Below are 57,671 nucleotides of genomic sequence, written 5' to 3'. Positions count from 1 at the left end.
CGCGCGCGGGATCGCGTTCCCGCGGAGAACCATATCCACCGCCGCCTGCGGAGTGAGAGACCATGTGCTCACCCGGCTGCAGAGTGACCCCGTAGCAAGGGGGAAGATGGACGACCGAACCATCTGCCTTGCGCATTGCAGCTCTGGACAGACCGCCGGGGCCACCGCCGCGAGCGCCTACGGCAGGCGTGATGGTACCATCAGCGGTATAGAGGACCGTCAAGGAGTTCCCGCCCCACGGGCCGTACTCACTGTAGACCGACGGCGCGCCGCGAAACGTGCCCGCTCCCTCGCTGTCGTCGAGAATATGGCGATCGTAGACGATGATTGGATGGTGGAGCTCATCGACTTCGACACTGTCGATATGGCACATGCCCGCGTTGCCGGCATGGATCATGGTCAAAAAGCCGTCGGTGACCGGCGTGCCGGCGCCACCGCTAATGCCGATATGGACTTGATTGATGAAGGGCTCATCATTGTTGTAGGGATCGCGCCCAGAGATGACACCCATTCCTGGCGGTTGGATTGGACCGGTCGCGGCTTGCCCAAAGCCAGCCGAAAGCTCGGCTATTGCGCGCTGCACCGGATTGGTGACGTGGTCGGCGAGATTGGTCGTCGCCACCGAGCACGAGGCCGGGTGCCTCGGAATGCCGACGCAGCAGTTTTCGCGAACCCGAATCTCAATGCGTCGAAAGCTGCCCGCATTGGCGGTGACATGATGATCGAGGATGCCGTTGAAAATCCCGATCATCGCGGCGCTCTTGGCGGTTGCCTCCGTAAGATTGAGGCCACAGGGCTGGCAATCAGGATTGTCGCGCAGATCGACGATGATCCTGGCCTGGATCGTGTCGACCTCAACGTCCACTTTGACAGGAATGCCGTCCGGGATGCCGGGGAAGGGGTCGTGAGCGGACTCCAGAACGACACGTCCCGAAGACAATCTCCTGATTGCCTCGATCATTTTTTGTTCGGAATAGTCGAACCAGCGGGCGGCGTAGCCTTCAAGCATATGCCAGCCGATCTCGCGGCCGAGGTTGAGCAGTTCGCGCTCGCCGATGCGTACAGATCCCAGGCTCGCGAGAAAATCACCCCACCATTGGTCCGGAACCCGGATACGGGCCTGGCACATGCGCACGATGTCGTGGTTGGTCTCGTAGTCTTCCTGAATCTTCGTCGCCGAAAAGATCAGGGCACCCTCTTCGTACAGATCCTTCACATCGGCGAGATAGCTGGAGGGACGGGAATTGCCGCAGTCCGCCTGATGTGCCTTAGCCAGCACGAAGAAGCGCAGGATGCCCTCATCGTCGATGACCGGGACGATCATGCAGTGGTCAGCCGCGTGGGAGTTTCCCTCATAGGGGCTATTGTGGAGGAAGCAGTCGCCACGCTTGAGCCCCGGATGGTGCTTGAGGACCGCCTGGCACATCAAGTCAGGGCCGATGAGCGTGTGGTTCGGCAGACTTTCCGCGGCCGCCAGCAGCTTGCAGTCAGCAGTCAGAACAACACATGAAAAATCATGGGCCGTGTTGAGGATACCGGAGCGAGCGGTTCGGAAAAGAGTGTTCTGCATCTTGCGGGCGATGGTCTCTATACGGCTGGAAATCATCGCCATCTGAACGCCGTCCGGCGCCTTCTTCAAAATTTGCTCAGACAATGTAAGCGCCTCCTTAGAATGTCACACGCAGGCCACCACTGGCCGTGCGTTCTGCGACTGTGCCCGGATCGACCACGACGGTCGTGAACGACGATTCGATGATGGCGGGGCCGGCAACTGGTTCGCCCGGCTGCATAGCCTCGTAGCGATGAACCGAGACGTCGCTCCAGCCGAGTTCGGAGAAGTAGACCGGTCGCCTTGCGCGACCGCCGGCAAAATCACCCTCAGGAGGGAGCGTGCCGGTGGCCCGATCGGTCAGTCTGCATCTGACCTTGGCGCGCCATGTTACGAATTCGACATTGGAATTGCGGTCGCTGATCTCGAAAATACGCTGGTGGGTGTCATGGAAGGCATCCGTGACCTGCTTCAAATCGCCTTCGCTCTTCACCTGATCAAGCGGGAGAGGAACGTCGATTTCCCAGATCTGATGCGGATACCGCGCCTCTACGGAATACTCGATGTGGCAGTCGAGTGCCCCGGCGCCGGGCCCTTCCGCGAACTCAAGGCATCGCTTCCGCAGCTCTGCCAGAACCTCGTTGATCTTGTCACCCGCAAATCTGTCGCTGGTTGTAAACTGCAGTTGCGCATAGTCCGACGAAAGCTCCGACATCAGGGCCCCGGCCGCGCTCATCACGGCACCTGCTTCGGGGATGAGGACACCAGCGCATTGAAGGCGCCTGGCAACTGCGACTGCATTAAGTCCTGCGGCGCCGCCGCCGCCGATCATGACGGCCGAGGTGGGATCGATGCCCTGATTGACCGTGATCTCCTCGATCGCTCCGACCATCTTTTCGGTTGAAAGCCTCAAGACGGCGGCAGCGGCTTCCTCAACTTTGATGCCGAGCGGCTCGGCGACCCTCACGCGCAATTGCCGGGTCGCACCCTCCCGGTCGAGGACCATGGCGCCGCCCAAAAAGAAGTCCGGATCGATATAGCCAAGGATCAAGGCGCAATCCGTGACAGTAGGTTCGGTTCCACCGCGGCCGTATGCGACTGGCCCCGGCGTCGAACCGGCGCTTTGCGGACCGACCTGCAGAATTCCGCCATTGTCGACCCATGCGATCGAGCCCCCTCCGGCGCCGATGCTCTTGATGTCGACAGATGGAAAGCCGGTCATATGGCCGCGCGTGCGCTGGCCAATCCACGTCTCGCGGCTCCAGGGGATGCGCCCGTCACGTACCAGGCTGACATCAAAGGTGGTTCCACCCGTGTCCGCGACAATCGCAACGGCGTTGCCGAAATCGCGCTCTACGTAGTAGCGGCCTGCAACGGGCGCCATCGCCGGTCCTGAATTGATCGAGTGGATGGGAGCCCGTGCAACCGCCGTCGCATCCATGATGCCGCCACTTGAGGTAACCATCAGTGCACGACCGTTGAAACCGGCGTCTCGCAACCTGTTGGTCAAGCCATCGAGATACTTAAACATCAGCGGTTTCAGTGAGGCGTCGATGACGGTCGCGGACGCTCGACGATATTCGCGCAGGGTTGGATTCAACTGGTGCGAGAGCGTGTATGGAACATCCGGCAGATGCTCCTTCAGCAGTCCTCCGATACGCCGTTCATGAACCGGGTTGACAACCGACCACAGGAGGCAAACGCCAACGGCTTCAATTTTCAGCGCCTGCAGTTTTTTGATTGTCGCGATGAAGTCGGTTTCGTCCAGTCCCTCGACGATGTTGCCGCGAGCATCGATGCGTTCATCCACTTCGAACGTATACCGCCGAGGCACATAGGGTTCAGGATAGGCGACCGTAAAATTGAAAGGCTCAATGCGCCCGCCCTCGCGCATGACCAGGATGTCACGATGACCTTTGGTCGTGATGAAGGCTGTTTTCGCCGTCTTGCCGGTGATGATCGCATTGATGGCCCGGGTGGTGCCGTGCACGAACATGGCGCCGCGGCTCAGGAAATCTCCGAGTTCTAGGCGATAGTGCCTGGCTGCGAGACCCAAGGCATCGAGCACGCCGCGCACCGGGTCATCAGGCGTCGTCGACGCTTTGAATAGCCTGATCTCGTTGCCATCTTGAACGACAAGGTCGGTGAAAGTACCACCGGTGTCGCACGCCATCCTGATATGATTTGCGCTTGGTTTGATCTGGGTGGCGTGGGTATTCATAAGGCAAGCCTCTTTCGTGCCAGCGCGGATGTATCCGGCCGGATATTCTCGGGTTGTCGGAAGAAGGGCGCTGTTTGGCGCTACTATTCTAGGTGTCGTTTCCGGACATGCGTGGCAGCATCTTCCTGTGGCTTCGCACATGTGTCTCGAATGACGAGTTCGGGCAGAAAAATCGTGTCGGAGCCGGCGTTGGCCGGCGCCGCATTTGGTTTGAGAACACGCTCGACGGCAGCGCTGGCCATCGCTTCGATAGGCTGACGTATGGTCGTCAGTGCAGGAAATGACAGCTGGCTGATCCAGGCATCGTCCACGCCAATAATCGACATGTCCTTTGGAACGGCAATGCCGGCGGAACGGAAAGTCGCCAGTAACCCCAGCGCGATCATGTCGTTGAACGCAATAATGGCCGTGGGCCTGGGCGACAGTGCCGCCACATCGGAAGCGGCATCACGACCGACCTCGACCATCTGGGCGTCTGCGACATCAAGTGCGCTCTGGTGACGCTCGAGCACCACAGCCTGACTGTCGTCGAGTTCGTGGTCCTTCATTGCTTTCTTGAAACCGGACAACCGCATCACCCGGCTGTGGGTGATGAGGGGATCGGTCACATAGGCTATCCGCCGATGACCAAGAGCAAACAGATGCTCCACAGCCATCCCGATTGCCGCCTCATGATCGAGATTGACCGTATCGAGTCGAGCAAGCTTCAAATCGAGCCTGTTGGCGTCCACGGCAACGATCGAAAGGTCGCTCCACGCCGAGTAGTAACCCCGCCTGGTGTTCAGGGGCGCGATCGTGATGAGATCGGCAACGCCTACGGCGGCCAGATTGTCCAGAAACTCCTTCTCAAGCTTCGGATCGCGCATGGTGTTGCACAGGTGGACCCGGTAGCCCGCCTTCACCGCGGCCTGTTCTATCGAAAACACCATCTGCCCGTTGAAGGGATTAACGATGCTGGGTACGACAAGCGCGATAACCCGGGCCTTGCCGGTCTTTAGCTGGCGCGCTGCCTGGTTCGGTCGGAAATCAAGCTCGGCAATTGCCATCGCAATGCGCGTCCTGGTCTCCGTCCCGAGCCGGTGGAATCGATTGTTCATGTAATTCGAGACGCTGCTCACGGATACGCTCGCCGCTTTCGCGACATCCTGAATGGTGGCGCGGTCCGCAGCATCTGTGGGCGATCCACTCTTCGGCGGCATGTCGTTCAAATCTCCCAAGGTCCCAGAGACCCTCATTCTACAACTCCCGCAGGAGAACAAAACCTCGATGGTCGCGAGTCCGGCTCCGCCGCTGTGCGGCCAATCAATCAGGTAAAACGGTACACTAAAATTCCTCCCTGTCAATCGATCGCCGATCTGACGATGTTCACCGATCATGCCACTGGTATCGCAAATTTGGCGTGACAGCTCGACTCCGAAGAGAGGACAAACACGTCAAAGGGAGTTGACAGGTGAAAAATATCAGGTGTATCGTTTTACCAACTGTAGCAAGCCAAAGAGCTTCGCAGCAGGCTTAAAGGCGCTGAACACGTCTCGCATGGGGGCAACGCCACGCCTGAAACTTCCGCGATCGTTTTCTTGCGATGCTGCCGCTAGTCCGACGGGTACCGGGCGAAGTCGGCAAAGACATAGCTTTCCATCATCAAAAAAACCGACGGAGACGGAACATGAAAAAGATTTTGCTGGCCGCCGCATGTCTAGCGCTGCTCGGCGTCCCTGCTCAGGCTGAAACAATCGGCTTCAGCATGCAGCGGTTCGACGACAATTTTCTCGCGATTCTTCGCAGTGGTCTGGAGGCGCACGCCAAGGACCTTGGGAACGTGACGTTGCTGATCGAGGATGCGCAGGGCGACATCGCTCGGCAGCAAAGCCAGATCGAAAACTTCATTGCCGCCAAGGTCGACGGCATGATCGTGATCCCGGTAGAGGCCGATGCCGGCGTCGCGATGTCCAAGACCGCCGACAAAGCCGGAATCCCTCTGGTCAGATCGGAAGAGCACACGTCTGNGGCAAGGGCAAAGCCGTCATTCTGATGGGAGAGCTTGGAACCCTGGTTGCGCGTGGCCGCACCGAGGCAGTGCACGAGGTGTTCAAGTCCGATGGATGCAAGGGCATCGAGATCGTCGAAGAGCAGACGGCGACCTGGTCGCGCACGCAGGCGCTCGACCTGACCACAAACTGGCTGTCGGCAGGCCTGAACTTCAACGCTGTTATTGCAAACAACGACGAGATGGCGCTGGGTGCGCTTCAGGCCATCAAGGCAAGTGGTGGATCAACCGGCGACTACGTCGTTGCCGGCATCGACGCGACGCAGGACGCCTTGACAGCCATGAAGTCGGGCGATCTCAAGGTGACCGTTTTCCAGGACGCGATCAGCCAGGGAGAAGGCTCGCTCGACACGGTGCTGAAGCTGGCCCGAGGCGCGAAGAGCGACAAGAAGGTCTTCACCACGCTCGAACTCGTCACCAAGGACAACATGGACAAGTACCTGAAAAGGAACTGACCGCCAGCATCGCGCGCCGGTCATTTGACCGGTGCGCGGACTGTTCCGTTCGATCTGGATTTGGGACGACTTCGATGCAGACCACAGTCGCCGTCACGCGTACCCCGCCTGGTATTGAGGACAAGCGTCAGTCTTGCCTGCTGAGCGTGAGCGGGATCAGCAAGTCGTTTCCGGGCGTGGTAGCACTCGACGATGTGAGCTTTCAACTCAGGCGGGGTACCGTCCATGCACTGATGGGCGAGAACGGCGCGGGCAAATCCACGCTGATGAAAATCCTGGCGGGGATATATCAACCCGATGCAGGAGAAATCTTCCTCGACGGCGTTTCCGCCCAGTTCAAGACCCCGCTCGACGCGCTGACACAGGGTGTCGGGATGATCCATCAGGAGCTAAACCTGATGCCCTCGATGACGGTCGCGGAGAACATCTGGATCGGCCGAGAGCCGCGCAATCGATTTGGGATCATCGATCACCGGCGCATGAATCGCTTGTCGGTTGATCTTCTCGCGGAGCTGAAGATCAGCCTGAACCCGGAGGCGGAAGTTCGTCATCTTTCGATTGCCAGCAGGCAGATGGTGGAAATCGCAAAAGCGGTTTCCTATCGCTCGCGCGTCCTGATCATGGACGAGCCCACGTCAGCGCTGACAGAGCGCGAGTCTGCTCACCTCTTCGAGATAATAGGCGACCTGAGGAAGCAGGGCATCGGCATCGTCTACATCTCGCACAAGATGCACGAGATCTTCGAGATATCGGACGAGATCTCCGTTTTTCGTGACGGCAAATATATCGGCACTCATGCGGCAGCGGCCACTAATCGGGATGAGATCATCCACATGATGGTTGGCAGAGACATCTCAACACTGTTCCCGAAAAAAAATGTTCCAACCGATGATGTTTTACTTTCGGTTCGTGACCTCACTTTGCGCGGCGTCTTCTCGGGGGTGTCTTTTGATCTGCGGGCGGGGGAGATACTGGGCCTCGCCGGCTTGATCGGGTCGGGGCGGTCCAACGTCGCCGAAACCGTCTTCGGGGTGACGCCCGCCACCAGCGGCGAGATACGGATAAAGGGGCAACGCGTCGATTTGAAATCGCCACGCGATGCGATCTCCAACGGAATGGCCTTCCTGACAGAAGACAGAAAACAAAGCGGCTGTTTTCTCGTCCTCGACGTCCTTGAGAATATGCAGATTGCCGCTCTTCAAAGCCAATTCGTCAAAGCTGGCTTCGTCCAAGGCAAGGTGATTGCCGCGGCATGCAGTGAGATGAGCAAGACGTTGCGCGTCAAGAGCTCCGGAATCCACACCACGGTCGAAAACCTATCGGGCGGCAATCAGCAGAAGGTGCTGATCGGACGCTGGCTTTTGACCAGACCGGGCATCCTCATCCTGGACGAGCCGACACGCGGCATTGACGTTGCTGCCAAAGCCGAGATTCACGCCCTTGTCTCCTCACTCGCCACCGCGGGCGCGGGCGTCATTCTGATCTCCTCGGAGATGCCGGAGATCCTTGGAATGAGCGATCGGATCATGGTGATGCATGAAGGAAAGATCACCGGCGTTCTGGACCGAGATGAGGCGACGCAGGTCAAAATAATGGAACTCGCTTCGAAGTAAGTGAGGAATAGAGGAACTGCACGATGGGAAAAGACACAACAGCCGCCGCCATTCCTGAGTACCGCGGCAGCTTTGGCGGTTGGCGAAAACCTCAGGAACTCAATATCTTCCTGGTCCTGGTGGGGATCGTTCTCCTCTGCGAGGTGTGCGGCTGGCTTTTGATCGGGCAGAGTTTCGTCTGGAATCCGCAGCGCCTGACGATCACCATCCTCCAGGTGTCCGTGGTCGGCATTATCGCAATCGGCGTGACACAGGTCATCATCACCGGCGGCATCGACCTTTCTTCGGGGTCCGTGGTAGCGGCAAGCGCGATGATGGCGGCTGGGTTTGCCCAATCCGCGGAATGGTCGAAGGCGCTTTATCCTTCATTGACCGATCTGCCGGCGATCGTGCCAATCGCCATCGGCGTCCTGATAGGCTTGCTTGCAGGTATGACCAACGGCGTTTTTGTTGCTTATGCCCGAATCCCGCCGTTCATCGCAACGCTCGGAATGATGGTTTCGGCAAGGGGCATTTCGAAATGGTATACAAAAGGCCAGCCCATTTCCGGGCTGACTGATCAATTTACCGCCATCGGCTCCGCCGCATGGCCGGTGTTTGTCTTCATAGTCGTTGCAATGATTTTCCATGTAGCGCTTCGCTACACCCGGTACGGCAAGTACACTTATGCCATCGGCGCGAACGTCCAGGCAGCGCGGGTCTCCGGCATAGATGTCGAAAGGCATCTGGTTAAGGTCTACGCGATCGCCGGAATGCTTGCCGGCCTCGCCGGCATCGTCACAGCGGCGCGCGCGCAGACGGCTCAATCCGGCATGGGATACATGTATGAGCTCGATGCGATTGCCGCAGCCGTGATCGGCGGAACGTCGCTTGCCGGCGGGGTGGGCCGGATAGGGGGCACCGTAATCGGCGTGGTGATCCTGGGCGTGATGTCGTCAGGCTTTACGTTTCTGCGGGTCGACGCCTACTACCAGGAAATCGTCAAGGGCCTGATCATCGTCACGGCCGTGACCATTGATGTCTACCGCAATCGGCAGAAGCGCTCCTAGATCGAGCCCGCGCTGGAACGGCATCTATTCCAAAAAGGTACAATAAAAAGCCGTTCAGATAAAACTCACCAAGGCAGGGAAGTTCCGCAAGCACAAACAGACTTCAGGTCAATTCTGAAAAATTCCGTCGATGGAGATCGAAAATGCAGATCAAAGCGCTACACAGCTTGACATTTCAGCATTTTGACATCGACCTACTAGTCGAATGCATATCTCAAAGGTGGCGATATTTGGCCAGGGTTCACGACGTTGCTCGTCGACTTGTCGACAAACATGGGGCGAGCCGTGCGTCGGATCTTGCAAAACGGGCCGCCGCCAGAGCGTCGGGGAGGCGCGGGGCGATCCTGCGGGCCGTTGCCGAGTCAGTGAACGATCTGATGCGGTTGGACATTTTCTACCATTGATCGGGCGGTTCGAGCTTACGGCAAAGGCCGCCCACAGTCGCTCACTACGCAACGATCAACTCAGCTGATCGGCTGCAGTTCGATGGCCAGCCAAACCGCATCGGTGTCGGCGAAATAGCGATGCCACGGATATTTCCACTGGTTCGTTCCGCTGACCCGGCAAAACGCCTCATGAGTAAAGCCTGGCGCCATGAGGACATCTTGATAAAGCGTCGTCTGGTCGTTCTCCCTGAATTTCTGCATGCGGCCGGTTCCGAAAATCTGCGTGTGGACCTCGAGGAAAGGAGGGTTGTCGTGAATGAAGCAGTCGGTTTCAGCAGGTGACCACCAGAGGTTCAGCTTGAGCACGAAGCGCTGCAATTGCCGTTCCACGGCGACCTCACCGGAAAAGAACAGCGGGTCGAGTTCGACTTCGCCGACCGTGTCCTGCAGTGAGATGAAGAGCGGGGTCTGGCGCGGGAAAGACCGGATGCGGTTGCCGAGCCAGTCCCAGCGGCGGAACATGACGCCGCCCAGGTCGACTGTCTTGCAAACTTTCAGGACAGCGATCCGGCCGCTCTGTTCGATCGTGGCCTTCGACAGCATGGCCGAGCGCCAGGGCGCAATTGAAGTCTTGATCGCATCATCGATGATCAGACGGTCGCTCGACAGGTTGACAACGATGGCGCTTTCGACGTGCAGGCCGGAGCCGTCTTCGAAGAAATCGGCGGCAACAAAATCGTCCGTGAAATTCAGAGGTCGATGCTGCAACAGGGTAGCGCCCCGATGAATGCTCATATGCCCTCTGCCCCTCTCAAGACCACAGTGCGACGCTGTCCTGCGATGGCTGTCGCCAGGAAGTCACATCGACAGACGGTCAAGAGGACAGAAAGAGGGGGCTTCAGCAATTTCGCAGACGCACTTCGATCAGCGCGATCTGACGCAATACTCGCGTCGCCCGCCGGTATTGCGCCATCCGCGGCACCGGTTGAGTCGTCGATCCAACAGCGGACAGAGGGTCTGGCGTCGAAATTCAAGCGGCCGATCCGATTTCGCTGCGGAAACCGAGCATCGTCGCCGAACGGGCGTCAGCATGCGCTGACAGCATCTTACGCACTGGGCGCTTCAGGTTGCGTCACATTAGAGATCATTGAGAAATTGCGGGTTGGCTGTCTGCGAAGTCATATCGCAGGGCATTCAGCCGATCCGGGCCTACCTACCAGAATGGTCGTACATACCGAAGGCAAACCAGAAAAGAGCGGAGCAAATGCATGCCAACGCGCAAGGACGTGCGACGGCAGACCGCTGACGAGGGGAGTTCTGCAGGCATGAAGCTTACTGGCGGCCAGGTCATCGCGACTGCGTTGAAGAAGTATGGCGTCAAATACGTGGCAGCCATCCCCGGGCATGGGTGCTGGGCGATGCTCGATGCCTTCCTGCAGAAGGGCAGCGAAATCCCCGTTATCCAGGTGATGCACGAGCAATGCGCCGTGCACATGGCCGATGGATACTGGCGCGCCTCGGGCAAGCCGATGGCGGCGATGACTTCGATTGGACCCGGCGCCGCCAACACCATCGTTGGCCTTGCGACAGCCTACGCCGACTCGACGGCGCTGCCGCTCTTCACCGGTGGGCCGGCCACGCATATGCGAGGACACGGGGTCATGCAGGAGCTCGATCGCCACCGCACCAATTTCTTCCCGCAGATCGTTAGTGGCGCCGTCAAACGATCTTTCGAGGCAGGTCGCGTCGATGAGTTGCCCTTCATCATGCATAGAGCCTTCAACGCCATGCTCAGCGGTCGTCCAGGTCCGGTGCATGTCGAAGTACCGATGGATATCCAGTCGGAGGCGGCCGAGGTGGACATCCACGACCTTGATCTCAGGATGGCGATGGGCCGCGCCCGACCGGAACAGCGGGCAGTCGAGGCTGCCGCCGCGGCGTTGCTTTCGGCTGAGCGCCCGGTGATCGTCGTTGGCGGCGGTGCCATCACGGCGGAAGCGGCACCGGAAGTGAGGAAGCTGGCCGAAAAGACCGGCGCCGTGGTCGTCACAACCTGGAACGGCAAGAGTGCCTTCCCGGAAGATCATATACTTTACGCAGGAGCGGTAGGCCAGACGGGGACTTCGGCCGGCAACAAGATCGCTGCCGGGGCGGACCTCGTTGTTTCCGTCGGCTGCCGCTTCACCGACTGGTCGGCGTCCAGTTGGCGCAAAGGTGTCAGTTTCTCTTTCCCGCCGGCGAAGCTTGTCCACATCGATATCGACCACCAGGAGATCGGCAAGAACTATCCGACGGCGGTCGGACTTGTTGCCGACGCCAAGATGGCGCTTGCCGATATTATCGATGCCATTTCCTCCGAGCAGTCAAAGAAGGCGCTTGCCCGGCGGGAAGCATTCCATAACGCGGTCGCTCGTGAGAAGGCTGACTGGGAAACGCAGCTCGCCGAACGTCGCGACAGCAACCAGTTCCCATTCACGACCCAGCGTCCATTAAAGGAACTTCGCGAAATCATGGGTCGAGAGGACATTCTTCTCGTGGGGTCCGGCAACACGCAAGGCGTCGTCAAGCAGACCTATCCGGTTTACGAGCCTCGCACGCATATCACCTCCGGCAGCTACTCCTCGATGGGCTGGGCGTTGCCGGCTGCCCTCGGCGCCAAGCTCGCCTGCACGGACCGAAAGGTCTGTGTCATCCTCGGTGATGGCGACTTCATGATGTCGATGCAAGAGATGGCAGTGGCAGCGATGCACAACATCCCGATCGTCATCGTCGTACAAAACAATTCCGGCTACATGTCGATCCGCGGCGGACAGCGAAAGATCCTCGGCCGTCATGTCGCCAGCGAATTCAATATGGGCAATGGCGCCGCCTACTCGCCGCAATTCGCTGAAATCGCCAGAAGCTTCGGCATCGACTCCTGGCGCGTCGAGTGCGCCGACAAGCTGAAGCCGGCCCTCGAAGCTGCGTTTTCCTGTGGCGGCCCAGCGCTCGTCGAAGTGCCGACGGCGCGCGATGCCGCAGGCGCTTTCGTCCCAGGTTGGTGGGACTTCCCGATCCCGGCATATCACGACGAAGGCCAGGACGACTATTGGCGAGAACGCGCGCAAGAGCAGCACCTTTGACCGCATGGTCACGGAAAGCCCGAAAATGCTGCCGGAAAGATGCCGACGTCCAAGCTGCCGACCCGCTGACATCGCGACAATGAACGACCCAAGACAGGCGTAAGAGCCACGTGACGACGAACAACCCCAGAGCAACGATCAGAGAAATTTTGACCGGCTGGCCCTCGAAATCCTGGCTGGTGTTGCTGCCAACTTTGCTAGTCACGCTGCTGGTCGTCTACGGCTACATCCTGTGGACGGTCGTCGTTTCCCTGACCTCGTCGCGTTTCTTCCCGAAGTACGATTTCGTCGGCATCGAGCAATACGCGAAATTGTGGAAGGCTGACCGCTGGCAGATCGCAGTCGACAACCTTTGGATCTTCGCCTCGCTCTTCATCGGGCTTTCGGTTGTCGCCGGCCTGGTTCTTGCGATCTTTCTTGACCAGAAGGTACGGCTCGAGAACGTCATCCGCAGCATATACCTCTACCCGATGGCGATCTCGTTCATCGTCACTGGCATCGCCTGGAAGTGGATGCTCAATCCAGGCCTCGGCATCCAGAAACTCGTGCGCGATATGGGCTACGTCGATTTTAAGTTCGACTGGCTGATCAACCCGAAGATGGCGATCTATACCATAGTGCTCGCCGCCTTCTGGCAGTCCTGTGGCTTCGTCATGGCGATTTTCCTGGCGGGTCTGAGAGGTGTCGATGCAGAACTCTTCAAGGCGGCCCGGATCGATGGCGCGGGCCTACCGCGGATCTACTGGTCGATCGTGCTGCCCATGTTACGCCCGGTCTTTTTTAGCGTAATCGTTATACTGCTCTACCAGGCGCTGCGCTCCTTCGATCTCATCGTGTCCCTGACGAATGGCGGTCCGGGCTTCTCCAGCGATCTGCCGACGACCTTCATGTACCAGTACACTTTCGGCCGTGGCCAGCTGGCTCAAGGCGCGGCGAGCGCTGTGATGATCACGATGACGGTCATCGCCATCATCGTCCCTTACCTCTATTCGGAAATACGTCATGAACGCCGCAACGCTCGCTAGCCCGATGCCGCGTTCGGCGGTGCGCACCGATTTTGGACGATTGTTGGGGTGGGCAGCGGTCTATTTCACGCTCTTCGTCTTCGTTCTCTTCTTTCTCGGCCCATTGTTCGTGATGATAACGACGTCGTTGAAATCGATAGAGGAGATACGTCTCGGCACTCTGATCGGCATCCCGCGCCACCCAACGATTCAGCCTTGGATCGACGCGTGGTCGAATGCATGCGTGGGAGTCGACTGCACCGGCCTGAGCCCGTTCTTTCTGAACACGATCTACCTGGTCGTGCCGGCTACGCTCATTCCGACGGCAATCGGTGCGCTCAATGGCTACGCCCTCACGCAGGTCAATTTTCGCGGGCAGAACATCGTATATGCTATCATCTTGTTTGGCTGCTTCACGCCCTACCAGGCAATTCTGATTCCGCTTGCTCAAACGCTCGGCAAACTGGGCCTTGCCGGCACGATCAACGGGTTGATCCTCGCGCACGTCGTCTATGGTCTGCCGTTCACGACGATGTTTTTCCGTAACTTCTTTATCTCCGTGCCAAGCGATCTGGCCAAGGCGGCCAGAATCGACGGGGCGGGTTTCTTCCAGACATTTCGCTACGTGATGCTTCCGATGTCGCTGCCGATCATGGTGGTGGTGATCATCTGGCAGTTCACCAGCATCTGGAACGACTTCCTGTTTGGCGTGGCTTTCACCTCGGGACGAAATGTCCCGATCATGGTGGCGCTCAACAACATCGTCTCGAGCAGCACCGGAGAGCGTCCGTACAACATCGACATGGCCTCGGCGATGCTCGCCGCGTTGCCGACGCTCCTCGTCTATGTGTTCGCCGGGAAGTATTTCGTCCGCGGTCTGATGGCCGGATCTGTAAAGGGGTAGGGCCGTGGCGCAACTTAACATCCGCAGTCTTCACAAGTCCTACGGCAACCTCTCGGTGCTCGAGAACATCGATATCGAGGCACGGGACGGCGAGTTCCTGGTACTCCTCGGCCCGTCGGGCTGCGGCAAGTCGACCTTGCTCGGTGCCATCGCCGGTCTCGAACCAATCAGCAGCGGCGACATCCTGATTAGCGGGCGCTCGGTCGTCAGACTTGAGCCAAAGGATCGCGACATCGCCATGGTGTTCCAATCCTATGCGCTTTATCCGACGATGACGGTGCGGGATAATATCGCCTTCGGTATGAAAGTGCGCGGCGTGGCGAAGCAAGAGCGCGACAGAGCGATCGCCCGTGTCGCAGAGACACTTCAGATCGGCGCTCTGCTTGATCGAAAGCCGGGCCAACTGTCGGGTGGCCAGCGTCAGCGTGTCGCGATGGGCCGCGCGCTCGTGCGCTCGCCCAAGGTCTTCCTGTTTGATGAGCCGTTGTCGAACCTTGACGCAAAGCTCCGCGTCGAAATGCGTGCAGAGATCAAGAAACTCTACCAGCGCCTCTCGGCGACGATCGTCTACGTGACGCACGACCAGGTCGAAGCGATGACGCTTGCGACCAAGATCGTGGTGATGAAGTCGGGGGTAGTACAGCAGATCGGTTCACCCGATGAGATCTACGGTCGCCCCGCCAACACCTACGTCGCGGGCTTCATTGGCTCGCCGCCAATGAACCTGATCCCGGCCCGCATGCGTCGAAAAGATGGCCGTGTGCTGCTTGAGATTGAGGGCACCGGCGACAAGCCGCTCCACGTTGCGATCTCAGGTCCTGCCAATCCGTCTGTCACCCCAGAGGGGACGGCGGTCATTGCGGGCATCCGCCCCGAGGCGATCTTTTTGCCGCACGAGAAAAATCATGAACACACCCAGAAAATCGATGCGGTGGTCGACCTTGTCGAGCCAACGGGTTCCGACACTTTCGTCACGCTGAATCTGGGCGGCAACAAAGTCATCGCGCGGTGCCATCCGAAATCGGCGCTCAAGGCAGGCCGCGAAACCTTCCTGGTGGATATCGACGGTATCCAGATATTCGACGTCAGTACAGGCATGCGCATCGAGCAGGCCGGAGAGGATTTGGGTATGCCGCCGGTCGAGATGACGCGGCTCGCGAGCGGGTAAGCCAGCCCACGAGCCTTTGTGACAACACGCAGCACCGACAACGAAAAGGCGGCAGATGTTTCGGCGCATCTGAGCCCTCGTAGACCAATGTCTGCCGAAAAGGAGCAACGATAATGACCATCAAGGGGAAGCGGAAATACAGTTTCGGGCCAGCTCTGCTGAGTGCAGCGGCCATCGCAGCGCTGGCAATCAGCACGCAGGCCTACTCTGCCGAAAACGAAATCGAAGTTGTCCACCAGTGGACCGCCGCGGGCGAAGCAGCGGCAATGAAGGTGTTGAAGGACGCCGTCGACGCTCAGGGACTCACCTGGGTAGACTCGCCGATCGCCGGCGCCGGCGGCAAGAATATGACGCAGGCGCTGCAGGCGCGCTTCGCTGCCGGCAATCCGCCCGCCGCATCGCAGATGCAGGGCCAGTTTGTATTGGAATATGCCCAAGCTGGTTCTCTCGGCGATCTGTCGCCAATCGCAGAGAAGGAAGGATGGGAGAAGCTCGTCGCTCCCGCTCTGCTCGACTACATGAAGGTCGAGGGAAAAATCGTCGCAGTGCCGCTCAACCAACGGCGCGAGAACATGCTCTGGATCAACAAGAAGGTTCTCGATCAGTTCGGCGGAAAGGTACCGGAAAGCTGGGACGAGTTCCTGGCGCTTGCCGAGAAGATCAAGGCGGGCGGGATAATACCGCTGGCGCTAGGCGGTGACGACTGGCAGGAGGGCGAGATCTGGACCAACATCCTGATCGGCCAGGGTGGCGTCGACTTCTACAAAAAGGCCGTGATGGCTACCGATCGCGCCGCCATCAAGAGCGATACGATGATCAAAGTGTTCGATACCTTCCGCAAGGTGCTCGCCTATGCCGATCCAAACCGCGCTGGCACCGATTGGGCGATCGAAACGGGCAAGGTGATCAAGGGCGAAGCCGCAATGCAGTTCCAGGGCGACTGGGCAAACGGCGAATTCGCCGCCGTCAACATGAAGCCTGGCGTCGACTATCTCTGCGCGGCGGCGCCTGGTCACGGCCACACCTACGTCTTTCTCACTGACTTTTTCGGCATGTTCAGGCAGCCGAATCCCGAAGCGCAAAGAAAGCAGGACATTCTCGCCGAGGCGGCGATGTCGATCGAGGTTCAGGAGAACCTGAATCTCAAAGGCGGCTCTATTCCCGCTCGCCTCGATGTACCGCGCGACAGGTTTAATGACTGCTCTAAACAGGCCTTCGCCGACCGCGAGCAAGGCATGAAAGACGGGACTCTGATCCCCTCGTTCGTCGAAAATCATGCGCTGCCGCGCGACGTTAGAGCTCCCTACATGGACATCATTACGCAATTCGCGAATACGCCCGACATGACCCCACAGCAGGCGGTCGACAAGCTTATCGAAGGGCTGGATTCCATCTGACCTTCCTGGACGCCGCCGGTGCATGAACCGGCGGCGTCGCGTCCTGCCAACTGGAAAGATGAGATAGCCATGGCACGCCATTTGAAGCGAGCAGACGAGAATTTGCGCCCCGCTGTGTTCGAAGGCGAATTACGTGCGACGGTCGAGGCGATCATCGCCGACGTCGCAGAGCATGGCGATACGGCGGTGCGCGCGCTCTCGGCGAAGTTCGACGGGTGGGATCGCGAGGATTTCCGTCTGAGCGAGCAGGTGATTGAGGATTGCCTGTCCCAGCTTTCGACGGGCGATCTCGACGACATCCGTTTTGCTCAAGCGCAGGTGCGCAATTTTGCGGAGAAACAGAGGGCCTGTCTGCTCGACCTCGAGGTGGAGACGCTGCCGGGTGTTTTCCTCGGTCACAAGAACATACCGATCGAGAATGTTGGCTGCTATGTACCGGGAGGCCGCTACCCATTGCTCGCCTCCGCACATATGTCGATCATCACGGCAAAGGTGGCGGGATGTCCGCGGGTGATCAGTTGCGCGCCGCCCTTTCGAGGCAAGCCGGCGCCGGCGATCGTGGCCGCACAGCATCTGGCGGGCGCTGACGTCATTTATTGTCTGGGTGGCGTGCAAGCCGTTGCGGCGATGGCCCTCGGCACCGAGACGATCGCGTCCGTCGATATGATCGTAGGCCCCGGCAATGCCTTTGTCGCGGAGGCCAAGCGGCAACTCTTCGGGAGGGTCGGCATCGATCTCTTCGCGGGCCCGACCGAGACGCTTTTGATCGCCGACGAAACCGTGGATGGCGAGCTTTGCGCGACCGATCTGCTTGGTCAGGCCGAACATGGCGTCGATACGCCGGCCATTTTGATTACGGATTCCGAAAAACTCGCTCGAGACACGCTCAACGAGATCGATCGGTTGCTGACCATCCTGCCGACGGCGGCCGTCGCGGCCAAGGCGTGGGCCAATCATGGGGAGATCATTCTGTGCGAGGACGCAGTGGAAATGCTCCAGGTGGCCGACAGGGTCGCCAGTGAGCACGTGCAGGTGATGACAAGGGATGACCGTTATTTCCAGGAGAATCTCACCAACTATGGCGCGCTGTTTCTCGGACCGCGCACAACGGTCGCCTATGGCGACAAGGTGATCGGCACCAACCACACGCTGCCTACGAAGCTTGCGGCGCGCTACACCGGGGGGCTGTGGGTGGGCAAGTTCCTCAAGACATGCACATTCCAGCGCATCGACGCTGACGCTGCTTCCGCGAAAGTCGGAGCCTATTGCTCGCGTCTGTGCATGCTTGAAGGCTTCGTTGGTCACGCGGAACAGGCCAATATCCGTCTTCGCCGCTATGGCGGTTTGAATTTACCCTATGGGACCGGTGCCCGGCGCTACGCCTAATTTCGCGTGGCGTTCCTGCAGTTTGGAGGGAATATGGTCGATTTCATCGTGGTTGGAGGAGGGTCTGCTGGTTGCGTGGTGGCTTCCAGGCTCAGCGAGAATCCCGATGTTTCGGTGCTCTTGATCGAACAAGGCCCCCGAGACAGCAGCCCCTACATCCATATGCCGGTCACTTACTACAAGACCGCACAGGGCAATTTGCTGCAGCGTCTTGAGCAGGTCCGCAGCGAGGCGGACAAGCATCTCGACGCTCAAACAATGGTCCAGCCCAGGGTTCTTGGCGGAGGCAGCTCCGTCAACGCCATGCTCTACATTCGAGGCGCACCGGACGACTACGAACGCTGGGTGGAGCAAGGAGCCAAGGGTTGGTCTTACAAGGAGGTCTTGCCGTTTTTCAAACGCTCCGAGGACAACGACCGCTTGTCCAACGAGGCTCATGGTGAGGGCGGCCCGCTGGGCGTCTCGGATCCCTGCTATGTCCATCCACTGAGCCGTTCATGGCTGAAAGCCTGTCAGGAGGCTGGCCTTGCCTTCAATTCGGATTTCAACTCCGGGGAGCAAGCTGGATGTGGTTTTTATCAGCTGACAATTCGCAATGCCCGGCGGTCAAGTGCAGCCGTTGCTTTTCTGAAGCCGGCGCAGAGGCGATCAAATCTGAAGGTGCGGACAGATTGTCGCGTCTTGCGCATCGTTTTCAAACAGGGGCGCGCCGTAGGGGTAGAGATTGCCGACGGGCAACGTAAGTCGACAATCTATGCGGATCGTGAAGTCATCATATCCGCAGGAGCGATCAACTCACCCCACCTTCTGATGCTTTCCGGCGTCGGTCCCGCGGCGCATTTGCGATCCTGCGGTGTCGCCGTGGTGCACGATTTACCCGGTGTCGGGCAAAACCTCTGCGATCATGTCGATATCTATATGACCTATCAGCTGTCGGGACCCTACAGCTACGACCGCTACAAAAGCCCGCCGTGGCAGTTTTGGGCAGGCCTGGAGTACCTGCTTTTCCGACGCGGGCCGGTTACTTCGAACGTCATGGATTCGGGAGCATTCTGGAGCTCGAGCCAATCCACTGACCGGCCGGATATTCAATACATATTCCTGTGCGGCAGTGGCATAGAATCCGGCGCCCCGGTACCTGGCGGGTTCGGATGCACCTTGAATGCGACCCACATTCGACCGAAATCCAGAGGATGGTTGGGGCTACGAAGTTCCGACCCCGCGCAGCCTCCGCATATTGTGCCCAACTATCTTTCCGAGCCTTCCGATCTCGGTTGCCTGGTCGAGGCAGTCCAACGCGGCCAAGAGATCATGTCCCAGAAGGCGCTCTCAAAATACATCGAGCGCGAGCATATGCCGGGCAAGCAACTTATGACGAAAGCCGACTACGAGCAGTACATACGGCGGTACGCACAGTCGTCCTTGCATCCCAGCGGTACCTGCAGAATGGGGACCGACGACCTCGCCGTCCTGGATCCGGAACTGCGCGTCCGCGGCCTCGATGGCCTGCGCGTCATCGACGCTTCAGCGATGCCGTCCGTGGTGTCAGGCAACACAAATGCTCCGACAATAATGATCGGGGAACGGGGGGCGGACTTTATCTTGCGCTCACTGACCTGACACGGCGGTTTCTGCGCCTTTTCGCCACCATCAATGAACGCGGCGCGCCGGGAAACTTGATCTTTCGGATTCAAAAAAGGAGACAGACATGAACAATCAGACGAAGGGCCTCCCTGGACTGGCAGGGATCGATCACGCTGGCTTGGTGGTGCCTAACATGCAAGAGGCGATCGCTTTCTTTCGCGACATCATTGGATGTGAGTTTATCTACTCCGGCGGGTCGCTGAAGGACGACACCGGGAATTTCATGCAAGACAAAATGAATATCCACCCTCGCGCACACATGAAAGAGGTTGTCTTCATGCGCTGTGGCAATGGGAGCAACATTGAACTTTTCGATTTCGAGGCCCCTGATCAGAAGACAGTATTCCCCCGAAACAGCGACATTGGCGGCTATCATCTGTGCTTTTACGTGGATGATATCAATGCAGCCAGCGAACATCTCCGCAGCCATGGGGTTAAAGTCTACGACAAACCGGAGTTCGAAAAACACGGTCCTGGCGCGGGCGAGTCGTGGGTCTATTTCGAAGCGCCTTGGGGCCTTCAAATGGAACTTATCAGCTATCCATCGGGCAAGGCCTATGAGGCAAATGCAGGAATGCGGCTGTGGAACCCAAAACAATCTAGGTAGTAGGTCCACCGCTATCTATTCGCCACCCTGATCCTAATCGGATTCGATTGCCTCCCAAGGCGAAGTGCGCTCCGTAATCCGGACTGTCCCGTTGCGGGGCGCATTTGTGTGTGCACATGGGCGCGCAGAAGAACTGAGCGGCGGCGAGTGCCCCTGCGACTTGTCCACAAACTACTCCACGACCCAATCGCGGATTCATCAGTCAGATGGTTTGGATTGGGCGCACCCGAGCAAGTGTCGCCTTCAGACAAACGGGTCCGCATCGACCCGTCGCCCCAGCATGAAGCAGTCGGAGACCAGTTGTAGCGGCGTTGAATCTACATCCGATTTCCCGGAGTTCAACAGCTCGGCGAAATGGGCATAGATGCGTTCGTATTCCTGGGACGATGAACCGGCGAGAGTAACCTCGCCATTAACACGGAGTTGCGTCCCGCCGTTGCTCAGCTGAAGAGTCGTGCCTTCGTTCGTTTCGACGTCTATGTCCCAGGATGGTTCACCGGTTTGTTGCCAGTCGAGTTCGGCGGTCAAATCGGCGTCAATCCCAATGGGCGACTTGAAGCGAATGGAGGCGGCAATGGGTGTTGCCTTGTTCGACGGGATCATCAGGCGGGCATCGGCTACAAGGATCGGAACCGGCATGATTTTCGAGATGATGGAGAATGCGTTGATGCCAGGATCAAACACACCGAACCCGCCTGGCTCCCAGATCCATTCTTGACCAGGGTGCCAGTAGCGGACGTCCTCCTTCCACGACACATGCAGACGGCGGACCGTCAAACCAGCAAGGAGGCGTTTTGCCTCGTCGACCGCCGCGTTGTGTTGCGAATGCCATGCTGTGAAGACAATGCGTTTGTGGGCGGCAGCATGGGCCAGCAGTGCCTCCAGTTCACCGATTGTCGATGTCGGCGGCCTCTCGAGAAGCAGGTGAAATCCGGCGTCGATTGCTCTGTGTGCGATATCAAAGCGCGGTTTCGGAGGCATACACAGCGTGACGGCATCGAGTTTGATCCCGCTTGCGACGAGGTCCGAAAAAGTCTTGAAGGTTTTCACATTTCCGTAAGAGCCGCGCGAACTGACTACCGCAGCGAGGTTGAAGTCAGCGTTCTTGGCAGCTACCGGCAGATGCTGATCTTGTGCGATCTTGCCCAGGCCTACAACGCAAATTTGAATTGTCACAAATCCTCCTTCCAGATGGCCGAGTTTTCGTCGCCATCGTTTGTACCGCTGTTAAGGAATGCCCGATCGGAGCCTGATTGGGTCGTACTTGCCGTTTCGACGAAATACCTCGTCCAGGTCAGTGAGTGGGGCGTGGCGTCGGGTCGGACCCGTCGAGCCTTTTCTCAATCTCAGACCGCCAGACCTGCGGCCAGAAGCATGTTTCGTGTCGATTCTGCAGACTTGCGCGCCACGGCCTCGACGCTCATTGACGTGAGCGTAGGAGAAAACACCTCGGGTCCTACCTGGTTGAGGCCGCCCGTGTCCGCAAGGATTCGCAGGATTTCGGCATTCGGGAATTCACCGTCGCCAGGAAACTGGCGGTCGTAGCAATTGTCTTTGATCGTCACCCCCTTCGGCAGCGCCAGAGGGCCATCGTTGACCTGCACGCAATGGATCATGTCGCCGGGGATCGTCTTGAGGAGCCCAATGTCCGAGCCTCCGCGCACGAAATGCCACACGTCGAACACCAGCCCGCCATTCGATGCCCCGGAATCACGGACGATATTCCATGCCATTTCCAGCGTTGGAACGCCCCATAGCGGGATGAATTCGAGATCACACTTTAGCCCATGCACTGCCGCGCGGGCGCAGATCGCCGCATAGTGCTCCGTGATCTCGTCTGTCGACATTGCATTCAACGGAAAAGTGGCGTTCAGGCTCGCATGGGTGCAGCCGAGCGCGTCGGTCAGGCGGAAGAACTGGTCCGGTGGCGTGTTGACTGTGGCGATGTAAGCTTCGTCCATATTGTCCGGGCGCCAGACCCGCGGCCAGGTGTTCAAAGGATCAAGCCGGGTAATGCGCACACCATGATCCGCGGCTTCCGCGATGATGTCGGACGCCGGTTTGCCGCCTTCAATCAGTCTCTCGACGTCACGCGGCATGAGCGACAGCTCCTCAAAGCCGGCAAGTTGCGTCGCCCGGAACTTGTCCGTTAGGGACAAATGCGCCACGTTCGAGAACGGCATCATATAGGAATTGACGGTACTCGACATATGCGGCTCCGGCACGGCTGCGATAGTGCGTACTATCTGCACCCACCAACTGGCGTCGACGCGCGCGGCTGGCAGGCATCGACGGCAGCTGACTTCACCCCCAAGCAGCGCTCAGCGCAATTTCGCAGGCGGTATGACACTTGAGCACTCTGACGCACTTCGCTTGAGCGGTGACGGTCAGCCTGTCTCAAATGGAGTCGATCGTCGACGTTCCGGAGGTAAGATAAGTGATCACTTCTTTGGGTATCGAATCGTCGCTTGGTGAAAGGACCGTGGCACGGCGCAGGTCGCTCTTCCGAGCCTTGCGATCTCCTACAAAATGCATGGCCACCTTTTGCGCAACGGGCTGTCTCACCATGCTCGCCGCGATTCCGCTGGTTACCCCGAACATGAACTTCTTTGAGTTTCTGTCGATTGAGGCAAGGTTGCTGAATGTCATTTCGTTGCGTTGGATGGTTTCGAAATCGATTGAGAACAGGCGATTGGAAATATAGAAACTGAATCCATGGTATTTAAAGATGTAGTCAATCTTATTGGATCCGTCGAGGTTCGGGAAACGTTCAACGTAGCTATGCATCAATATCCCATCTTTCGAATAGAGATAAAATATCGACCTTAGTATCTGACCTTTGTAAATCGATGAATAGTGGTAACGTTCGTAAGCTCCAAGGAAATCAGTTGCGTCGGTCGCGTTCGCCGACAATACTTCCGTGATGAACATCATCATCTTTGGAGATTTTTGAATCCGTTTGAATAGGGGGAAGTGATTTCCCTCGATAAGTGATTGGAAGTCATGCGGATTGTAGGTCATGACATCGACACTCAACCCAAAGAAATTGGCGATCAAGCGGAGATTCTTCTGCGACGGCGCGTGAGTTCCGGCGAGATACTTATTGAATTGCTGACGATTGATGCCCAACTTTCGGCATGCTTCCGATACGGTGCCATGCTGCTCGCATAGAGTTTTGAGATTGTCTGCTAAGTTTGCTTGTTGGTTCATCGCGGCTCTCCTACTGCGCTCAGCATTGGCAGCAATATGCCTCCATTTCGAGCTTGATTGCCGCGAAATGACGCGAGGTTACACAGTAGTTGCGTCAGCTTGAATAGCCCTTCGATCTGTCTTCGCGGCGAAACCGCCATTTGAAATGCCAAGACCGTTGGTGGGGAGTTGCAAGAGGCAAAATCGCAATGGTGTTTGTCGGTCGTAAGGCTACAATCGTTCTAACGCCGCCGGGCAGGGATGCGTGCAACTCGTAAGCCCCACTCTGACGGAAATTGAGATCGAACATGCCAAATATCGCCCAAAATGCCCGTGGGGTATCGAGCGGGCCTGTTGTGCATCAAACCACTGCGGCCATATTCATGTTATTTATCGATTGCTTGTAACTTTCTTCCGGAAAGGTGGTGCTGTTAACTGGGGCATGTATCGAGTGACCACTTGTGATCTTCCACGCTTGGGCATGATCGCATTTACTCAGCACTCTGACGTCCCGATCAACCACGGATTCCGAACGCATATTTCTCTAACCAACGCCTCTCGGGCCGAATGAACCGCCTCTTGCGACTCTGGCGGTGCCGTCTTTTCCCGCGGCAGTTCGCGTGTGGGTTTGCAGACGATCAGGATCGATCTGTCCAGCGATCCAACTCACCGCTCGGATAGAAGGTCGGGTCTGGGCCGGTATAGCCGTCATGCGGCTTGCCCAAGTACAGTCCGTCCATGACCCCGGTCTCCGCCCGCTGACCACCGCATAGAAGCCGGCGTGCAGCGCGGCCGCAAAAGGATGATTCCAGCGTCGATCTGGCCCTTGGCTTCGGCGAAGCAAATCACGCGCCGCACCTATTAAGGAGAGTGAACGATTGTGACGCTAGTCTAGCTGGCCAGCGTTAGCCTGCCGTATCGGCTGACCTCGCTCGCAATGTCAGATATTAGACTGTCGAGCGCTGGATTTCGGACCTTCTTGGCCCGCCGCACAATATAGGCGAGCCTGGGAGGTTCAGGTAGGAGGCCGTCGATAACCTCCATGTCCTTGAGAATATGACGATCGCTGAGTAGCGCAACACCCAATCCCGCGCTTACGGCGGCTACGATACCCGCAGCGCTGGAGCATTCGAACAGGGTTTCGAGCTCCACTCCGCCGTCTTGCCCGATGTCAATCGCCCAGCGTCGGTAGAAGCAGTCGTCGTCGAAGGAAAGGAACGGGATCGGGCCTTGACGCCTGAACGACAATTCGCGGGACTTGACCCAGTGCAGGTCCTCCCGAAACAGCACGACGTCGGTTGGTCGGATCTCGTGAGAGAAAACCTGCACCATCGCCATGTCCAGTTCACCGCGTTCTAGCATTGACCTCAGCACGAGACTCATTCGGACTTTCGTCCTCACGGTGACCTGGGGGTGCAAGCGGTGGAAGCGGCCGAGGATGCGCGATAGATCCGAACATGTCGTGTCCTCGGTGAGGCCCAGCATGATCCGGCCTGCCAGGTCCGACTTCGCCAAGCTCACAAGAGCCTCGTCGTGCAGCGCAAGAATCTTCGCTGCGTACTCGAGGAGTTTTTCGCCGTCGGAGGTGAACATCCCGCCACCGGGCCGTCGGTCCAGAATCTCGCATCCGAGACTCGTTTCCAGGCGTTTGATTTTGTGGCTTACCGCGGACTGCGTCAGCCCCAGCGCGTCGGCTGCTCTGGTGACACCGCCATGGAGCTTGACAGCACGAATTGCGCGCAACGCGTCGATGTCCAGTCGTCTGCAGTTGATGTCGGTCATCCGCGACTTCCGCTGTGATTGCTACACATGAACGCGCCAGCATCATTTTGACAACACCCTATGAACTCGATGGCATGTTTGTCATCACCCAATCGATATTTGTCATGTGCCCGATGCCTGCAGATCGGCTACTCGGTAGCGACATGCAACCTGGGCACGCAAGTGACAGCCCTTCCTTCGTTTTCAGAAATTGTGACCCGGCGCCGTATTCTCTATCCTCTGTTGGCGGGATTGCTGATCATCGCCTGGAGTTCCGGTTTCGTTGGCATCCGTTACGCAAGCGAAGAAGCCAGCGTAGCCGTCCTGCTGTTTTGGCGCACACTGTTGTCAGGAGTCATCCTCCTTCCGTTCGCACTTGCGTTCGGGCCGAGGATGCGCCTGCGCGCGGTCATATCCCAAGTCGGGTTCGGCGTGATGGCCGTCTTCATTTATCTCGGCGGCTTCGCGCTCGCGATCGAGCAACGCGTGCCGACCGGGTTGGTCGCGCTGATCTCTGATCTTGTGCCGCTGGCAGTCGCGGCCATGTCGCAGCCTGTTCTGGGGGAACGGCTAAACCTGCGGCAGTGGCTTGGCACTGCCGTCGCGGTGACGGGCGTACTGATTGTATCTTTCGACAGCTTGAGCTTCGGAACTGCGCCCTTGTGGGCCTACGAGTTAACCCTTGGCTCGATGATGGTCTTCTCCTTCGCGTCGGTCCTCCGCAGGGGCCGGGAGTCGCTGAACATGCCCGTCCACCAGAGCCTCTGCGTTCACACGCTGACTGGCGCGGTCCTGTTCGGCATCTGCGCCATCGCTCAGGGAGGGGTTGAGCCGCCGATGACGGCTGAGTTCGCCATCGGAATGGTTTGGCTCGTGTTTATTGCCACCTTCGCCGCCTATTCGGTCTATTACACGATGCTGAGCATGTACCCCGTGGCGAAGGTCAGCGCCGCCATCTATCTGAGTCCCCCCGTAACTATGCTGTGGGCTTGGGTGCTGTTCTCGGAGCCTCTCACGCCGGCGATGTTTTTCGGCTTGGCTGTGACGCTCGTAGGAGTCTGGCTGACGGCGCGCGGATAGTCCCAGTTGGACTTCAAGCAACCCGGAACAATATTACGCACGGTCCACACGCTGAATCCAAGTCTGCTTTAGCTTGCCCTTAGCAAAAAGCTGAATGCCCGCTTACGGCCCGTTCCGGTTATAGCGCTCTTGGCCGCTTTGCCCTCGACGGCGCCTTTGGCCGTGGCCTGCGCCCCTCCCACTGGATCTGCTGTTCATACAGGCAGCGACATCTCTGGCCATTGCGGTGACCGCTTCCTCGTTCCCGTCGGCGCGCCCCGGTGATTGCCGCCGAAGCCCGCGAGTTCCGCATTTGCGAACCTGCTGTCCAGCTATCGCGCGGGAGCAGCGTCGCCGGCGAGTGCGCGACGACTGGCGCGTATTGGCTCATCCCGAAGCGGAATCACGCTGATGGCAAGCGGCGAACCCACCACTGATGGATAGGAGGGATATAACAACGTCGTCGTAGGATTAGGCAAGTTTACCCGACGAACGGGCAACCGGTGGGGGCCGCCCACGCCCATAACAGTTGCGTCGCAACAATCGATCCGAAGGAGAATTTCAATGACGACTGTGTCGCTCGTTACTGGTGCAAGCCGCGGCCTTGGCCGCAACACCGCTATGAGCATCGCGCGCCGTGGCGGCGACGTGATCTTCACTTACCGCAGGGGCGACGAGCAGGCGAAGGCCGTCGTCGCCGCGATTCAGGCAATGGGTCGTAAGGTCGTGGCGCTGCGTCTCGACGTGACCGACATCGGCTCGTTCGGGCGCTTCGCTGATACAGTCAAGTCCCAACTGTCGACCACGTGGGGACGGGATAGGTTCGACCACCTCGTCAACAATGCCGGCCAGGGTGAAATGGCAAGTTTCGCCGAAACCACCGAAGCTCAATTCGACGCACTTTTCGACACCCATGTTAAAGGCGTCTTCTTCCTGACGCAGGCTCTGCTGCCGCTCATTGCCGACGGAGGCCGCATCGTGAACTTCTCTACGGGATTGACGCGCGTCTCGTACCCCGGTTTTTCGGCCTACTCCGCCGCAAAGGGCGCGGTGGAAATCCTCACGGTCTATATGGCCAAGGAACTGGGAAGCCGGGGCATCGCCGTTAACACGGTGGCGCCTGGCGCGATCGAGACTGATTTCCTGGGCGGCGCGGTGCGTGACATGCCTGATCTCAACAAGCAGTTTGCCAACATGATCGCGCTGGGCCGCGTCGGCTTGCCCGACGACATCGGCCCGATGGTCGCCAATCTGCTCGGCCCCGACAATCGCTGGATTACCGCGCAGCGGATCGAGGTTTCTGGCGGGCAGGTGATTTAAGGCAACCGGCCCGGTCAAGGTAAAGATCAACAAGGGCGCCGCCGCGGTCTCGCGGCAGCGGCCTTTCGGCACTCATGCGGTGCTTTCTTTGGAGACTCTCTTTGGATCGAACGGCGGTTGCTGGAAAGGTTCTGTGACGCCAAGCGCCCGCTTATGCGGGCAACTCAGGCCGAGCCGCAAGGCCGCACGACTACGCCCGATCGGCTGGCTGGCCAGCCTTGGCGCCGCCGAGGACGCGGTCGATCATCTCCTGGGCGGACCCAAGATAGTTGGTCGGCTCTGTGAGCTCGTGCAGACGTTTCAGCCCAAGATGGGCGGCAACCTCGGGCGTGCCCGCGAGAACCTCAAAGAGCGACTGTTCGGTTTCCAGCGCGCGGCAGCACCCGGCATAGACGAGGTCGTGCGCCGTTTGCCTTCCGGTAATCGGCGCGAGCGCCATCATCACCGCCTCGGCGACGATCAGGCCGCGCGACACGTCCAGATTGGCGCGCATGCGTTCCTGATGCACTTCTAGCCCGGAGAGCAGGAAGTGGGCTTGGCTAAGTGCGCCTGCCGTCAGCGCGAATGCTTCGGGGACCGCCGCCCATTCGAGATGCCACGGGCCAGTCGCGCGCTCGAAATCGTGCACCATTGCGTCGAGCATCAATCCGGCATGCTGGCGCACCAGCTTTGCGGCGGCGATGATGAGCTCGCACGAGATCGGATTGCGCTTCTGCGGCATGGTGCTCGATGCGCCGCGATGGCGCACATAGGGTTCCGAAACTTCGCCGAGTTCGGTCGCCATCATGATGGACGTATCGAAGGCGAGCTTGGCGAGGCTGCCGCAGATCAGGGCGAGCAGTTGCACCGCTTCGGCCATGCCGTCGCGCGACGAATGCCAGGTGATCGCCGGCGTGGCCAGCTCCAAGATCCGCGCAAGTTCCTCCTGCACCGCCAGTCCTCTGTCGCCAAGGGATGCCAGTGTGCCCGAGGCGCCGGAAAATTGTACGACAAGTACGCGCGGGCGCATTTGCGCCAAGCGCTCGCGGTGCCGTTCGAGCGCGCTCAGCCAAACGGCCGCCTTGTAGCCGAAGGTGATCGGCAGCGCGTGCTGCAGATGCGTGCGTCCAGCCATAGGAGTCGCGCGGTGCGCCTTCGCCAACTCTCGCAATGCGCCCATCGTTTCGGTAAGTTGGCGGTCAATCCGGTCCAGCGCGGCGCGGACCTGCAGGACCGTTGCGGTATCCATGATGTCCTGCGTGGTTGCTCCCCAATGCAAATAGCGCCCGGCCTGCCCTGCCGCATCTGCGAGTTGTTCGACGATCGGGAGGATCGGATAGCCGACGATCTCGGTTTCGCGCCGCAGGCGCTCGAGATCGAACTGGTGGTGATTGGCGGCGTTTGCGATGCCGAGCCCAGCTTCGGCAGGAATCATCCCCAGGCGCGCTTGTGCCCTCGCGAGTGCGACTTCGGTCTCGACGCAACGGCGTATGAATGCGCCGCTGTCGAAAATCGAGCGCATTTCGGGGTCTGTGAAGCTCGCGCCGAAAAAGGGAGAATCGATCAGGGAAAGGGTGTTCATCACAGGTCTCCGGTACGCTGCTTGAGTTCGATTTGATCATGCAGGGGCATCAAGCGGCGAGCACAGTCGCTTTCCCTCTCGATGGTGAGGACGACGGTGGCGAGCAGGGCGAGCCAAATGGTTGCCGCAGGCGACCATTGTGATCGACACGGACGCGGCGATCGGCATATGGGCGCTGGCCGGCCCGGGGATGGGCGCCTGCAGCGCCCGCCATTGCTCGACAGATTGGCTGTGCAAGATGTTCACGCCGTTCTGGAGAACAGCGTCAACACATTGGCAAGCAGCGTAGGCCCTGCGTCGATCAGGGTCACGACGCCCTCCATCGCGGTGACACGGTGGATCGGAATCGCTCCCGCCGGGCTGTCTCACTGCAGGTTCACATGCTTGGTAATCTGGTACGGGTCGAGGATCTCAATGCCGCCTTCGGTGTCGATGCCGCTTTCCTTCCAGCCGCCGAGCGGTGCTTCGGGTTGGTGCGTCAGGCCCCCGTTCACGCCGACAACGCCATATTGCAGGGCGTCGACCAGCCGGCGCTGCCGCGCACCGTCATGGGTGAAGACATAGGAAGAGAGGCCGAATTCGAGCCCGTTCGCCCTTTCCAGCATCGACTTCTCGTCGTTGAACGGCAGGATTGGCGCCACGGGACCGAAAGGTTCCTCGCGCAGAATGGCCGCCTCGTCGGGCACATCGGTCAGCACGGTCGGCGAGTAGAAGTTGCCGCGTCGGTCCAGCCGCTTACCGCCGGCAAGAATGGTCGCGCCGCGTGCGCGTGCGTCGTCGACAAGCCTTGCGATGGCGTCGACCCGGCGCTCGTTGGCGAGCGGCCCCATCTGCGTCTGCTGATCGGTGCCGTCGCCCACGCGCAACGCATTGGCCAGTTCGACGAAGCGCGCCGTGAAGCGCTGCGCAATGCTCGCCTCGACAAAGAAACGTGAAGGACATAGGCAGATCTGGCCGGCATTCATGAACTTGGCATGCACCAGCAGTTCGGCCGTCGCTTCGGGGTCGACGTCACCGCATACGATCACCGGTGCATGGCCGCCGAGTTCCATGGTCACCGGCTTCATCGCTGCCCCGGCGGCCGCGGCAAGGCGCTTGCCGATCGGGATCGAGCCGGTGAAGGTGATTTTGGCCACTTGCGGCGCATTGATGAGCTGGGTCGAGACATCGTTGGCGTCACCGAACACGACTGCGATCGCGGCCGGATGGACGCCCGCCTCGAGCAGTGCCTTGGCCATCTCGATCACCGAACCGGGCGTTTCCTGCGAGGGCTTGCAGATGATCGCGCAACCGGCGCCAAGCGCGCCTGCGAATTTCTTCGCAGCAAGCGCCATCGAGAAGTTCCAGGGCGTGAAGGCGGCCACCACGCCGATCGGATGCGGTTGCACCTCAATGCGTTGACCGGGCGCGCGGCCCGGGACGATGCGGCCGGAAATCCGCCGCGCCTGTTCGGCCCCCCATTCGAGGAAATCGGCGGAGCGCTCGATCTCGATGCAAGCCTCGCGAAGCGGCTTGCCCTGCTCGCGGGTGATGACATTGGCGATGCGGACGATGTCTGCGCGCAGGCGCTGGGCCGCGTCCTTGAGGATGCGGCCGCGCTCCCAAGGCGGCACGGCCTGCCAGGATCGGAGCCCGCCCAAGGCGACCTTTATCGTCTCGTCGATATCGGACTTGGAGGCAAAGGCCACACTGCCAAAAGCCTCGCCGGTAGCGGGGTTGACGACATCGACTGCGATACGGTCGGAGCCTTCGCGGCTCTCGCCGTCGATCAGAAGCTGGAACATGCTGGTCATGGAAAGTCTCCTGGCTTGCGGGCACGCTGATCGGGTGGGGCGGTTCAGCCCGAGAGCGCTTTGACAATGGCGTTGGTGAAGGCCGGGATGTCGGACGGCATGCGGCTGGTAATGAGGTTGCCATCGATGACGACTTTGGCGTCCAGGACCTGCGATCCCGCGTTCCTCAGGTCAGTGCGGACGGAGTACCAGCCGGTGGTGCGTCGGCCCCGCACGATATCGGCCTCAATTAGCACCCAGGGGCCATGACAGATGGAGGCCACCGGCTTGCCGGCCGCGTCGAATTGCCGGACGATCTGAACTGCTTCCTCGGTCATCCGCAGCCTGTCCGGGTTCACCACGCCGCCAGGCACGATCAGCGCGTCGTAGGCGGCGACATCGACGTCGGACAATTGCACGTCGGGCGCAATCTCCCGCTCGGAGGGGTTCGAGCGGCCCGTCGCCATATCGTAGACGACGCCGCTTATCGATCCCGTAGCGGGCGAGGCCAGAGTCACGTTCGCGCCGGCGTCGAGCAGCGACTGACGGGGGAGGTACAGTTCGTCATCCTCAAACCCGTCAGCAGACAGGATCAGGACATGGCGGTTCGAAAGGTCGGTCATCTGAACTCTCCTCGACTGCGGGGGGGAGCCATCTAGGATCCCGCTCCCGTTGACCGGCACAATCGCCCCGGCCCGGACATCGCGGTTGCCCAAAGCTTCGGCTTCCTTGCCTATTACTCCGAGGTGGATTGTGCGTCGCGCGCTCGGGAATATACTCGCTGCAATGACTCACACGCTGCTTGAAGCCGTTCGCCGCCATGCCGACGCCAATGCCGACAGTTACGGCATTGCCAGAACCGATGTGCCGGGGTTGAGTACGATCCGGGCCACTCGTCCCAGCGAGTTGCAATATGCGATCAACTGCCCGCTGGTGGCTCTGGTCGTCCAAGGTGGCAAGCGCGTGACCATGGGCAGCCAGACCTTCGAGTTCGGCGCCGGCGACTCGCTATTGATCGCCGCGGACGTGCCGACTGTGAGCCAGATCACCCGCGCGAACGCCGGCGTGCCTTATTATTCGCTGGTCCTCGAGCTCGACGCCGCGGTGATCGAGCGGCTGGCCGTGGAGATGCGCGTCGTGCAGGCAGGTGTCGGCGGACCCGTCCGCGTCGACACGACCGAGGCAGAAGTCGCCGAGGCCGCTTTGAGGCTGATGCGCGTGCTCGATCGGCCGGCGGCCTTGCCCGTGCTTGGGGATCAGCTCGTGCGCGAGCTGCATTTCTGGCTTCTCGCGGGCAGGCATGGCTCGACCATCCGCTCGCTGGGCGTTACCGATAGCCATGCACAGCGCATCGGCAAAGCAGTAGCTCTCATCCGTGAAGGATTTGCGCAACCGCTTCGCGTCGAGCAGCTAGCGGAGAAGGCCGGCATGAGTGTCTCCTCTTTCCACCAGCATTTCAGAGCGATCACCTCGCTCTCGCCGCTGCAGTTCCAGAAGCAGTTGCGCCTGATTGAGGCGCGGCGCATCATGCTGTCAGACGGCATGCCCGCGAGCAGCGCCGCCTATGCGGTCGGCTACGAAAGCGTGCCGCAGTTCACGCGCGAATACGGCCGAATGTTTGGCGTACCGCCTGTCCGTGACATCAAGCAGGCCAGGGAGCAGATGAACGTTGCCGCATAGCTAGCGATGGGCGCCGTGGTCTGACAAAGCTTCCCAACCACGCAGTCACCGAGTTTTCGGTCAGGGCCTGACCGTGGTTCACCGTGCAGGCACTGGTGGTGGACGGCGGCAGCACCACCATCATGCCGAGCAAGCCATGGAATGTCGCGGCGCAATGGCCGATCATCAGTTATTCTGATCTCGTGCGGTGTTTAAAAGCCATGCTCGTCAAGAGAAGCTGGGTCCGGTCAGGCGAGAGCGGTTGAGCTCCCATTCGGCAAGCGTACCCAAGTTTGATGCTGTCAAACCATGGTTCTACTCAAATCACTTTAGGAAATTTAGGGCGAGCGTAGACAAGGTGGCGCCTGGGCTACCGCCGAATTATTCATTGCTGGACGACTTGAGAAGCGCGTTTTGAACGGACGATCCAGGCATTTTCTTCGGGCTGCCCCGGTTAGGTTCGATGTGGAAGCTTTTCTTTGCGGTCGACATCATTGGCATGAGTTCCACAATTCTGAAGCGTTTCAACGAGACCGATCCGATGATGGTCAACTCAACCGCAGCCAGGCTTCCACAACCAGGGTATCAGTAGGAAATATGAGCCCGGCTAGTTCTCAGAGGTTTCCGGGCAGGCTTTGGTATGCGGTCCTAGCGGGGTCTGTTTGTGCGGCGTTTGCATGGGTGTTGGTCCTCGTTTCATTAACGGAATCCGTGCCTCTGCACGCGACCTATGTGAAATATGGATGCATTCCCGACGATCCTTCGAAGCGCGAATGGGATCAATATCTCGGTCTGTCGACCTGCAAATGAGCAGCGTGCCGATGCTAGCTCAGACCAGGCTTTCAGTTCTCTCTGCCCAGGCTCGATAAATCAGCCTTGCCCTGAAAGACGTCGCCGGGCGCCGGATCTGTCTGTTGATTAACCCGTCGCCTGGCAACGGTGGTGTCGAAGGCAGCAGCGACTGACTTGGCCAGCTCCCGTGGAACCTGATACGGCAATTGAGAGTGAAGCGTGGCAGATCCAGCAGGTTTCCTTAATTTTGCCGAGGCACGAAAAATCGCAAAACGTCGCCTGCCGCGAGGGATCTTCGAATACATCGACCGGGGAACCGAAGACGAGCGGGCGCTTATTGGGAACAGAGCTGCCTTCGATCGGATCAAGATTACACCGTATGCGTTGCGAAGCAACTCAAACAGATCGACCACGGTTTCGCTCTTCGGTCACGAATACAGCGCGCCTCTGGTGGTCACGCCGACGGCCTTCGCAGGATTGGTCTACTACAATGGCGAGATGGAACTCGCCAAGGCTGCGGCGGAGTTCGGCATTCCGTTCACGGCTGCGACAGAGGCGATAACTTCAATAGGGGTCGTCGCGCGAGTGAGCCCAGAACCGATATGGTTTCAACTCTATTTGTGGGACAAAGAGGAAATCTCGTTCAACCTGATCGACAAGGCTTGGAGTTCAGGCGTCCGAACGATTGTCGTCACCGTAGATACTCCCGTTCTGCCTAATCGAGAGTTCAATGTTAGAAACGGTTTCGATGTTCCGCTGCGATTTTCGTCTCGCAATGTTTTTGATGTGGCCATGCATCCGCGCTGGGCTCTTGGCGTTTTGGGGCGCTATGTCATTACGGAAGGGATGCCCACTTTCGCGAACTATCCGGACCAATACCGAAAGAATCTACTCAGGAGAGGCCGGGGAGTCTCCCTGGACTTTATGCCAAACCTAAGTTGGGACCACATGGCCAGAATTCGCGACCGTTGGAAAGGGACCATGGTGATCAAAGGCCTCCTTCGGCAAGAGGACGCGCTGGAGGCCAAACGCTTCGGCGCCGAGGGCATCGTTGTATCGAACCATGGCGGACGTAATCTAGACAGCGCGATTGCGCCAATCGATGTACTCCGCGGAATAGTCGACTGCGTTGGCCCCGGAATGACAGTGCTGGCCGACAGCTCGGTTCAGCGCGGCAGCGATGTCTTCAAGCTGCTGGCTAGTGGCGCGAAGGCGGTCCTGCTGGGACGTAGCATGCTGTACGGCACTGCGGCTGGTGGAAAGGCAGGAGCTATTTCAATGATGAGCATTCTTAGGGAAGAACTCGCACGGACCATGGACATGAGCGGCTGCCAAACGATCGCCGACGTCAATCAGGATTTGATCGCGGTGAGCTGAACATGAGGTAGACGCAGAACCAGAAATATTTGCATTTACTCTTCCTGCCTACGTCTGACCAAGGAATGCAGCGCTCTCGGCTAGATTGGGCGGTGAATTCACGATCAACCGCTTCGTCACGATTCGCTGTGGGATTCAGGATGCCCGCGCACCAAGAGATTTGGGTTCGTACGATATATGCTGATTTAGAATTCCTGCAGGATCGAGAGCAGCGCGGATGCGGTTCATCGCAGCGATTTCAGCGGTTGACCGGGACCGCCAAAGATGCGCGGCCTTCTCTCGGCCGATCCCATGTTCGGCAGAAATCGAGGACGGTTCGTAGGACGCCAAGGGGTCATAGACGCATTCCTCGATAACGCGTCTCGCGTCGGACGAATGCCCGTCGTGTCCGATCATGAAATGAATATTGCCGTCAGCGAGATGCCCGAAATAGTAGGCAATGGCGTTTGATACCCGGGCTTTGAGGCGCGCTTCTACGTCTGCGATGTAAGCTGCATAGTCATGTGGTCGCATGCTGACGTCAAAGGAAAGCACATGTTTATGGGCTCGCTCGATGACATCGGACCCATCACGAATGGACCAGAGACGGCTCTCCTGGACGGGTGTCGTTGCCAGTGCGGTATCGACAATGTCGTCGATGCTCTCCAAGGCGCCGATCAAACTGTCGACTGCCTGTTCGCCATTATCCACGCCTTCGACCTGCGCGAGCAAATAGATGGGATGGCCCCGTGGAAGTGGGGGCGTTTCTGCCGACAGTGCGGTGCTCACTTTCTCGAAATAGCGACTCCACATGATTTCCAAGGCCAACAGGGAATTGCCGCAGGCACGCTCCATTGCCTCCATCACCACGAGGGCGCTGTTCAGGTGGTTGAGTGCCACCAGAACACTGGCCGTGCCGGCCGGGCGTCGGCTGAGCTTCAGCAACGCTTTGGTCACAATACCCAGCGTTCCCTCGGAGCCGATGAATATCTGGTTCAGGTCGTAACCCGCGTTGTTCTTAGGTAAACCCCTCAGATCGGTAAGGATTGACCCATCGGAAAGGACCACCTCAAGCCCGACAACGTTGGATCGTGTCATACCGAAGCGGATGACGGAATTCCCGCCCGCGTTCGTGGCGATGTTTCCACCGATCGTGCAACTACCCCGAGCGCCGAGATCGACACCATACCGTAGATCGTGGTCCGCGGCGAAACTATGAACCGCCTCCAACTTCGTTCCCGCCCCTACCACAAGAAGGCGCGAGCTCGGGTCGAAGCTCTCGATCTTATTTAGCCTCTCGGTGGAAATTCCAAAGTAGTGCGATGGGGTGTGGGTACCATGCACGAGCCCGGTGAGCCCCCCAAGCGTAACCACGGGAGCGTGTTGCGCATGAAAGAGCTTCAGGCACTCAGCCACTGCCTCGGTGGTCCCGGGTCTGACGACGAGCGCCGGGCCATCTGGAGGCCCGGCAATGACATTCGACCCGCCCACGACCTGCCGCAGGCTAGCCAAAAGAATCTCGGTGTTCATAAGTCGCCCGCGCCTGAAAACATTGCAGCGTCGCTGTCTATCTGGAGCAGAGTCGGCCTGTTTCGTTTGAAAGCTTCCTTGAGCTCACGAGTGAGTTGTTCGGGCGACTCAATCTCAATGGCTTTGCAGCCGAATCCCATCGCAATCATCTTGAAGTCGGGCGTGTAGAGGTCCACGCCCACCGTAGGAATGTCCGCCCCGATCATGGCATCTCGTATTTCGCCATATGCCCGGTTGTTCCAGAGAACGATCGGAAGGCTGATGTCATTTTCAACAGCCGAGGCGAGTTCCTCGATAGTGTAGAGGAAGCTGCCGTCGCCGACGATCGCGACCACCTGACGATCCGGGCAGCCAATCTTTGCTCCAATGGCGGCGGGGAGGGCGCTTCCGAGCGTGCCGTACCCATTCGGGAACAGCCATGTGCCAGGCTCTTTCGAGGGGAAGAAATGATTCCCCGTGTATGCAAGTTGGGTAGAGTCGGCGCAGATAACAGCACTTGGATCAAGCGCCGCCGCCATGGCACAGAGAATCCGCTTGTGCTTGTGGGACTCCGCGGACCAGCCGGCGTCTCTCTCCACTGCTGCCCTAATGTCTGCGACCCGTCGCTGAGCGATTTCTCTTTGATCCGCGCCGCCGTTGCCGCATTCTTCGATTATCGCCTGGAGCGCAACCTTGGCGTCGGAGAGCATAGCGACGCGTGGGAGATAGTTCATGGTCAACTGCCGTGGATCGATGTCGATCCTGATTAACGCGCCATTTATCCGATAGCTCTTGCAGGTGTAGAGCAGATCCGTCTCACTGAGTTCCGTTCCAACTGCCAGCACCACGTCGGCATCCTCGATCGCGTGATGCATTGGTGGGAAAGGAAGGCTTGAGCCGAGGGACAGGGGATGCGTCTCCGGCAGGATTCCCTTGCCGGTATTCGTAGTCACCACGGGAATGCCGAGTTGCTCCGCCAGCGCCTGAGCTTCTCGGCTTGCGCTACGAGCTCCTCCGCCGACGATCATGATGGGGCGCTTGGCGCCCACCAGCATCGACGAGACTCTGCTGACCACATCCGGGTGAGGCCCGGGCCTATATAGTTGCAGTGCTTCCTCGCCCGGCACCGAGACCTTCGAACTGAGAAGGTCTCGTGGAACTTCGATCAAGGCCGGCCGCGGACGCGACACCTCCATTGACGACATGGCCCGGTGGAATACCTCCTCAATGTTTGAAGGCTCAAGCAAGCTATGAGTGAAAGCAGCAATCTGGTCCTGGACAGCGGACTGCGACTTGGTCTCGTGTAGGGCGCCGCGGCCCACACCGATCTCTCCGCGCAAGTTGTTCGCGGCGATCACGAACACCGGAATTGAGTCCGAATACGCTTCGGCAATACCTGTGGCAGCATTGAGCACACCGGGACCGGTTATGAGCATGCATGCTGCCGGCCGGCCGGTCGCGAAGGCGTAGCCGTACGCCATGAACGCGCCACCCTGCTCATGCCGAGGCGTGACGTGCCTGATCCGCCGTTCGGGAAGAGACTTATAGAAGTCGACGGTGTGAACCCCGGGAATGGAGAAAATCGTGTCGATCCCATAGGATTCCATGAGACGAAGGATGGCATCGGCCACTGTGGTCTCGATGATTTGCTTTTCGGCACCCATTTCAGGCCTCCCAGCCTTTGGTCAGAGCCATCACGGCCCTGGCAATCTTGCGCGTGGAATTAATCAGGTCTGCCGTGCCGATGTGTTCCTCGGGTGTGTGCGCCCATTTCTCGTCACCCGGGCCAAGGCCGATCGTGGGGATGCCGGCCGCGTTCATGAACGTGCCGTTCACCCCGAAGCGCCAGGCGGAGACGGCCGGAGCGCTGTCGTCGACGTCGAGCGCCGCAACTATGGCTGCCTTCGCCACCAGGCTGGTTTGTGGGGTGAACATCAACGGGTAATGGTTGATGACTTCCGCGCTCCACTGGACCCCCTCGGTTTCTCCGTATGCAGACTTCAGGATTTGACGCATTTGCGACAGGCAGCTCTCTTCATCCTCGCCGCGAATATAGCGACGGTCGACCCTCATCTTCACGAGGTCCGGTACGACAGCGGTTCCATTGTCCGGGAAGGAGTGCATGCCGGTCACGACGATCGTGGCAGGGCCAAGAAGGTCGTCTTCGGGCAGCGTAGACGCGTATTGCTCCAACGCACCGATGAACGCAGTTGAAAGATAGATCGCGTTGACGCCGTTCGACGGCTCCGACGCATGGGAGGTTCGCCCATGGAAGCAGACCTCGAACTCCAGCTTGCCGCGGTGACCGAGATAGACTTGCCCTCTCGTCGATTCCACGGAGATTCCATAGTCTGCGCGAATTCCTCCTTCGATAACCGACTTCACGCCCTTGGGAGAGTCGGTCTCTTCCTCAACGTCGGCGACTACGATCACATCGCCGCCCGGCTTCAAGCCGCTGCGCTTCAGGGCACCGACCGCATAGACCGCCGAGATGACGTTGCACTTCATGTCACACGATCCACGGCCGAAAATGGCCTGACCGCTTTCACCCCAGCGAGAGGCTTCCACGAGTTCGCCGGAGAACGGATTCTGCATAGCGCCAATGGGGACGTGATCGATGTGGCCGTTGATCATCACGGATGGCCCGGTCCCGTCACCGAAAACCGTCCCGATAACATTTCCGTTCGCATCGATTTTCACGTCGTCAAAGGAAAGCTCGATCATCTTTTCGGCGACGAACTTCGCGACATTCGCCTCCTGGCCGGTGAGGCTCTCGATCCGTACCACCCCTTGGCAAGCCGCGATAAGCGCAGCAGCGTCGATCGCTTCGTCAATGGCCGCACCAAGTGAATTTCTGAGCATGATGAAGTACTCTTCTGTCTACTGTCGACATTATCGACCTTAGGAACGGCCTCATGTCGGATTAAGGAGAAAATTCGTGCTGAGCTCGTGATGCTGCCGTCCGGCCGCGTGGACTATTTCGTGGAAGCAAAGGCGTCCAGTGAAGTCATTATGTGCTCAGCGAGCGCCGCGGCCGCCTTGTCTGGATCGCCGCTTTCTATCGCCTGCACGAGAGGCTCATGCTCCTGTGCCACGTCCATGAGGTTCTTGTAACCGGCATTGTCGATCGTAAGCGCGAGGCGAAGATGGTCGAACAGAAGTCCGGCGACCTTTTCGATGTACGGGTTCTTGGCCATCCGCCAGAGAGCTTCGTGGAATTCGAGTTCTGCGTCGACTAAGCCAGGCAAATCGCCATTCTTCGCAAAACTCGACATCGTTTTGATGAGCTTGCGCAGCTTCTTGACGTCTTCGGAAGTATGGCGCTCGGCCACCGCCCTGATCGCTAACGCCTCGATGGCATTCCTCACGACATACAATTCGCGAATTTTCTCTGCACTCATCTGGATAACCGAGGTCCCGTAATGGGTGCGGCTCTCAAGAAGCCCGGCTTCGGTCAAGCGGTTGACGGCTTCGCGGATTGGCGCGCGGCTGATGCCGAGAGATTTGGCGATGCTCGCTTCGACAATGCGCTCCCCCTGGGCGATCTGTCCTGAAAGAAGTTTGGCGCGGAGGTCGAAGTACACCTGATCAGCAACCGAATTACGCTGGATCACCGAGCCGTTGGTTTCATCTTGTTTCACGACACCCATGGCGGGCCTTTCTTCATGTTGGTGCAGCCTACCGAATTCGGTCCAGCATCAGCACAGGCAACTTAGCGGAACTTGCGAAAAAAGAATACGAAACCGAGCAACGGTACCGGCTTTTGGCCGGGGAGCCCGGCGGATTACGCGGCAGGTTTCATAGATTTGCGCAGCAACGAGGCAGCGCGGTCGAGAGCATTAACGATGTTATCGGCCTCGAGTTCGGTAAGCACCAGCGGCGGAAAGAACTTCAGACCGGGTGGGTCGATTTCCGCGACGCTGTGGCATAAAACGCCATCGGCGAGAATCTCCCTGTAGAGTTCACGCCCCACATCCCGGTTGGCAACTTGAACCGAGACGGCGAGCCCGAAGGATGTAACGCTCCTGAGGACATCAGAATGTTTCGAGCAGAGCGCTTGGAAGGCGTTGTGGAGGTACGCTCCAACTTTGCGGACGTTCTCCAACAAAGCTGGACTTGAGGCGACGTCAAGCACCTTCGCCGCGACAACACAGCTGATCTCGTTGCCGCCGAGGCTGGAGATATAGGCGAACCGATGCTGATTCATGCACTGCTCGTAGATCTCCGCCCGCATCAATACGGCACTCGCTGGGTACAGGCCGCCCGACAAGCCCTTCCCGGTGATCATCATGTCCGGATCGATGTCATACTGCTCCGAAGCCCACAGTGTCCCCGATCGACCCAAACCTGCGCGTGTTTCGTCCACGATGAACAACACTCCGCGCTCTTTACAAAGGCGGGACGCCTGGGTGAAGAAGTCGTTGGAAGCCGCCTCGAAGGTCTCGTAGTCCATCGGCTCGATGATGAAGGCCGCGATCTCGGAGGTAAGAAGCCGGTCGAGTTCCTCGATATCGCCGAACCGCTCGAGGAAGTTCGAGTGCGAGGGAAGATTATAGTGGTCAATGATCCCTTCTTCGGGCGAGCCGGTGACGATAGCCGCGAATCCTGTATGGCCGTGATATCCATGTCTGTAGGCAAGCATCTTCTGGCGCTTGGTCACGCGGAACGCGAACATTGTGGCCAGATCGACCGAAAGAGTGGAGCAAAGAGTAATCACGCTCCGATTCAGATGGGCCTTGGGCGCGAGCGCTGCAAGCTTGTCCTGGAGTTCCAGATATTTGGCATTGGGTACAGACCAAAGCCCGGTGTCCCGGCCGTCGTCGAGTGCCTGCCGCAGCGCGGCCAGGATCTCCGGATGGCGATGCCCCAACGCGTGCACGCCGCCGCCGGTGCCGCAGTCGATCAGACGCCGCTTGCCCTCGATGTCCCACATGTAAACGCCTTCGCGTTTGCCGATGACGAACTCGGCGCCCTTCGCCTTCTGCCGCTCAGCATTTGACCGCCAGGATCGCTCGATGAAGGCGTCGAAAATTTCGGCACTTGTATGAAGTTCCTTGTCGTCCACGGATATCATTTTACTCTTCCATTCTCGCAGTCACCGCGCATCCAAAGTGAAGTGCCAAACCTTCGAGACGATCTTCCATCCGTCGGTGGTTTTGACGCAGGTCAGTTCGTCCACGAAGTTCTTCGGAATGAAAATCTCCTTGACCCGAAGATGGGCTGTCGTGGGACTGGCGATCTCGATCTCAACGACCTCATCTCTCCTCGGATCGTTGCGGGAAGCCGGTGAAACACGGCCCCGCACGATCTCGAGGTACTTGTCGACGCCCATGATTACGGGCTCCGCTTCAGTGAAGCAGTAGAGCATCGCCGCGGGATGAAACACCTCAGCGAAGAGATCCGCCTTCCCGAAATACAGCGCGTCGAAGTACTTGGTTGCGAGTTCGCGCAACGCGGCTTGGCCTGACATGATGTCCTCCCTTACGTTTCTTCTGTTCGGGCCGATCAAGCCTGTTTCGTCGTGCGGTTCTGGTGGGCTACCGCCGCCAGGCACGTGAGCTCGAACATCAGGTTCGCGGCGTTGATGCAGGTGATCCCGGTCGGATCGAGCGACGGCACGACTTCGCAAATGTCACCGCCGATCAAATCGATGCCATTGAGCGACCGCAGGATCATTTGGGCGTCCCGCATCATGATGCCGCCTGGCTCCGGGACACCCGTGCCGGGTGCGTCCTTCGGGTCAAGACCGTCGATGTCGATCGAAAAGTAAGTCCGGCCGGCGCCGATTACGCGTTTGATCTCCTCGATGACCGCTGCGCGGCCCATCGTCTCGTACTCGTCCATCGTGATCATTCGGATGCCGACCTGACCACCATAGACAATGTCGTCGTCGCCGTAGCGGGTGCCTCGCAGACCGATCTGGACGATCCGCTTGGGATCGAGAAGGCCTTCTTCCACCGCACGACGGACGAAGGTGGCGTGGTTGTACTTCGTGCCCATGAACTCGTCGAAGGTATCGGAATGCGAGTCGATCTGGATCAGGCCGACCGGACCGTCCTTCGCGATCGCCCTGAGAATTGGAAGCGGGACCGTGTGGTCCCCGCCCACAGAAATCGGAACGGCACCAGCTGCGTGGACACGCTGGAAGAACTGTTCGATACGCTCGACGCTTTTCTCGACGCTGAGTGGGTGGGTTGGCGCGTCGCCGATATCGGCGATATTCGCGATGCGGTATGGAGCGACTGCAGTGGTCGGATTGACCTGGCGGATCAAGCGAGAGGCCTCGCGAACCCCCGCCGGTCCCTGTCGTGCACCGGATCGGTACGTCGCGCCCAGATCCAGGGGGACGCCGACCAGAGCGATGTCGACGGAGGGCGAAATCTCGGACCGGGCAGCGCGCATGAACGTTGCGATCTCGGCGTATCGCGGGGTTACGGATGAATCAACGGGATCGAATTCGTTCGACATTTCATTCCTTTCTTGTCGGCTATTACGGTGTAGCGGCTGTAGATTCCCAACAGGCCGCTTCAATGCCTCAACAGGTGGAGCATGTGTTTGCGGTAGCGGGTGAATTCCTCGCTCGCCACGACGTCGGCGACGCGCGGCCTCGGCAGTTCGATCCTGAAGTCTTCGATGATCCTGCCGGGGCGTGCGCTCATGACCAGGACGCGATCCGCGAGATAGACGGCTTCCTCGATGTCATGGGTCACGAAGATCACGGTGGTCCGCTTGCGAGACCAGATGTCGAGCAGCAGTTCCTGCATCCGAGAGCGCGTCTGCGCGTCGAGCGCGCCGAAAGGCTCATCCATCAACAGAACGCTAGGCTCCATCGCTAGGGCGCGGGCGATCGCCACCCGTTGCTTCATGCCGCCCGACAGGACTTTCGGAAACTGGTCGGCGTATTCCTTCAGGCCCACGATCTCAATGAGTTCATTGGCGATTTCGGAGACCTTGACCTTCGGCCAGCGGTTCAATTTCGGGCCGAACTCGATGTTCTGCCGCACGGTATGCCATGGATAGAGCGAATAGTTCTGGAAGACCATTCCGCGATCAGGGCCCGGTTGGGAAACGGAACGTCCGTCGACCTTGATTAACCCGGTCGAAGCTTCCACCAGCCCCCCCACAACATTGAGCAAAGTGGATTTTCCGCAACCGGACGGCCCGAGAAGGCAGACGAACTCACCTTGCTCGATTTCCAGATTGGTATTCGTCAGCGCTATCTGCGGAGCTTCCCGATGCCGGGCGAATTCCACGCTGACGTTGTCGACAAGAACGCGTGTCATGGTGGTCCTCAGTACATGTAGGGAAAAAACTTGCGGTGCGCATAGCGGAATGCGAGGTCGGTCAAGACGCCCAGGATGCCGACGGCCACAATGCCGGCGATGACCTGATCCGTCAGAAGAAAGCGCTGGGATTGCAGGATGGCGATCCCCATCCCCTTGTCCGCTCCGACGAGTTCCGCGACGATGACATAGGTCCAGGCGATGCCCGCCGTAATGCGGAGCGCGTCCACGATTGCTGGAACGCAGGCGGGCAGCAGAACCTTGAAAAACACCTGTCGTGAGCTCGCGCCAAGCGAGTAGGCACTATTCATCAGGTCGCTGGAAACACCTTCCGAAATGCTCGCGATAAACAGGGCGAGCGGGAAGAACGTGCCCATGAAGACGATCGAGATTTTCTGCGATTCGTTGATCCCGAGCCAGATGATCATCAGCGGCACGAAGGCCGTTGCAGGCAAATAGCGCGCGGTGCTGAGCAACGGCTCGAGAAGGGAACGGAAGAACGGGAAATTCCCGATGAGGATGCCGATCGGCACGGCCACTACCGCCGCGACAAAAAATCCGCCGAATACACGGTAAGAGCTCGCCCAGACATCCTCCAAATAGCCACCGCTTACGACCATGTTGGCCAGACGACTGGCGACTGCGATGGGGCTGGGAAGGAAGAAGGGTTGAATCCAACCGGCCTCGGTGACAAGCAACCACAGCAGAAAAAAGCCCAGTACGCCGACGACGGAAATCGTCATCCGCTCGCTAGCAGGCAGGTTAGCCCTGGGTCTCAAATATGTCTGGACCTTGATCAGGAAGCGTGGGCGTCTCTGCGAGACGCCCGCCGTTTTGAGTTCGCTGTTCATTGGAAGCACTTTGAAAGTNGGCGTCTCTGCGAGACGCCCGCCGTTTTGAGTTCGCTGTTCATTGGAAGCACTTTGAAAGTCCGCATCGTCCCTCCAAGCTCACTTTGCCAGTTCGCCGGCGACACCGACGACCTTTGCCGCGTCCGGCGTCGAGCGCAGCACGCCGATTTTCTGATAGAACTCACCGGCCTGCGACACGAGTGCAAAGGCCGGGCTGCGATCACCGGAGAAGAACGCCGCGTTGTCCTGTTTGCTGAAGAAGCGAACGTCCTTCAGCGTGCCCTCGAGTGTCTCGGTGCTCATCTTCAGATTACGAGCGATGATCTCATGCCCTTCCGCCGGGTTCTTTCCCATGAAAGCAATGCCTTCGAAGTAGGCATCGACGAAAGCCTTCATCTCCGTCTTGTGCTCGTTGGCATAATCTGACTTCGCAGCGAGCGCGTCGACGATTAGACCGGGCATCGAGCTGGTGTCGGCCAGAATCTTGCCGAAGTCGGTGGCAGCGGCCTTGGAAAGCCACGGCTGCCATGTCACGGCTGCATCGACGCTCCCGGCGACGAAGGCTGCGCCGGCGTCACCCGACTTCATGTCGATGGTATGGACGTCTTCGAGCGACAATCCGGCCTTGTTAAGCGCCTGCGCGAGAAGGAACTGCGAGACCGAGCCTTTCTGGACACCGACTGATTTGCCCTTCAGGTCGGCGACAGTAGCTATCTCTTTCTTCGCGACGATTCCGTCGCCGCCGGCCGACTCGTCGAGCGCGGTCAGAACTTCCAGGTCAGCTCCATTTCCGGTAAACAGTGCGAAGTTGTCCATCGTCGAGGCGACGACGTTGATCTGACCGCCCTGCATTGCGGCGATGGCGTCTGATGATGCCTCGATGATCTGCAGGTTTACATCCAGTCCTGCCTTTTCGAAGAATCCCTTTTCCTTGGCGATGTAGAGCGCGCCGTAACCGATCCAGGTCGAGTGCGCGACCGAGATTTTTTCCGCCGCATCAGCGACGTTCCAGGCTGAAGAAATGCTGATAGCGATTGTGCCCGCGAGAGCGAGTTCTTTAAGCAGTTTCATTGACATTCCCCATTGTTATTTCTGGCGACTGTCCTCTGTCGACAATGTTTCGTCTCACATAAATCCGGCCTAGTCAATGCGAAATGGTCCTCTCGCGATAACTGTGATTTATGGGCTGTCACCACCCCATGAAGCCGTGCGGGATTTATCCTGAAACGGCGGAGGCACGGTCGAAAGGCGGAATATGCGTTTAGAAATCCCACCCCTGGACAAGGTCGACATCCGGCTCCTTCGGGTCTTCAAGGCGGTGACCGAATGCAATGGTTTCGCGGCCGCCGAGGAAACGCTCGGTCTGGGCCGATCAACGATCTCAATCCACATATCAGACTTGGAGACGCGCTTCGGCCTGAAGCTTTGTGTTCGCGGTCCTAGCGGGTTCTCGCTGACGCCACAGGGACAGGTTGTGTATGAGGCCACCCTGCGGCTCTTTAGCGAGATCAACAGTTTCAGAACGACGGTTGCCGGGTCCAAGGGGCAACTCATGGGCGAGCTGACGATATGGCAGATGGAGAACATTGCCAGCGATCCGCTGAACCCCCTGGTAGGCGCGCTTCGGCGATTTCGAGAGCGCTCGAATGGGGTTGAAATAACCATGAATGTGGTGCCGTCCAACGATGTGGAGCGGGCGGTCTATGATGGCCGTTGCGATCTTGGTCTTACCGGAAGCCGGAGCCCGCTGAATGGCTTGAAGTACGAGGAGGCCTATTCTGAAAAAATAGCGCTTTACTGTGGTTCGAAGCATCCGCTTTTCGGCCGTTCGGAAAATGCGCTCACCGATGATGACCTACGCGAGGTCGATTTCGTCCGGCGAGGATTTGTAACTCAGCAGCAGGAAATGGTTGAGACCAACTGGAACTCAACCGTCGTTTCGATGCACGTCGAAGCGACCCTCGAATTCATCATGACGGGTCTCCATATCGGCTATCTTCCGGATCAGTACGCTGCGGCATGGGTTGACCTAGGCATACTGCGAAAAATCAATCCGGAACGATTCAGTGTGAATTGGCCCGTGTACATCGTGTCTCGAGAGAGCAACGCTCCCTCCGTCCTCATCTCGACATTTCGAGATGATCTCCTCAGCGAGTCGCGACGCCTGGCAAGCTAGGAAACGAATTGAACCACGTCAGAAGAGGGTTTGGGCGATCAGCGCCAGCACTCTTTCTCCTTCTTGGAATTGCGTTTTGTCGATAGACTCGTCGACCTGATGAGCCTGCCATATGCTCCCCGGCCCAAAGACAACTGTAGGAAGCCCCGCCGCTTGGAAGAAGCCGGCCTCAGTCGCATATGACACGGCTTTCACGTTCGGCGAGGAGCTGAAGCGGCTTACGAGCTGTTCCGCGGCACTGGAGGCTTCTCTGACAAGTGGCGGAATATCGAAACGCTCGGTGATCTTGATCTCAGAACCGGGGGCTGTCGCGCGCAGCCCAGGAAGCACTACATCCCGTGCAAGGTTTGAAATCCGTTCAAAGATAGTTGCAGCCTGCCCCGGCTCCATTGTTCGGGCCTCCATCTGGAAGCTGCACCGTGCGGCAATAACATTTCCAGCGGTGCCTCCTTCGATGACTCCGACAGTCACAGTGGGATGCGGCACGTCGTAGAGCTCGGCATTTGGCGAGGGCTGTTTCTCGAACTCCCTGGCAATCTCCTCCACCTCGCAAACCAGGCGAGCGGCCGCATGAATAGCGTTCGCGCCCAAGTGCGGAAGACTTGAGTGGGCCGCTTTGCCGAGAACTTCGACCGTCCAATCGACCGCGCCCTTGTGCGCGCCCACGACTTGCATTTCCGTGGGTTCGCCGACGATGACGGCGAGGGGCTTCGGGACGGATTTCTCGATGTGGCGGACGATCGGTATTACACCTTCACAGGAAATCTCTTCGTCATAAGAAAACGCGAGGTGGAGCGGCTTCGTGAGCTCGGCAATGGGAATGGTCGCGGCAAGGGAGAGGGCAAGGGCGAGGAAACCCTTCATGTCCACCGCCCCACGCCCATAGAGGCGATGATCCGCCTGTCGCAACGCGAACGGGTCGGAAGTCCAGGGCTGGTTCCCCGCGGGAACCACGTCCATATGGCCCGACAGGACAATTCCGCCCGGAACCATTGGTCCCAACGTCATGAGCAGGCTGGTTCGGGTGCCATCGGCTGAGGGGAACCTTTGGATGGTCGCCCCCAGGGATTTGGCGAACGTTTCGACATAGTCCGCGATGTCGTGGTTGGATTGACCAGACAGGGACTTGAATCCCACCAGCTTGGACAGGATCTCGATAGCGTCTGTGGAGGGCATCCTTCATCCGACCTTTGGTTTCAGTGGCTGCGACGGCGACCCAGCCCGAAGGATGAAGCCGCCGTCGCCGTCCGCCGGCAAATGGGAGGATGCCTTTGGTCGCCGCGCCAACACTGTGCATTTCGCGGAGTATGAGAGGTGAGCCAGGCAAGCCGATATCTCCTTCAATACATCCAACCGCCGAAGACGAACGTTTCCCAGACTTGGGCTCCTAGTAGACGCCAATCGGACGGCACATGATGTCAAACTTTCAAACAAGGGTTTGAGAGGCCTCTTGTCGACAGTGGACAATAGGTTTGCCATGCTAGATCTCGGCGAGGTGTGAGATGAGGTTTCAGATTGGACTGGGCTGGACAGATCGCATCGGGGACGATTTTGACCGTTGGGCTGGCACTTGCGACGCTTCCGGTGGGGCTCTTGCTTGGATTGGTGCTGGCCTTGGCATCAAGGTCGGAAAGTCTTTTCCTGCGGATCGTTGCGGCGGTCTACTCAACAGTCTTCCGCGGCTTGCCGGAGCTTCTGACGCTGATCGTGATCTACTATGGAGCGCAGGAACTGCTCAATCAGTTCGCAGACGAAATAGGGATTGACGGCTTTGGCGAGATCAGCCCATTTGCAGCGGGCGTATTCTCCCTGGCTCTCGTTTTCGGGGCCTTCTCCGCGGAAGTCTTCCGGTCTGCGCTGAACTCCATTGCCAGCGGCCAGGCCGAGGCCGCGCAGGTGATTGGCCTTAATCGCTTTCAGACATTCAAGGATGTCATCGCACCGCAGATGCTGCGGGCGGCGATGCCTGGCCTGTCGAATACGTGGATTGTATTGTTGAAAGATACATCATTGGTCTCGATCATCGCGCTCAATGACCTCATGCGGACGACCAGCCTGGCGGTATCGAGCACCAAGCAACCCTTCGAGTTCTACGGGGCCGCCTGCATCATCTATCTTTTGTTGACCACGGTCTCCGAACGCACCGCAGGTGTACTCGACGCACGGCTCTCTCGCGGATATGCCAGGAGCGCGTCTTGAACCTGTTTCTGCCCGATTTTGCCCCTCAGCTTCTGGCCGGGTTTGCCGTCACCCTGCAGATCGTGGCCATGTCCGCCTTGCTGGGGTTCCTTGTGGCGATTCCGCTGACGATGGCGCTTCTCAGTGGTCGTGCATCCATCCGTCTCATAGCCAGTTCATACCTGCTCTTCTTCCGCGGTACGCCGCTGCTCGCGCAGCTTTTCCTGGTCTACTATGGAAGCGGCCAGTTCCGCGCAGCCCTGGAGGATGTCGGCCTCTGGTGGCTCTTCGCAGACCCTTTCTTCTGCACGATCTTGACGTTTTCACTGAACACCGCAGCCTATCAAGCCCAGATTTACCGCGGCGCCATAAACTTGGTAGCGCGCGGACAAACCGAAGTGGCACAGACCCTCGGTTTGTCCCGCTACAACACGTTTGTCGACATTTTGATTCCGCAAGCGATGGTCGTCGCGGTGAGACCGCTCGGCAATGAACTCGTCCTTCTTGTAAAGGCGAGCGCCGTCGCTTCCATCGTCGCCGTCTATGACCTGATGGGTTCCGCCAGATTGGTCTATGCGCGGAGCTTTGAACTAAGCCCATATCTTTGGGCGGGGCTTATCTACATCTGCTGCGTTGAGGTGCTCAGGTTGAGCTGGAATGTCCTCGACCGTCGGTTTCGGCGGCATCTGCCGAACAGCCATTGACAGATATCTCCGCAACGATAAATTGCCGACTGTCGACAATTAAAATTCGATCGACACCCCTTGGAGGAACCAATGAATTGGAAGCGTCTTATGACGGCAGCCGTCTTTGCGGCTGTCTGTTCAGTCAACTCGGCTTACGCACAGCAAGACCTGAAAATCGGAACGGAGGGTGCCTTTCCTCCCTTCAATTTTGTCGATGCGAACGGCCAGCCGCAAGGGTTCGAAGTCGATCTCGGTTATGCGATCTGCAAGGCGGCCAAGCTAACTTGCACATTTACCGCCATCGCGTTCGACGGTCTGATTCCTGCACTCAAGGCAAAGAAGGTCGATGCGATAATCGCCTCGATGAACATCACCGACGAACGCAAGAAGGTCATCTCGTTCGTCGGGCCCTATTACGTCGATCCGCCGCGCTTCATTGGCAAATCTGGATCGCCTGCCGATATTACCCCTGCGGGACTCAAGGGCAGAACCATCGGTGTGGCGTCGGGAACGATCAGCGAGAGCTACGTTCGCGACGTCGCCGGGACAACAGCGAAAATCACGAGCTATCCGAGCCTGGACAATGCCCTTCTTGACTTGTCGGCCGACCGCGTCGAACTCGTCCTCGACAACGCAATCGCCCTCTCCGAGGGATTTTTGAAGAAGCCTGAAGGAAAGGGGTTTGAGTTTATCGGGCCTGCGCTGTCGGACACGAAGCATTTCGGCATCGGGCCAGGCATTGGAATTCGCCAGAACGATAAGGCTACGGCATCTGCGCTCGCTTCAGGTCTGAAGGCGGTACAGGACTCCGGTGAGTTCAAAACATTGAGCCTGAAGTATTTCGGCATGGATATCTCTCCGAAGAACCCATGAGCATTCGGAGCAAGGACATGGATTTTGGCCGACACACAAACACTCCGGCGATCGATGTCGCCGGAGTGTCCAAGCGATTTGGCCTACACCCGGTTTTGACGGCAATCACCTTGCAGATGCCTGCCGGAAAACGGTTCGTCGTCTGCGGTCCGTCGGGATCGGGCAAGTCAACCCTTGTACGCTGCATCGTCGGTCTTGAGCGAAGATCCGAAGGCTCAATCAGGGTGGCCGGTCATGATCTCGATCCGGATTGTGCGAACGCAAGGCAACTCGCCGGCGACGTTGGAATGGTCTTCCAGCAATTCAATCTTTTCCCGCATCTTACCGTCATGGAAAACCTCATTCTGGCGCCGCGGCGCGTGAAGAAGATGACACGGGCTGCTGCGGAGGAAATTGCCATGGCGCAGCTGAGAAAGGTGCGCGTGGATCAACTGAAGGACAAGTATCCGTCTCAGTTATCGGGAGGTCAGCAGCAACGCGTGGCAATCGCCCGCGCTTTGACGATGCAGCCTGCCGTGATGCTCTTCGACGAGCCGACCTCGGCGCTCGACCCGGAACTGGTCAACGAAGTGCTCGACGTCATGCTGGGTCTTGCCGACGAAGGGATGTCGATGATGATCGTCACGCATGAGATGCGGTTTGCAAGGCAGATCGCAGACCAGATCGTCTTTATGGATATGGGGGAGATCGTCGACGTTACGCCGCCCGACTGCTTCTTCAACGCGTCCCAAAATTCCAGAGTGCGTTCTTTTGTAGAAGCCACGACAAGGGGATAGGTGTCATTCGCTATGCCTTCGTGGTTGGAAATACGAACGCAAATAGATGGAACTCATGACTGACCATGCTTCAGTCGTTGCCTGGCAGCCGGAGCTCCCCTACGATATTCCCAAGACGGCGGGTTTCGTCGCGCGTCAGCTTCGTTTTTGGCATCGATTAGATCTCAACTGGGATCTGTAGAAAGTGGAGACGTTGCGATCTGGCGGCGAAGCCGATCGACGGACCAAAAGCGATCGGGATCAGCCGGTGGAAACAGCCCGAGGTGTCGCCGAAGACGAGTGTCAGACCGGCGGCCATTTGTTGCGAATTTCGTCGCAGCGCTCAGCAGTCACTCTACCACGTCACAGTGCCGCCCTCGGCCGATGGAACGTGCGCGGCTACAGCCAGGGCCAGCTTGGTGAAACCACCGGAACTATGAGGAGTTACATGGCCAGATTCGACCTTGCATCCAACTTGAAAGACGGCACTCTCCTAGTCGACAAAGCGCTTGTGGGCGGGCGCTGGGTAGGAGCCAGCGAAGGATCCATCTTCGCCGTGACCGACCCCGCCACCGGCGAACACATCCTATCCGTCCCAGATCTCGGCGAACTGGAGCTCCAGGAAGCAATCGATGCTGCTCACAAAGCGCAGAAGAAGTGGGCGAAGCTGACTGGAAAGGAACGAGCATCATACCTTCGAAAGCTATATGACCTCGTCGTTCAAAATGTCGAAGACCTTGCGGTCGTTCTGACAGCAGAAATGGGCAAGCCCCTCCAAGAAGCCCGGACCGAAATTCTCTATGGGGCGTCCTACATTGAGTGGTTCGCCGAGGAAGCAAAACGGATTTACGGCGATGTCATTCCCGGCCATCAGGCTGACAAGCGCATTTTCGTGCTGAAGAGTCCGGTTGGTGTGGTTGGAGCAATTACGCCCTGGAACTTCCCGAGCGCGATGCTCGCCCGGAAACTTGCGCCCGCTTTGGCGGTGGGGTGTTCGATGGTCGCCAAGCCGGCCGCGCAGACACCATTGTCGGCGCTCGCCCTTGGAGTACTTGCGGAGAGAGCTGGCATCCCGGCGGGCGTGCTGAACGTCGTCACATCCACCAACGCAGCAATGGTTGGTTCGGCGCTCTGCGCAAGCGACAAAGTTCGAAAGATCTCGTTTACAGGCTCGACGAATGTCGGGCGAAGCCTCATGAGGCAGGGTGCAGACCAGATCAAGAAGCTCAGCCTTGAACTTGGCGGCAATGCGCCGTTCATCGTTTTCAACGACGCCGATATCGACGCGGCTGTGGAAGGGGCGATTGTTGCTAAATTCCGCAATGCTGGCCAGACCTGCGTCTGCGCAAATCGCATCTATGTGCAGTCGGGAGTCTACCAGGAGTTTGCGTCGAAACTCGCAAGCCGGGTGCGCAACCTGAAGGTTGGCAATGGCTTTGCAGAAGGGGCGCAAATCGGCCCTCTGATGGATGAAAATGCAGTCAAGAAGGTCAATGAACATTTGCAGGACGCGCTGTCGCACGGCGCACATATCACGACAGGCGGGACAAGTGGTGAACAAGGCAAGCAGTTTTTCTCGCCGACCGTACTGCTCGGTGTCACCTCCAAGATGAAGGTGGCTACGGAGGAAACCTTTGGTCCTCTTGCACCTCTATTCTCGTTCGAGACAGAGGAGGAGGTCGTGGCAATGGCGAACAAGACCGAGTTTGGTCTGGCCGGCTATTTTTACTCGCGCGATGTCGCTCGCATATTCCGCGTTGCCGACGATCTTGAAACTGGGATGGTGGGTATCAACACAGGTCTTATCTCGACCGAGGTCGCTCCATTTGGCGGCGTGAAGCAATCGGGGATGGGACGGGAAGGCTCGAAATACGGGGCCGACGACTACATCAACATCAAGTACATCTGCTTGAGCGTTTCGTAGCCGATGATCGAGACTCGCAAGCGCCGCGGAAATGGGTGCCGCCTGCTAGAAAATCTGTCTATCCGGCGCCCATCGCGCCAATGGCCAACGTTAAGGCTTGGACGTTCGCAATCATCAAACTTTGGTTTGGCGCAACATAGTTTCGAATTTCTTTCGGCGATCCTAAACAGGAGCGAGTGAACCATGGACTCTCCTGCGTAGCGACGCGGAGAAAGTCAGGCGTCCCGTAAACTCAAAGCTGAGAACGAGAAGAGGGGGTTTACGGAGATCGGCTTCCAGCCGACCTGCCAACCTTAGGATGATTCGACGTGCCGGATTTTTCAGGATCATCACCGGCAGGCGCTCTTCGACGCGTCACCGATGGAGGCAAAGAGAGCAAAGTATGAACCAGGACATTGGCAGCTACTTCAATCGATTCTCAGTCCCGGCCGAAGTCATTTCTTTCGTTTGTCGTCCGATAGGCCATTTCATCGACGGAAAGGAAGTTGATTCAGCTGCCGATTTCATCGATGTCATCGAACCGTTCACCCGTCAAAGACTGACAGGTCTGGCAAGCGGAAGTGTAGAAATTGTCGATCGCGCAGTGCGTTCGTCCCGCAAGGCCCTCATCGGTCATTGGGGCAGAATGCCGGCGCTGGAACGACAGAAGCTTATCCTGCGATTGGCTGATGCGATCGACGCCGAAGCAGATTTCCTGGCCCATCTGGAAACCATCGACGTTGGGAAAGCGATTTCCGACGCGAGGTCGATCGACGTTTTCGGCTCGATCGCAAATTTCGAGTATTTTGCAGGCTGGACGAGCAAGCTGGATGGCAGGACAGCAACCGCAGTCTCCCTGCCGGGCGAGACGCTAACCTACACCGTCAAGGAGCCGGTCGGGGTGGTCGCGGCAATCATCCCGTGGAATTTCCCACTGCAGATTCTCTCCTGGAAACTTGCGGCCGCGCTTGCTTGCGGATGCACGGTCGTCTGCAAACCGTCGGAGCTCACGCCTCTGTCGGCAATGAGGGTCGCCCAACTCGCGACCAAGGTTGGTTTTCCTGACGGCGTTATCAACGTCGTAAACGGTTTTGGCCATATCATCGGCCAGGCGTTGGCCACCCACCCGGGTATCGACAAGCTATCGTTTACTGGTTCGACAGCTGTGGGAACGGCGGTTGGGAAAACCGCGCTCGATACGATGAAGCGTCTGACGCTTGAGCTCGGAGGTAAATCGCCTGTTATCGTGACGAGCAAGGCGAACCTGGATAACGCAGCGAACGCTATTTTATCAGGAATATTCATGAATTCCGGCCAGGTCTGCGACGCGGGATCGCGCGTCTATGCCCATGCCTGCGTCCACGATGAATTGGTCGAGAAGTTGAAGGCTGGTGCAGAGAGTTTGACAATCGGTCCTGGTTTGGACCCGAATTCCAAGATCACGCCGCTCGTCTCGGCGGCGCATAGGGGCCGAGTCTTAGAGCATATCGAGAGCGCCCATTCGGAAGGCGCATCACTCGTCACAGGTGAAGGGCCGGGCGGAACCAGCCGCGAGGACGGCATTCTTCGTCCAACGATCTTCGATGAATGCTCCGATGGAATGCAAATTTTCCGCGAAGAAATCTTCGGCGCCGTTCTCGGTGTCGCACGATTTAGAAGCCTTGATGAGGCGGTGGAAAGGGCTAACGCGAGCATCTATGGCCTAGCTGCCGCTGTCTACTCCGACAATGTCGACGAAACAGTGCAGTTGTCCCGGCGCCTCAAAGCCGGGAACATCTACATCAATGCACACGGGCTCCTGGATCCGACCATGCCATTCGGTGGGGTAGGAGCTTCGGGCTTTGGCAAGGACATGGGACCGGAACAACTCGACGGATTCCTGACAACAAAAAGCATCTACCTTCAACTCGGAAAGTGATGCGCAACTATCTCACACAGCGCCCCCCGGGAGGAGGCAACGATGGAAACATTGCGGCGAATTAACACTGATCAGGAGCTGCCACGGTTTTCGGAGCACACCAGGGCCATCGCCAGTGATGGAGCGGCAGGCTGGGCGATCGCGGACGCGGCGGCGGATGCCGTAGATCGAGGCGAAGATGTCGTCAGCCTCTGCCTTGGTGATACCTCGTTCGACACGCCGACGAGGATATCTGAAGCTGCCATTCAAAGCATTCGAGGCGGTCGGACGCACTACGCTGCAGTTCCGGGCACGCCCGACCTTCGTCGCAACATTGCTGCCGCGCAAAAGCGGTTCGATGGCCATGAGTGGAGTGCAGAACAAGCCATTGTATTCGGTGGAGCACAAAATGCTCTTTTCGCCGCCCTGATGACCGTAGCCGGGGTTGGCGATGAGGTCCTCTGCCTCGAGCCTTGGTATGCCACATACGAAGCGGCAATACGCGCCGGCGGAGCAGTGGCCCGACCCGTCAAACTATCGCTGCAAAATGCACGACAGAAGATATCCGAGGATATTCTCGGTGCAGCGGTAGCAGATCGAACGCGGGCGATCTTGCTGAACTCCCCAAACAACCCCGGCGGCTATGTGTTCGGCAAGCAGGATCTGGAAACCGTTGCGACATTTGCTGAGCGACACAATCTGTGGATCATCAGCGATGAGGTTTACCGCAGCACAGTCTTCGACGGCGAGTTCCTCTCAATTGCGTCCATTCCTGGCATGAGGGACCGAACGATAATTGTGAACAGCCTGTCCAAGTCTCATGCAATGACTGGCTGGAGGCTAGGATGGACGCTTGGGCCGGTCTCCGCATCAGTTCATCTGGAAAATCTAGCGCAATGCATGCTTTTTGGATCGCCGACCTTTATTCAGGATGCCGCAGCGGTGGCCCTCGATGAGGCGGGTGACGAAGAGATGCGTTTCTTCTCAAGCGAACTGAAGCGCAGACGCGATCTGATGTGCACCAGGCTCTCCGAGATTCCCCATTTAAAATTCGCTAGGCCGGGTGGCGGCATGTTCTGTTTCATCGACGTTAGTGCAACCGGTTTGCCCGGCACGGAGTTTGCCGAGCGTCTGTACTCCACGGAACGACTGGCGATCGTGCCGGGCGTCGCGTTTGGACCGGACATGAAAAACTACATACGTATCTCCTTCTCGGGCGCCGACTCCGTGATTAAAAGCGGCATGGACCGGCTGAAACGATTTTGCGCGGGATTGTAGCAACAACGTTCGCGGGATCGGATTTGAGAGTATATCAAAATCCGGCGTGTCGAATTTGGTAACTGCTCGTGCGCGAGGCGCCCGCCCCTGGTACTGGTCAAGCGATCTGTCCCGCGCAAAAGGGGCAGGGGCTGAGTGCACAGATTGCGGCAACGGCCAACGGTACGATCCCGGAACTCGGGACATGTGATGGGTTCCTTTGGTTTGGGAATGGGACTGCTCGCTCGGCCCTTGCCCCTCGTCACGACGGTGCTAAGGGCTGCGGCGGCAGCCAACGTTTCGACCTAGGCACCTGGCGGGGTTGGATAGGCATCGGTCTAAGCAGCTAGCAACGGACGGTTCACTGCTGCCCACCGGATTTAATTGAAGAGCTTCTGGCCACGCATGCTCAACGCGAAATCCACAACGTGACCTAGGCCGTGAACTCATAAATGCGGAGGATGGCGGGAAGCCGACTGGCTCAGGAGAGGCCGCGGTGGATGCCGACATTAGCTATTCGTCGTGAAAGAATGCACCTAATTCGGCAGCCAGTGCCTCTGGCACCTCCTCCGCCATGTGGTGGTGGCAGTTGAGGCTGTTTCCTTGAACATTTGAAGACCATTCCCGCCAGATGGCGATGACGTCGCTATGCAACTCCTCCAGGCCATCGTAAGCTGACCATAGCACGAGCAGCGGACATTCCAATTTTCGGCCTGCGGCTCGGTCGTCCTCGTCATGTTGTCGGTCTATGCCTAACCCGGCCCTGTAATCCTCGATCATGCCGTGGACCGTCGCCGGATCGTGGATCGAGGCGAGAAAATCAGCGTAAGCCTCAGCGCCCATCTCCGCGGGATCACCGCCGTACCATGCATCTGGATTGGCAAGGATAGCTTGCTCCGGTTTTTCAGGCTGAGCGAAGAAGAACCAATGCCACCATGCCGATGCGAACCGAGCGTCACATCGTGCCAGCGCATCGCCGATCGGAATGGCTTCAAGGATTGCGAGGCGGCTGACGGATGCCGGATGATCCATCGCTGTCCGAAAAGCGGTGTATGCCCCACGGTCCTGACCCGCAAGTCCGAAGCGATCGAAGCCCAGATAGTACATAAGGGCTAAGCAATCGCGGGCATTGGACCTTTTAGACGAGCCCGAATGGTCAGGCATGTCAAAGGGCTTGGCCGAAACCGCGAAGATCAGGCAAATTACGGTGTATTCCTCAGCCAAAATCGGCGCCACGCGATGCCAAGTGGCATGGGTGCGAGGATGACCGTGCAGCATCAGA

General features: G+C 58.6%; 46 protein-coding genes and 1 pseudogene (1 of these 47 running past the window's edge). 23 read left to right on the top strand and 24 right to left on the bottom strand.

Features of this window, described 5'->3' with window-relative positions; all coding sequences use genetic code 11:
* The 3 genes from X760_RS66325 to X760_RS66315 form a co-directional block, all read right to left on the bottom strand.
* A protein-coding gene (locus tag X760_RS66325; protein ID WP_245278694.1) for a hydantoinase B/oxoprolinase family protein crosses the window boundary here: on the bottom strand, nucleotides 1–1,654 show its 5' portion. 161 nt of this gene lie to the left of the window's left edge; 1,654 of the gene's 1,815 nt are visible here — the first part of the coding sequence; the start codon lies at nucleotides 1,652–1,654; its stop codon lies off the left edge, out of view.
* Between the two features lie 13 nt (nucleotides 1,655–1,667).
* Nucleotides 1,668–3,770, bottom strand: coding sequence for a hydantoinase/oxoprolinase family protein (locus X760_RS66320; protein WP_023721545.1), 2,103 nt, complete (start codon nucleotides 3,768–3,770; stop codon nucleotides 1,668–1,670).
* An 83-nt stretch (nucleotides 3,771–3,853) separates the two neighbouring features.
* Nucleotides 3,854–5,146 carry a LacI family DNA-binding transcriptional regulator gene (locus X760_RS66315; protein ID WP_084642927.1) on the bottom strand — a complete coding sequence of 431 codons (1,293 nt, stop codon included), beginning with the start codon at nucleotides 5,144–5,146 and terminating at the stop codon, nucleotides 3,854–3,856.
* 290 nt (nucleotides 5,147–5,436) lie between these two features.
* On the opposite strand from X760_RS66315, the pseudogene X760_RS66310 reads away from it, so the two are divergent.
* From X760_RS66310 to X760_RS66300, 3 genes and pseudogenes are all read left to right on the top strand, one after another.
* Nucleotides 5,437–6,272 (top strand): annotated as a pseudogene (locus X760_RS66310) (substrate-binding domain-containing protein).
* A gap of 74 nt (nucleotides 6,273–6,346) precedes the next feature.
* Nucleotides 6,347–7,885 (top strand): sugar ABC transporter ATP-binding protein, encoded by a 1,539-nt coding sequence (locus tag X760_RS66305; RefSeq protein WP_084642925.1) that lies wholly within the window; start codon nucleotides 6,347–6,349, stop codon nucleotides 7,883–7,885.
* Between the two features lie 23 nt (nucleotides 7,886–7,908).
* Nucleotides 7,909–8,934, top strand: a complete 1,026-nt coding sequence (locus X760_RS66300; protein ID WP_023721540.1) for an ABC transporter permease — start codon at nucleotides 7,909–7,911, stop codon at nucleotides 8,932–8,934.
* A gap of 464 nt (nucleotides 8,935–9,398) precedes the next feature.
* Here the strand turns inward: X760_RS66300 and X760_RS66290 are convergent, their stop codons facing one another.
* Nucleotides 9,399–10,115 carry a hypothetical protein gene (locus X760_RS66290; protein ID WP_031194706.1) on the bottom strand — a complete coding sequence of 239 codons (717 nt, stop codon included), beginning with the start codon at nucleotides 10,113–10,115 and terminating at the stop codon, nucleotides 9,399–9,401.
* A gap of 473 nt (nucleotides 10,116–10,588) precedes the next feature.
* On the opposite strand from X760_RS66290, the gene X760_RS66285 reads away from it, so the two are divergent.
* The 8 genes from X760_RS66285 to X760_RS66250 all read left to right on the top strand — a co-directional run bounded on the left by X760_RS66285 (nucleotide 10,589) and on the right by X760_RS66250 (nucleotide 20,552).
* Complete coding sequence (locus X760_RS66285) at nucleotides 10,589–12,442, top strand: thiamine pyrophosphate-binding protein (protein WP_245278693.1); 1,854 nt, start codon at nucleotides 10,589–10,591, stop codon at nucleotides 12,440–12,442.
* A 149-nt stretch (nucleotides 12,443–12,591) separates the two neighbouring features.
* A complete protein-coding gene (locus X760_RS66280; protein WP_023721536.1) occupies nucleotides 12,592–13,467 on the top strand; it encodes a sugar ABC transporter permease in 876 nt (291 codons plus the stop codon).
* Nucleotides 13,445–14,350: a carbohydrate ABC transporter permease gene (locus X760_RS66275; protein WP_023721535.1), complete on the top strand. Its 906-nt coding sequence runs from the start codon at nucleotides 13,445–13,447 to the stop codon at nucleotides 14,348–14,350. Before X760_RS66280 ends, X760_RS66275 begins: the two co-directional genes overlap by 23 nt.
* A gap of 4 nt (nucleotides 14,351–14,354) precedes the next feature.
* Nucleotides 14,355–15,518, top strand: a complete 1,164-nt coding sequence (ugpC, locus tag X760_RS66270) for a sn-glycerol-3-phosphate ABC transporter ATP-binding protein UgpC (protein ID WP_023721534.1) — start codon at nucleotides 14,355–14,357, stop codon at nucleotides 15,516–15,518.
* A gap of 113 nt (nucleotides 15,519–15,631) precedes the next feature.
* Nucleotides 15,632–16,915 (top strand): ABC transporter substrate-binding protein, encoded by a 1,284-nt coding sequence (locus X760_RS66265; RefSeq protein ID WP_023721533.1) that lies wholly within the window; start codon nucleotides 15,632–15,634, stop codon nucleotides 16,913–16,915.
* A 69-nt stretch (nucleotides 16,916–16,984) separates the two neighbouring features.
* Nucleotides 16,985–18,301, top strand: coding sequence for a histidinol dehydrogenase (gene hisD, locus X760_RS66260; protein ID WP_031194698.1), 1,317 nt, complete (start codon nucleotides 16,985–16,987; stop codon nucleotides 18,299–18,301).
* Between the two features lie 33 nt (nucleotides 18,302–18,334).
* Entirely contained in the window at nucleotides 18,335–19,921 is a 1,587-nt protein-coding gene (locus X760_RS66255; RefSeq protein WP_023721531.1) for an FAD-dependent oxidoreductase, read from the top strand.
* A gap of 88 nt (nucleotides 19,922–20,009) precedes the next feature.
* Nucleotides 20,010–20,552: a VOC family protein gene (locus X760_RS66250; RefSeq protein WP_023721530.1), complete on the top strand. Its 543-nt coding sequence runs from the start codon at nucleotides 20,010–20,012 to the stop codon at nucleotides 20,550–20,552.
* A 243-nt stretch (nucleotides 20,553–20,795) separates the two neighbouring features.
* On the opposite strand, the gene X760_RS66245 is transcribed toward X760_RS66250, so the two are convergent.
* The 4 genes from X760_RS66245 to X760_RS66230 form a co-directional block, all read right to left on the bottom strand.
* Entirely contained in the window at nucleotides 20,796–21,728 is a 933-nt protein-coding gene (locus X760_RS66245) for a Gfo/Idh/MocA family oxidoreductase (protein ID WP_023721529.1), read from the bottom strand.
* 170 nt (nucleotides 21,729–21,898) lie between these two features.
* Nucleotides 21,899–22,738, bottom strand: coding sequence for a sugar phosphate isomerase/epimerase (locus X760_RS66240; RefSeq protein ID WP_036245540.1), 840 nt, complete (start codon nucleotides 22,736–22,738; stop codon nucleotides 21,899–21,901).
* A gap of 211 nt (nucleotides 22,739–22,949) precedes the next feature.
* On the bottom strand, nucleotides 22,950–23,762 hold the full coding sequence (locus tag X760_RS66235) for a helix-turn-helix transcriptional regulator (protein ID WP_023721527.1): 813 nt from the start codon (nucleotides 23,760–23,762) through the stop codon (nucleotides 22,950–22,952).
* An 870-nt stretch (nucleotides 23,763–24,632) separates the two neighbouring features.
* Nucleotides 24,633–25,523, bottom strand: coding sequence for a LysR family transcriptional regulator (locus X760_RS66230; protein ID WP_023721526.1), 891 nt, complete (start codon nucleotides 25,521–25,523; stop codon nucleotides 24,633–24,635).
* Nucleotides 25,524–25,685: 162 nt separating this feature from the next.
* On the opposite strand from X760_RS66230, the gene X760_RS66225 reads away from it, so the two are divergent.
* Both X760_RS66225 and X760_RS66220 read left to right on the top strand, forming a co-directional pair.
* Nucleotides 25,686–26,582, top strand: a complete 897-nt coding sequence (locus tag X760_RS66225; RefSeq protein WP_051409734.1) for a DMT family transporter — start codon at nucleotides 25,686–25,688, stop codon at nucleotides 26,580–26,582.
* Nucleotides 26,583–27,125: 543 nt separating this feature from the next.
* Complete coding sequence (locus X760_RS66220; protein WP_023721524.1) at nucleotides 27,126–27,881, top strand: SDR family oxidoreductase; 756 nt, start codon at nucleotides 27,126–27,128, stop codon at nucleotides 27,879–27,881.
* A gap of 190 nt (nucleotides 27,882–28,071) precedes the next feature.
* Here X760_RS66220 and X760_RS66215 read toward each other — a convergent pair whose 3' ends face one another.
* The 3 genes from X760_RS66215 to X760_RS66205 form a co-directional block, all read right to left on the bottom strand.
* Nucleotides 28,072–29,442 (bottom strand): adenylosuccinate lyase family protein, encoded by a 1,371-nt coding sequence (locus X760_RS66215; protein ID WP_023721523.1) that lies wholly within the window; start codon nucleotides 29,440–29,442, stop codon nucleotides 28,072–28,074.
* A 365-nt stretch (nucleotides 29,443–29,807) separates the two neighbouring features.
* Nucleotides 29,808–31,235, bottom strand: coding sequence for an NAD-dependent succinate-semialdehyde dehydrogenase (locus X760_RS66210; protein ID WP_023721522.1), 1,428 nt, complete (start codon nucleotides 31,233–31,235; stop codon nucleotides 29,808–29,810).
* A 44-nt stretch (nucleotides 31,236–31,279) separates the two neighbouring features.
* Nucleotides 31,280–31,837 (bottom strand): type 1 glutamine amidotransferase domain-containing protein, encoded by a 558-nt coding sequence (locus tag X760_RS66205; protein ID WP_023721521.1) that lies wholly within the window; start codon nucleotides 31,835–31,837, stop codon nucleotides 31,280–31,282.
* A gap of 163 nt (nucleotides 31,838–32,000) precedes the next feature.
* Here X760_RS66205 and X760_RS66200 point away from each other — a divergent pair, with 163 nt between their 5' ends.
* Nucleotides 32,001–32,894 carry an AraC family transcriptional regulator gene (locus tag X760_RS66200; RefSeq protein ID WP_023721520.1) on the top strand — a complete coding sequence of 298 codons (894 nt, stop codon included), beginning with the start codon at nucleotides 32,001–32,003 and terminating at the stop codon, nucleotides 32,892–32,894.
* 990 nt (nucleotides 32,895–33,884) lie between these two features.
* Nucleotides 33,885–35,042: an alpha-hydroxy acid oxidase gene (locus X760_RS66195; protein WP_023721517.1), complete on the top strand. Its 1,158-nt coding sequence runs from the start codon at nucleotides 33,885–33,887 to the stop codon at nucleotides 35,040–35,042.
* A 135-nt stretch (nucleotides 35,043–35,177) separates the two neighbouring features.
* On the opposite strand, the gene X760_RS66190 is transcribed toward X760_RS66195, so the two are convergent.
* The 10 genes from X760_RS66190 to X760_RS66145 all read right to left on the bottom strand — a co-directional run bounded on the left by X760_RS66190 (nucleotide 35,178) and on the right by X760_RS66145 (nucleotide 45,735).
* A complete protein-coding gene (locus X760_RS66190; protein WP_023721516.1) occupies nucleotides 35,178–36,551 on the bottom strand; it encodes an FAD-binding oxidoreductase in 1,374 nt (457 codons plus the stop codon).
* Complete coding sequence (locus tag X760_RS66185) at nucleotides 36,548–38,194, bottom strand: 5-guanidino-2-oxopentanoate decarboxylase (RefSeq protein WP_023721515.1); 1,647 nt, start codon at nucleotides 38,192–38,194, stop codon at nucleotides 36,548–36,550. The genes X760_RS66190 and X760_RS66185 overlap by 4 nt, the downstream gene beginning before the upstream one ends.
* Nucleotide 38,195: 1 nt before the next feature.
* On the bottom strand, nucleotides 38,196–39,392 hold the full coding sequence (locus X760_RS66180) for a M20/M25/M40 family metallo-hydrolase (protein ID WP_023721514.1): 1,197 nt from the start codon (nucleotides 39,390–39,392) through the stop codon (nucleotides 38,196–38,198).
* Between the two features lie 113 nt (nucleotides 39,393–39,505).
* Entirely contained in the window at nucleotides 39,506–40,180 is a 675-nt protein-coding gene (locus X760_RS66175) for a GntR family transcriptional regulator (RefSeq protein ID WP_023721513.1), read from the bottom strand.
* A 134-nt stretch (nucleotides 40,181–40,314) separates the two neighbouring features.
* Nucleotides 40,315–41,595, bottom strand: a complete 1,281-nt coding sequence (locus X760_RS66170; protein ID WP_245278692.1) for an aspartate aminotransferase family protein — start codon at nucleotides 41,593–41,595, stop codon at nucleotides 40,315–40,317.
* A 30-nt stretch (nucleotides 41,596–41,625) separates the two neighbouring features.
* Nucleotides 41,626–42,000, bottom strand: a complete 375-nt coding sequence (locus tag X760_RS66165; protein ID WP_023721511.1) for a nuclear transport factor 2 family protein — start codon at nucleotides 41,998–42,000, stop codon at nucleotides 41,626–41,628.
* Nucleotides 42,001–42,035: 35 nt separating this feature from the next.
* A complete protein-coding gene (locus X760_RS66160) occupies nucleotides 42,036–42,998 on the bottom strand; it encodes an agmatinase (protein ID WP_023721510.1) in 963 nt (320 codons plus the stop codon).
* Between the two features lie 59 nt (nucleotides 42,999–43,057).
* Nucleotides 43,058–43,783, bottom strand: a complete 726-nt coding sequence (locus X760_RS66155) for an ABC transporter ATP-binding protein (RefSeq protein ID WP_245278691.1) — start codon at nucleotides 43,781–43,783, stop codon at nucleotides 43,058–43,060.
* 38 nt (nucleotides 43,784–43,821) lie between these two features.
* Nucleotides 43,822–44,664: an ABC transporter permease gene (locus X760_RS66150; protein WP_031194691.1), complete on the bottom strand. Its 843-nt coding sequence runs from the start codon at nucleotides 44,662–44,664 to the stop codon at nucleotides 43,822–43,824.
* A 99-nt stretch (nucleotides 44,665–44,763) separates the two neighbouring features.
* A complete protein-coding gene (locus X760_RS66145; RefSeq protein ID WP_023721507.1) occupies nucleotides 44,764–45,735 on the bottom strand; it encodes an ABC transporter substrate-binding protein in 972 nt (323 codons plus the stop codon).
* 184 nt (nucleotides 45,736–45,919) lie between these two features.
* Here X760_RS66145 and X760_RS66140 point away from each other — a divergent pair, with 184 nt between their 5' ends.
* Nucleotides 45,920–46,840 (top strand): LysR family transcriptional regulator, encoded by a 921-nt coding sequence (locus X760_RS66140; protein ID WP_023721506.1) that lies wholly within the window; start codon nucleotides 45,920–45,922, stop codon nucleotides 46,838–46,840.
* Nucleotides 46,841–46,858: 18 nt separating this feature from the next.
* Here X760_RS66140 and argE read toward each other — a convergent pair whose 3' ends face one another.
* Entirely contained in the window at nucleotides 46,859–48,016 is a 1,158-nt protein-coding gene (gene argE, locus X760_RS66135) for an acetylornithine deacetylase (protein WP_023721505.1), read from the bottom strand.
* 339 nt (nucleotides 48,017–48,355) lie between these two features.
* On the opposite strand from argE, the gene X760_RS66130 reads away from it, so the two are divergent.
* The 4 genes from X760_RS66130 (at nucleotide 48,356) to X760_RS66115 (ending at nucleotide 51,353) form a co-directional block, all read left to right on the top strand.
* Nucleotides 48,356–49,039, top strand: a complete 684-nt coding sequence (locus X760_RS66130; RefSeq protein ID WP_036245533.1) for an ABC transporter permease subunit — start codon at nucleotides 48,356–48,358, stop codon at nucleotides 49,037–49,039.
* Nucleotides 49,036–49,722 carry an ABC transporter permease subunit gene (locus X760_RS66125; protein WP_023721503.1) on the top strand — a complete coding sequence of 229 codons (687 nt, stop codon included), beginning with the start codon at nucleotides 49,036–49,038 and terminating at the stop codon, nucleotides 49,720–49,722. Before X760_RS66130 ends, X760_RS66125 begins: the two co-directional genes overlap by 4 nt.
* 90 nt (nucleotides 49,723–49,812) lie before the next feature.
* Complete coding sequence (locus X760_RS66120; RefSeq protein WP_198030538.1) at nucleotides 49,813–50,577, top strand: transporter substrate-binding domain-containing protein; 765 nt, start codon at nucleotides 49,813–49,815, stop codon at nucleotides 50,575–50,577.
* A gap of 17 nt (nucleotides 50,578–50,594) precedes the next feature.
* Entirely contained in the window at nucleotides 50,595–51,353 is a 759-nt protein-coding gene (locus X760_RS66115; protein WP_031194687.1) for an amino acid ABC transporter ATP-binding protein, read from the top strand.
* 157 nt (nucleotides 51,354–51,510) lie between these two features.
* Here the strand turns inward: X760_RS66115 and X760_RS76610 are convergent, their stop codons facing one another.
* Complete coding sequence (locus X760_RS76610; RefSeq protein WP_023721500.1) at nucleotides 51,511–51,651, bottom strand: hypothetical protein; 141 nt, start codon at nucleotides 51,649–51,651, stop codon at nucleotides 51,511–51,513.
* 129 nt (nucleotides 51,652–51,780) lie between these two features.
* Between X760_RS76610 and X760_RS66110 the strand changes: the two genes are divergently transcribed.
* The 3 genes from X760_RS66110 (at nucleotide 51,781) to X760_RS66100 (ending at nucleotide 56,410) form a co-directional block, all read left to right on the top strand.
* The gene (locus tag X760_RS66110; RefSeq protein WP_023721499.1) at nucleotides 51,781–53,256 is read left to right on the top strand and encodes an NAD-dependent succinate-semialdehyde dehydrogenase; all 1,476 of its coding nucleotides are present in this window, start codon (nucleotides 51,781–51,783) and stop codon (nucleotides 53,254–53,256) included.
* A gap of 382 nt (nucleotides 53,257–53,638) precedes the next feature.
* Nucleotides 53,639–55,153: an aldehyde dehydrogenase family protein gene (locus tag X760_RS66105; protein ID WP_023721498.1), complete on the top strand. Its 1,515-nt coding sequence runs from the start codon at nucleotides 53,639–53,641 to the stop codon at nucleotides 55,151–55,153.
* 42 nt (nucleotides 55,154–55,195) lie between these two features.
* Nucleotides 55,196–56,410, top strand: a complete 1,215-nt coding sequence (locus X760_RS66100) for an aminotransferase class I/II-fold pyridoxal phosphate-dependent enzyme (RefSeq protein ID WP_023721497.1) — start codon at nucleotides 55,196–55,198, stop codon at nucleotides 56,408–56,410.
* Between the two features lie 492 nt (nucleotides 56,411–56,902).
* On the opposite strand, the gene X760_RS77350 is transcribed toward X760_RS66100, so the two are convergent.
* On the bottom strand, nucleotides 56,903–57,671 hold a 769-nt coding region (locus X760_RS77350; RefSeq protein ID WP_023721496.1), incomplete at its 5' end, for an alpha/beta hydrolase.

This window comes from Mesorhizobium sp. LSHC420B00, from assembly GCF_000503055.1.
Classification (GTDB): Bacteria; Pseudomonadota; Alphaproteobacteria; order Rhizobiales; family Rhizobiaceae; genus Mesorhizobium.
The sequence above is the reverse complement of the archived record's forward strand: the minus strand, read 5'-3'. Positions and strand labels throughout refer to the sequence as shown.

Bases quoted from the DNA above. Each gene is read 5' to 3' on its own strand.
- X760_RS66320 (WP_023721545.1), bottom strand. From the start codon at position 3,770: ATGAATACCCACGCCACCCAGATCAAACCAAGCGCAAATCATATCAGG.
- X760_RS66315 (WP_084642927.1), bottom strand. From the start codon at position 5,146: ATGATCGGTGAACATCGTCAGATCGGCGATCGATTGACAGGGAGGAAT.
- X760_RS66305 (WP_084642925.1), top strand. From the start codon at position 6,347: ATGCAGACCACAGTCGCCGTCACGCGTACCCCGCCTGGTATTGAGGAC.
- X760_RS66300 (WP_023721540.1), top strand. From the start codon at position 7,909: ATGGGAAAAGACACAACAGCCGCCGCCATTCCTGAGTACCGCGGCAGC.
- X760_RS66290 (WP_031194706.1), bottom strand. From the start codon at position 10,115: ATGAGCATTCATCGGGGCGCTACCCTGTTGCAGCATCGACCTCTGAAT.
- X760_RS66285 (WP_245278693.1), top strand. From the start codon at position 10,589: ATGCCAACGCGCAAGGACGTGCGACGGCAGACCGCTGACGAGGGGAGT.
- X760_RS66275 (WP_023721535.1), top strand. From the start codon at position 13,445: ATGAACGCCGCAACGCTCGCTAGCCCGATGCCGCGTTCGGCGGTGCGC.
- X760_RS66265 (WP_023721533.1), top strand. From the start codon at position 15,632: ATGACCATCAAGGGGAAGCGGAAATACAGTTTCGGGCCAGCTCTGCTG.
- hisD (WP_031194698.1), top strand. From the start codon at position 16,985: ATGGCACGCCATTTGAAGCGAGCAGACGAGAATTTGCGCCCCGCTGTG.
- X760_RS66255 (WP_023721531.1), top strand. From the start codon at position 18,335: ATGGTCGATTTCATCGTGGTTGGAGGAGGGTCTGCTGGTTGCGTGGTG.
- X760_RS66250 (WP_023721530.1), top strand. From the start codon at position 20,010: ATGAACAATCAGACGAAGGGCCTCCCTGGACTGGCAGGGATCGATCAC.
- X760_RS66240 (WP_036245540.1), bottom strand. From the start codon at position 22,738: ATGATGCCGTTCTCGAACGTGGCGCATTTGTCCCTAACGGACAAGTTC.
- X760_RS66235 (WP_023721527.1), bottom strand. From the start codon at position 23,762: ATGAACCAACAAGCAAACTTAGCAGACAATCTCAAAACTCTATGCGAG.
- X760_RS66230 (WP_023721526.1), bottom strand. From the start codon at position 25,523: ATGACCGACATCAACTGCAGACGACTGGACATCGACGCGTTGCGCGCA.
- X760_RS66220 (WP_023721524.1), top strand. From the start codon at position 27,126: ATGACGACTGTGTCGCTCGTTACTGGTGCAAGCCGCGGCCTTGGCCGC.
- X760_RS66215 (WP_023721523.1), bottom strand. From the start codon at position 29,442: ATGAACACCCTTTCCCTGATCGATTCTCCCTTTTTCGGCGCGAGCTTC.
- X760_RS66210 (WP_023721522.1), bottom strand. From the start codon at position 31,235: ATGACCAGCATGTTCCAGCTTCTGATCGACGGCGAGAGCCGCGAAGGC.
- X760_RS66205 (WP_023721521.1), bottom strand. From the start codon at position 31,837: ATGACCGACCTTTCGAACCGCCATGTCCTGATCCTGTCTGCTGACGGG.
- X760_RS66200 (WP_023721520.1), top strand. From the start codon at position 32,001: ATGACTCACACGCTGCTTGAAGCCGTTCGCCGCCATGCCGACGCCAAT.
- X760_RS66190 (WP_023721516.1), bottom strand. From the start codon at position 36,551: ATGAACACCGAGATTCTTTTGGCTAGCCTGCGGCAGGTCGTGGGCGGG.
- X760_RS66185 (WP_023721515.1), bottom strand. From the start codon at position 38,194: ATGGGTGCCGAAAAGCAAATCATCGAGACCACAGTGGCCGATGCCATC.
- X760_RS66180 (WP_023721514.1), bottom strand. From the start codon at position 39,392: ATGCTCAGAAATTCACTTGGTGCGGCCATTGACGAAGCGATCGACGCT.
- X760_RS66175 (WP_023721513.1), bottom strand. From the start codon at position 40,180: ATGGGTGTCGTGAAACAAGATGAAACCAACGGCTCGGTGATCCAGCGT.
- X760_RS66165 (WP_023721511.1), bottom strand. From the start codon at position 42,000: ATGTCAGGCCAAGCCGCGTTGCGCGAACTCGCAACCAAGTACTTCGAC.
- X760_RS66160 (WP_023721510.1), bottom strand. From the start codon at position 42,998: ATGTCGAACGAATTCGATCCCGTTGATTCATCCGTAACCCCGCGATAC.
- X760_RS66150 (WP_031194691.1), bottom strand. From the start codon at position 44,664: ATGAACAGCGAACTCAAAACGGCGGGCGTCTCGCAGAGACGCCCACGC.
- X760_RS66145 (WP_023721507.1), bottom strand. From the start codon at position 45,735: ATGAAACTGCTTAAAGAACTCGCTCTCGCGGGCACAATCGCTATCAGC.
- X760_RS66140 (WP_023721506.1), top strand. From the start codon at position 45,920: ATGCGTTTAGAAATCCCACCCCTGGACAAGGTCGACATCCGGCTCCTT.
- argE (WP_023721505.1), bottom strand. From the start codon at position 48,016: ATGCCCTCCACAGACGCTATCGAGATCCTGTCCAAGCTGGTGGGATTC.
- X760_RS66120 (WP_198030538.1), top strand. From the start codon at position 49,813: ATGACGGCAGCCGTCTTTGCGGCTGTCTGTTCAGTCAACTCGGCTTAC.
- X760_RS66115 (WP_031194687.1), top strand. From the start codon at position 50,595: ATGGATTTTGGCCGACACACAAACACTCCGGCGATCGATGTCGCCGGA.
- X760_RS76610 (WP_023721500.1), bottom strand. From the start codon at position 51,651: ATGGCCGCCGGTCTGACACTCGTCTTCGGCGACACCTCGGGCTGTTTC.
- X760_RS66110 (WP_023721499.1), top strand. From the start codon at position 51,781: ATGGCCAGATTCGACCTTGCATCCAACTTGAAAGACGGCACTCTCCTA.
- X760_RS66105 (WP_023721498.1), top strand. From the start codon at position 53,639: ATGAACCAGGACATTGGCAGCTACTTCAATCGATTCTCAGTCCCGGCC.
- X760_RS66100 (WP_023721497.1), top strand. From the start codon at position 55,196: ATGGAAACATTGCGGCGAATTAACACTGATCAGGAGCTGCCACGGTTT.